The organism is Bartonella eidoli (genome assembly GCF_036576145.1).
Classification (GTDB): Bacteria; Pseudomonadota; Alphaproteobacteria; order Rhizobiales; family Rhizobiaceae; genus Bartonella.
Map to the genome: position 1 here is coordinate 1 of NZ_JBAFWX010000008.1, position 50217 is coordinate 50217.

Annotated in this window: 35 protein-coding genes, 4 tRNA genes and 1 pseudogene; 13 read left to right on the forward strand and 27 right to left on the reverse strand. The window is 35.1% G+C overall.

Annotation, left to right across the window (positions count from 1 at the left end):
• From V5N68_RS05750 to rpsL, 4 genes are all read right to left on the reverse strand, one after another.
• Positions 1 to 126 (reverse strand): GTP-binding protein (locus V5N68_RS05750; RefSeq protein ID WP_244455647.1); only part of this gene is annotated, 126 nt, incomplete at its 3' end.
• Positions 127 to 189: 63 nt separating this feature from the next.
• The gene (fusA, locus tag V5N68_RS05755) at positions 190 to 2274 is read right to left on the reverse strand and encodes an elongation factor G (protein WP_332066224.1); all 2085 of its coding nucleotides are present in this window, start codon (positions 2272 to 2274) and stop codon (positions 190 to 192) included.
• Between the two features lie 26 nt (positions 2275 to 2300).
• Positions 2301 to 2771 carry a 30S ribosomal protein S7 gene (gene rpsG / locus V5N68_RS05760; protein WP_332066225.1) on the reverse strand — a complete coding sequence of 157 codons (471 nt, stop codon included), beginning with the start codon at positions 2769 to 2771 and terminating at the stop codon, positions 2301 to 2303.
• Positions 2772 to 2789: 18 nt separating this feature from the next.
• Positions 2790 to 3161 (reverse strand): 30S ribosomal protein S12, encoded by a 372-nt coding sequence (gene rpsL, locus V5N68_RS05765; protein WP_332066226.1) that lies wholly within the window; start codon positions 3159 to 3161, stop codon positions 2790 to 2792.
• Between the two features lie 511 nt (positions 3162 to 3672).
• Here rpsL and xth point away from each other — a divergent pair.
• The 5 genes from xth to V5N68_RS05790 all read left to right on the forward strand — a co-directional run bounded on the left by xth (position 3673) and on the right by V5N68_RS05790 (position 7828).
• Positions 3673 to 4464 carry an exodeoxyribonuclease III gene (gene xth, locus V5N68_RS05770; RefSeq protein WP_332066227.1) on the forward strand — a complete coding sequence of 264 codons (792 nt, stop codon included), beginning with the start codon at positions 3673 to 3675 and terminating at the stop codon, positions 4462 to 4464.
• A gap of 109 nt (positions 4465 to 4573) precedes the next feature.
• Positions 4574 to 5479 (forward strand): transporter substrate-binding domain-containing protein, encoded by a 906-nt coding sequence (locus V5N68_RS05775; protein ID WP_332066228.1) that lies wholly within the window; start codon positions 4574 to 4576, stop codon positions 5477 to 5479.
• Between the two features lie 134 nt (positions 5480 to 5613).
• Positions 5614 to 6366, forward strand: a complete 753-nt coding sequence (locus V5N68_RS05780) for an amino acid ABC transporter permease (RefSeq protein ID WP_332066229.1) — start codon at positions 5614 to 5616, stop codon at positions 6364 to 6366.
• A gap of 2 nt (positions 6367 to 6368) precedes the next feature.
• Complete coding sequence (locus tag V5N68_RS05785) at positions 6369 to 7070, forward strand: amino acid ABC transporter permease (protein ID WP_332066230.1); 702 nt, start codon at positions 6369 to 6371, stop codon at positions 7068 to 7070.
• An 11-nt stretch (positions 7071 to 7081) separates the two neighbouring features.
• Positions 7082 to 7828, forward strand: a complete 747-nt coding sequence (locus V5N68_RS05790; RefSeq protein ID WP_332066231.1) for an amino acid ABC transporter ATP-binding protein — start codon at positions 7082 to 7084, stop codon at positions 7826 to 7828.
• A 692-nt stretch (positions 7829 to 8520) separates the two neighbouring features.
• Here the strand turns inward: V5N68_RS05790 and V5N68_RS05795 are convergent.
• The 5 genes from V5N68_RS05795 to V5N68_RS05815 form a co-directional block, all read right to left on the reverse strand.
• On the reverse strand, positions 8521 to 11244 hold the full coding sequence (locus tag V5N68_RS05795) for a valine--tRNA ligase (protein ID WP_332066232.1): 2724 nt from the start codon (positions 11242 to 11244) through the stop codon (positions 8521 to 8523).
• Between the two features lie 139 nt (positions 11245 to 11383).
• Positions 11384 to 11968 (reverse strand): DUF2497 domain-containing protein, encoded by a 585-nt coding sequence (locus tag V5N68_RS05800; RefSeq protein WP_332066233.1) that lies wholly within the window; start codon positions 11966 to 11968, stop codon positions 11384 to 11386.
• A gap of 227 nt (positions 11969 to 12195) precedes the next feature.
• Complete coding sequence (locus V5N68_RS05805; RefSeq protein WP_332066234.1) at positions 12196 to 13488, reverse strand: TolC family outer membrane protein; 1293 nt, start codon at positions 13486 to 13488, stop codon at positions 12196 to 12198.
• A gap of 46 nt (positions 13489 to 13534) precedes the next feature.
• On the reverse strand, positions 13535 to 14209 hold the full coding sequence (locus V5N68_RS05810) for a protein-L-isoaspartate O-methyltransferase family protein (protein ID WP_332066235.1): 675 nt from the start codon (positions 14207 to 14209) through the stop codon (positions 13535 to 13537).
• 217 nt (positions 14210 to 14426) lie between these two features.
• A tRNA-Cys gene (locus V5N68_RS05815) sits at positions 14427 to 14500 on the reverse strand.
• Between the two features lie 180 nt (positions 14501 to 14680).
• Between V5N68_RS05815 and V5N68_RS05820 the strand changes: the two genes are divergently transcribed.
• A tRNA-Asn gene (locus V5N68_RS05820) sits at positions 14681 to 14755 on the forward strand.
• A 558-nt stretch (positions 14756 to 15313) separates the two neighbouring features.
• Here the strand turns inward: V5N68_RS05820 and V5N68_RS05825 are convergent.
• The 3 genes from V5N68_RS05825 to ilvA all read right to left on the reverse strand — a co-directional run bounded on the left by V5N68_RS05825 (position 15314) and on the right by ilvA (position 18813).
• Entirely contained in the window at positions 15314 to 16705 is a 1392-nt protein-coding gene (locus V5N68_RS05825) for a DEAD/DEAH box helicase (RefSeq protein ID WP_442879695.1), read from the reverse strand.
• Between the two features lie 262 nt (positions 16706 to 16967).
• On the reverse strand, positions 16968 to 17498 hold the full coding sequence (locus V5N68_RS05830; RefSeq protein ID WP_332066237.1) for a hypothetical protein: 531 nt from the start codon (positions 17496 to 17498) through the stop codon (positions 16968 to 16970).
• A gap of 49 nt (positions 17499 to 17547) precedes the next feature.
• Entirely contained in the window at positions 17548 to 18813 is a 1266-nt protein-coding gene (ilvA, locus tag V5N68_RS05835) for a threonine ammonia-lyase IlvA (RefSeq protein ID WP_332066238.1), read from the reverse strand.
• A 156-nt stretch (positions 18814 to 18969) separates the two neighbouring features.
• Here ilvA and V5N68_RS05840 point away from each other — a divergent pair.
• A tRNA-Leu gene (locus tag V5N68_RS05840) sits at positions 18970 to 19055 on the forward strand.
• A gap of 252 nt (positions 19056 to 19307) precedes the next feature.
• On the opposite strand, the gene V5N68_RS05845 is transcribed toward V5N68_RS05840, so the two are convergent.
• From V5N68_RS05845 to V5N68_RS05855, 3 genes are all read right to left on the reverse strand, one after another.
• The gene (locus V5N68_RS05845) at positions 19308 to 20174 is read right to left on the reverse strand and encodes an outer membrane protein (RefSeq protein ID WP_332066239.1); all 867 of its coding nucleotides are present in this window, start codon (positions 20172 to 20174) and stop codon (positions 19308 to 19310) included.
• A 468-nt stretch (positions 20175 to 20642) separates the two neighbouring features.
• Positions 20643 to 20915 carry a hypothetical protein gene (locus V5N68_RS05850; RefSeq protein ID WP_332066240.1) on the reverse strand — a complete coding sequence of 91 codons (273 nt, stop codon included), beginning with the start codon at positions 20913 to 20915 and terminating at the stop codon, positions 20643 to 20645.
• Entirely contained in the window at positions 20909 to 23284 is a 2376-nt protein-coding gene (locus V5N68_RS05855; protein WP_332066241.1) for a mechanosensitive ion channel family protein, read from the reverse strand. The genes V5N68_RS05850 and V5N68_RS05855 overlap by 7 nt, the downstream gene beginning before the upstream one ends.
• 587 nt (positions 23285 to 23871) lie before the next feature.
• Between V5N68_RS05855 and secD the strand changes: the two genes are divergently transcribed.
• From secD to V5N68_RS05870, 3 genes are all read left to right on the forward strand, one after another.
• Entirely contained in the window at positions 23872 to 26382 is a 2511-nt protein-coding gene (secD, locus tag V5N68_RS05860) for a protein translocase subunit SecD (protein WP_332066242.1), read from the forward strand.
• A gap of 99 nt (positions 26383 to 26481) precedes the next feature.
• On the forward strand, positions 26482 to 28245 hold the full coding sequence (locus V5N68_RS05865) for a cation:proton antiporter domain-containing protein (protein WP_332066243.1): 1764 nt from the start codon (positions 26482 to 26484) through the stop codon (positions 28243 to 28245).
• Between the two features lie 14 nt (positions 28246 to 28259).
• Positions 28260 to 29210, forward strand: coding sequence for a lysylphosphatidylglycerol synthase transmembrane domain-containing protein (locus tag V5N68_RS05870; protein WP_332066244.1), 951 nt, complete (start codon positions 28260 to 28262; stop codon positions 29208 to 29210).
• Positions 29211 to 29721: 511 nt separating this feature from the next.
• Here the strand turns inward: V5N68_RS05870 and V5N68_RS05875 are convergent.
• Positions 29722 to 31302 (reverse strand): TerC family protein, encoded by a 1581-nt coding sequence (locus V5N68_RS05875; RefSeq protein WP_332066245.1) that lies wholly within the window; start codon positions 31300 to 31302, stop codon positions 29722 to 29724.
• A 490-nt stretch (positions 31303 to 31792) separates the two neighbouring features.
• Between V5N68_RS05875 and V5N68_RS05880 the strand changes: the two genes are divergently transcribed.
• Positions 31793 to 31868, forward strand: a tRNA-Lys gene (locus tag V5N68_RS05880).
• A 264-nt stretch (positions 31869 to 32132) separates the two neighbouring features.
• Here the strand turns inward: V5N68_RS05880 and sbmA are convergent.
• Positions 32133 to 33326, reverse strand: a complete 1194-nt coding sequence (sbmA, locus tag V5N68_RS05885; RefSeq protein ID WP_332066246.1) for a peptide antibiotic transporter SbmA — start codon at positions 33324 to 33326, stop codon at positions 32133 to 32135.
• Between the two features lie 2580 nt (positions 33327 to 35906).
• Here sbmA and cycA point away from each other — a divergent pair.
• Positions 35907 to 37304, forward strand: a complete 1398-nt coding sequence (cycA, locus tag V5N68_RS05890; protein WP_332066247.1) for a D-serine/D-alanine/glycine transporter — start codon at positions 35907 to 35909, stop codon at positions 37302 to 37304.
• Positions 37305 to 37393: 89 nt separating this feature from the next.
• Here the strand turns inward: cycA and ilvC are convergent, their stop codons facing one another.
• From ilvC to V5N68_RS05940, 10 genes are all read right to left on the reverse strand, one after another.
• A complete protein-coding gene (ilvC, locus tag V5N68_RS05895; protein WP_332066248.1) occupies positions 37394 to 38413 on the reverse strand; it encodes a ketol-acid reductoisomerase in 1020 nt (339 codons plus the stop codon).
• Positions 38414 to 39091: 678 nt separating this feature from the next.
• Positions 39092 to 39826 carry a pyridoxine 5'-phosphate synthase gene (locus V5N68_RS05900; RefSeq protein ID WP_332066249.1) on the reverse strand — a complete coding sequence of 245 codons (735 nt, stop codon included), beginning with the start codon at positions 39824 to 39826 and terminating at the stop codon, positions 39092 to 39094.
• An 82-nt stretch (positions 39827 to 39908) separates the two neighbouring features.
• On the reverse strand, positions 39909 to 41030 hold the full coding sequence (locus V5N68_RS05905) for an ATP-dependent DNA helicase (RefSeq protein ID WP_332066250.1): 1122 nt from the start codon (positions 41028 to 41030) through the stop codon (positions 39909 to 39911).
• 358 nt (positions 41031 to 41388) lie between these two features.
• Positions 41389 to 43188, reverse strand: a complete 1800-nt coding sequence (locus V5N68_RS05910) for an acetolactate synthase 3 large subunit (protein ID WP_332066251.1) — start codon at positions 43186 to 43188, stop codon at positions 41389 to 41391.
• Between the two features lie 216 nt (positions 43189 to 43404).
• Positions 43405 to 44307, reverse strand: coding sequence for a tRNA (adenosine(37)-N6)-dimethylallyltransferase MiaA (gene miaA / locus V5N68_RS05915; RefSeq protein WP_332066252.1), 903 nt, complete (start codon positions 44305 to 44307; stop codon positions 43405 to 43407).
• Positions 44308 to 44792: 485 nt separating this feature from the next.
• Complete coding sequence (locus V5N68_RS05920) at positions 44793 to 46283, reverse strand: Do family serine endopeptidase (RefSeq protein ID WP_332066253.1); 1491 nt, start codon at positions 46281 to 46283, stop codon at positions 44793 to 44795.
• 169 nt (positions 46284 to 46452) lie between these two features.
• On the reverse strand, positions 46453 to 47388 hold the full coding sequence (hflC, locus tag V5N68_RS05925) for a protease modulator HflC (RefSeq protein ID WP_332066254.1): 936 nt from the start codon (positions 47386 to 47388) through the stop codon (positions 46453 to 46455).
• 3 nt (positions 47389 to 47391) lie between these two features.
• Positions 47392 to 48537, reverse strand: a complete 1146-nt coding sequence (gene hflK / locus V5N68_RS05930) for an FtsH protease activity modulator HflK (RefSeq protein ID WP_332066257.1) — start codon at positions 48535 to 48537, stop codon at positions 47392 to 47394.
• A gap of 103 nt (positions 48538 to 48640) precedes the next feature.
• Entirely contained in the window at positions 48641 to 49162 is a 522-nt protein-coding gene (locus V5N68_RS05935; protein ID WP_332066255.1) for a dihydrofolate reductase, read from the reverse strand.
• Positions 49159 to 49953 (reverse strand): thymidylate synthase, encoded by a 795-nt coding sequence (locus V5N68_RS05940; protein ID WP_332066256.1) that lies wholly within the window; start codon positions 49951 to 49953, stop codon positions 49159 to 49161. Before V5N68_RS05940 ends, V5N68_RS05935 begins: the two co-directional genes overlap by 4 nt.
• Positions 49954 to 50082: 129 nt before the next feature.
• On the opposite strand from V5N68_RS05940, the pseudogene V5N68_RS05945 reads away from it, so the two are divergent.
• Positions 50083 to 50217: pseudogene (locus V5N68_RS05945) on the forward strand (alpha-ketoglutarate permease); the annotation flags it as partial.

The window sequence follows — 50217 nt, forward strand, 5'->3', positions numbered from 1 at the left end:
ATACGCTTTAAATTCACCAAAAAATTTCGTGATCGCCGCTGTCAACGAAGTCTTTCCATGATCAACGTGACCAATCGTACCAATATTAACATGCGGCTTCGTACGTTCAAACTTGCTCTTTGCCATCCTGAGCTCTCCATTTTTTATCCAATTCAAGGACTAAGTTAAAATTAATTACGCAACCCAAAATTACGCATATTTCTTTTGAATCTCCAAAGCAACAGCTGAAGGAACAGGTTCGTAATGATCAAACTGCATTGTATACTGAGCACGCCCCTGGCTCATCGAACGCAGAGTATTAACATAACCAAACATGTTCGCCAAAGGAACCATTGCATTCACCACTGTTGCTATACCACGCGCTTCAGTTCCCGAGATTTGACCTCGACGAGAATTTAAGTCACCAATGACATCCCCCACATAATCCTCCGGTGTAACAACTTCAACTTTCATGATTGGCTCAAGAAGCTGTGCCCCAGCTTTTTTAGCACCATCACGAAAGGCTGCACGAGCAGCAATCTCAAAAGCCAAAACAGAAGAATCAACATCGTGGTAGCCACCATCAATCAACGTAGCTTTTACACCAAGCATAGGAAACCCTGCTAGAGGACCTGAGCCCATAACACTTTCTATTCCCTTTTGAACACCCGGAATATATTCCTTAGGAACAGCCCCACCAACAATTTTTGACTCAAAAATAAAATCATCACCATCATGAGGCTCAAAAACAATTTTCACACGAGCAAATTGACCTGCACCACCAGACTGCTTTTTATGCGTATAATCAATCTCTGCAACTTTCGTAATCGATTCACGATAAGCAACTTGAGGCTGACCAATATTAGCCTCAACCTTAAATTCACGACGCATACGATCAACAATAATATCAAGATGAAGCTCACCCATTCCAGCTATAATTGTTTGACCTGACTCTTCATCTGACTTAACACGGAAAGACGGATCCTCTGCCGCTAAACGACTAAGCGCAACACCCATCTTCTCTTGATCTGCCTTTGTTTTAGGCTCAATCGCAATTTCAATAACAGGGTCAGGAAATTCCATCCTTTCCAAAATAACAGGCTTCAAAGGATCACAAAGGGTATCTCCCGTAGTCGTTTCCTTAAGACCCGCGAGAGCAACAATATCACCCGCAAAAGCCTCATCTATATCCTCACGAGAGTTTGAATGCATTTGAAGCATACGACCCAAGCGCTCTCTCTTACCCTTCACTGTATTCTCGAGAGAAACACCTTTCTGAACTCTACCGGAATAAACACGACAAAAAGTTAATGAACCAACAAAAGGATCATTCATAATTTTAAACGCAAGCATTGAAAGCGGCGCATCATCTGAAGACTCACGAACAGTCTCAAGCTCAGTCTTCACATCAATACCACTAATAGCTGGAACATCCACTGGAGAAGGAAGGTAAGAAATAACAGCATCTAAAAGCGGCTGAATCCCTTTATTCTTAAAAGCTGTACCACAAAAAACTGGATGAAACTGAACCTCTATCGTACCTCTCCGAATAAGAGATATAAGCTGTTCATTTGTTGGCATCACACCATTTAAGTAAGCCTCCGTTGAAGCTTCATCAACTTCAACCGCCATCTCAATCAATTTCTCACGATATTCTTCAGCCTTCTCTTTTAAATCAGAAGGAATTTCACCCACTACCGCAGAGGCCCCGATAGAACCATCCCACCTCAACGCCTTCATCTCGATAAGATCAACAACACCCTCAAAATCACTTTCAGCACCAATGGGTAATTGCAAAACAAGCGCTTTAGCACCCAATCGAGAACCAACCATTTCCACGCTACGATAGAAATCAGCACCTATTTTATCCATTTTATTAACAAAAACCATACGCGGCACATGATATTTTTCAGCCTGCCGCCAAACAGTCTCTGTTTGAGGCTCAACACCAGCATTCGCATCTAATAATGCTATTGCACCATCAAGAACACGCAAAGAACGCTCAACCTCAATAGTAAAATCAACGTGCCCCGGCGTATCAATAATATTAAAACGCCGCCTCCTACCATCACGACCTTCCCAAAATGTAGTTGTTGCGGCAGAGGTGATTGTTATACCACGTTCTTGCTCTTGCTCCATCCAATCCATCGTAGAGGCACCATCGTGGGTTTCACCAATCTTATGACTCTTTCCAGTATAGAACAAAATACGTTCAGTCATAGTGGTTTTACCAGCATCAATATGCGCCATAATACCAAAATTACGATAATCTTCAATTTTATATTCGCGAGCCATTACACTTGCCTCAACCTTCAATACACTTACCAGCGATAATGAGAGAATGCACGATTAGCCTCAGCCATACGATGAACATCCTCACGCTTCTTTACTGCAGAACCACGATTATTAGCCGCATCAACCAATTCAGCAGAGAGACGACCAATCATCGTCGTTTCATTACGCCCACGCGCAGCTGCAATCAACCAACGAATAGCAAGAGCTTGACGGCGATCAGGACGAACATCAATAGGAACCTGATAAGTAGCACCACCAACACGACGCGAACGAACCTCAATATGAGGAGCAACATTCTCCAACGCACGATGAAACAAAACCACAGGATCTGATTTTACCTTACTCTCCACAACATCAAGCGCACCGTAAACAATACGCTCAGCAACCGACTTCTTACCATCAAACATAATGGCATTCATAAATTTTGTAATAACCAAATCACCAAATTTAGGATCTGGATTAATTTCACGTTTTTCTGCTCTATGGCGACGGGACATATCTCTTGTCTTTCGATATTATTTTGGACGCTTCGCGCCATATTTTGAACGACGCTGTTTACGATTCTTAACACCCTGAGTATCAAGCAACCCACGAATAATGTGATAACGAACTCCTGGCAAATCCTTCACACGACCACCACGAATCATCACAACAGAGTGCTCTTGAAGATTATGCCCCTCTCCTGGAATATAACCAATCACCTCAAATCCATTTGTCAAACGAACCTTAGCAACTTTACGAAGAGCGGAGTTTGGCTTTTTGGGTGTCGTAGTATAAACACGGGTACAAACACCACGTTTCTGCGGGTTCGCCTGAAGAGCAGGAACCTTATTACGCTTAACAGGTACCGCACGTGGCTTGCGAATTAACTGGTTTACGGTAGGCATGCAACCTTCCTCTTCAATACATTCATTCAGCCCATTAACCAGGGCTCTTAATTTCTACCTATCCTGACATCAGCCAGAACAAAACTTAGACTCATACAGAAAATCGGGTAGTACTGAAAACAGCTTACCCGACTAAAAGCAGAGAAGGCAATAGCCTCTTGCGCTGGCATTTGCTTTTATTTTAAACAAACCCTATTAAAAATGACCTTTAGAAGGAATATCCAAGTCGTGATCACTTTTATATCGGCTGTGATAGTCTCTAATAGCGAGAACACGTACATTCGTCAAGAACTAAACATCAAAAAAATAAATTAACATTGCTATAGTTTTAATTTAATATCGAACGTCTAAATTAATATCTAATAGAAGCTCTTGATAAATTAGATTGCTATAAGTAATATCCCCCATGAAATATAAATTAAAACAACGCATAAAAAGTGCACTGTTATAACACTTCAACGCAGTAACTTATCAAATTACATGTGCATATTCAGTATCTAAAGTAAACATCATGAAAATAGCAACGTGGAATGTAGCTGGAATAAAAGCGCGACACGAAACATTATATAAATGGTTACAAAAAAATCAGCCGGATATAGTTTGTCTACAAGAAATTAAAAGCACCGATGAAAACTTTCCGCGCGACGCAATCGAAAGTTTAGGCTATCACGTGGAAATACATGGACAAAAAAGTTTCAATGGTGTTGCGATTCTTTCTAAAAAAGCACCTGATGAGGTTACCCGTCAGTTACCAGGAGATAATAGTGATAAACAAGCACGTTATATCGAAGCTGTTTATTCAATAAATAAAAAAGTCATTCGTATAGCATCTCTTTATCTTCCTAACGGCAATCCTGTTAATAGTGAAAAATATCTTTATAAAATGGAGTGGATGGAAAGATTATACAGACACGCAAAATTATTACTTTCATATGAAGAGCCTCTTATTTTGGCCGGAGATTATAATGTCATCCCTGCCCCATTAGATGCAAAAAAACCTCAAGAATGGAATAATGATGCTTTATTTCTTTTACAAACAAGACAAGCATTTCAACGCATAATTAATTTGGGTTTTTATGACGCCATTCGTAGCGCTACAAGCTCACCATCGTTCAGCTTTTGGGATTTTCAGGCTAGCGCATGGCTTAAAAATAATGGTATCCGCATCGATCATTTACTATTATCACCAGAAGCTGTTGACCAACTTATTTGCGCCTACAGTCAAACAGAAGTAAGAGGATACTTAAAACCATCAGATCATACTCCCGTTTGGATTCATCTTAATCTAAATTACAAAATATAACACCTTTTTTATAAGAGTCATAAAAAGTATCTTACCTTTAATAAATATGTTATACAGCAATGTAAAATAATCATAACAATAAAGAATCATAAATAAATGGAGGGGAAAAATGAGAAAATCACTGTTAGTATTTATTACAGCAACCGCTATAGGATTCACAAATATTGCGCAAGCGGAAAATAATACACTTGAAAAAATTAAAAAAACGGGTGAAGTAGTTTTAGGTGTTCGTGAAGCCTCAGGTTTAGCCTATGCTCTTGGTAACAGAAAATACGTTGGCTTTCACACGGAAATGGCAAAGCATATCGTTGATGACATTTCCCAAAAAATTGGCAAGCCAATTAAAATTCGTTATCAGCCCATCACATCACAAAATAGGATTCCTTTACTCAAAAATCATACTTATGATTTCGAATGTGGTTCAACAACAAATGATATTGCTCGCAACAAAGAAGCCGCATTTGCTTATACAACCTACGTCGAAGAGGTCCGGATTGCAGTAAAAAAAGATTCTAATATTAAATCCCTTGATGATTTAAATGGAAAAACAATAGCAACGACCACCGGTACAACATCTGTTAAACTTCTCCGTAAAAATAAGCGCGCGAAAAATATTAACTTTAATGTCGTGCAAGGAAAAGATCATGGAGATAGCTTCTTATTATTAGAATCTGGCCATGCAGACGCGTTCATCATGGATGCTTCAATCCTTGCTGGACATATTGCTAAATCAAAAAACCCATCAAATTATGTTATTCTTGACACTGTATTTTCAGTTGAACCTATTGCCTGTATGCTGCGATTAAAAGATAAAGATTTAGAACAAGCAATTAACAACAGCATTACACGTCAAATTCAAGATGGATCACTTGAAAAACTTTATGATAAATGGTTTATGAAACCAATTCCGCCTGCAAATGTTGTAATCAATCTCCCATTGTCGAAATTAACAAGATACGCTTGGGAACACCCAAATAATAAGCCTCGCGAAGATTACGCCGAAAATAATTTATAAAATTTCAATATAATCAAATTATTTGAATTTTTATTATGATTATTTTTAGACCGAGTTTTATTGTACGTAAGTAAATGTGCCTGGTTTATTACCTTGTTTATTTGCTGATAATTAAGTTTAGGAAACATTAATTGATGGATTTTTCTTTTCTCTGTACAGATGATCTTAATCAAGAATTAGTAGCTGGGTGTCTAGGAACTCCAGGTGTAAGCCATACATATTTAGATAGTCTTCTAGAGAGTCTAAAAAATACAGTTATATTATCTATTTCTTCAATAATTTTAGCTGTATTTTTAGGTATCATCATAGGGACAATGCGCACTTTGCAAAATACTTCTATGATCCATAGTTTATTTCGCATTATTGGGGGCGCTTGGGTGGAAGTTATGCGTAATATTCCTTTACTTGTGCAAGTCTTTTTATGGTATTTTGTTATCCCTCAAATTTACCCACCAGCAATGCATCTGCCACCCATTTTATTAATAATATGCGCTTTAGGATTTTTTACATCTGCACGTATTGCAGAACAAGTCCGTTCAGGAATTGAATCTATTCCTGCTGGACAACGTTATGCAGCTATGGCACTAGGGTTTACAACTTATCAAAGCTATCGCTATATTATATTACCACGCGCTATACGCACAATCATACCTCCACTCACTTCAGAAGCAATGGGCGTTGTAAAAAATTCATCTATAGCATTCGCAGTTTCAATAAATGAACTTATGCAATTTCAATATCAAACTATTGAAGAAGTAAGTCATGTTTATGAAAACTACCTTCTTATAACAATTCTTTATATTCTTATAGCTTTATTCGTATTCATTATTATGACTATTATTGAGAAAATGCTTAAAATCCCTAATTTTCAAACAGAAAGATGTTGAATATGTTAAATTTCACAAATTTCCCGTTTGAATCTTATTTTTCTTTCGATTTTTCGTTTTTTAATTTTCAGATATTTTGTTCTTACATTTTATCGGGACTGCTTTTTAGTATTTTTCTAACCATTTTCGCCACGGTATTTGGATTCATTTTTGGTACATTAGTGGCGATGATGCGGCTTTCCTCTGTAAAATTACTCTCGTTATTTGCAGTAATTTACATAACTGCCATGCGTTCAGTCCCACTTGTTATGGTTATTTTATGGTTTTTTGTTCTTTTGCCTCTTTTAATCGGAACATCAATCGGTGCAAATAAATCGGCATTAATCACTTTTACCGCATTTGAAACTGCTTATTTTGCAGAAATTATGCGTGCCGGTATAAATTCAATTTCACAAGGACAAAAGCAAGCAGGACAGGCTCTTGGAATGACATACTGGCAAAATATGTACCTTATAATTCTTCCTCAAGCTTTTAGAGATATGCTCCCTATCTTTTTAACACAAGTTATTATCCTCTTTCAGGATACAACCCTCGTTTATGCAATAAGTGGCGATAGCCTTTTAAATGGTTTTGATATTGTTGCTAACAATTTTGGTGTAAAGCAAGAAGCATACATCTTAGCAGCTATTTTCTATTTTGTGATTTGTTTTACACTTTCGCAGATAGTTTTGTATATACAGAAAAAAATATCTATCATTCGCTAATAGGAAAAAAAATGTCTACTCATATAATCGAAATAAAAAATGTTTCCAATTGGTATGGCGAAGTTAATGTGCTAAAAAACTGTACAACTAATATTAATAAAGGAGAAGTTGTTGTAGTTTGTGGACCGTCAGGATCAGGAAAATCAACTTTCATTAAAACTATTAATGCTTTAGTTCCTTTCCAAAAAGGTGAAATTTGGATTAATGAAGTGCCAATTCATTCAAAAAAAACAGATCTATCTAAACTGCGTAGTCATGTAGGAATGGTATTTCAACACTTTGAACTTTTCCCACATTTATCCGTTACTGAAAATTTAACAATCGCACAAATTAAAGTATTAAAGCGCAGCAAAAAAGAAGCTCTCGAACGCGGTTTATTATATCTTGAACGTGTTGGGCTCATTGAGCACAGAGATAAATATCCCTCTCAACTTTCCGGAGGGCAACAACAACGTGTTGCAATTGCACGCGCTTTAACTATGGACCCGCTTATTATGCTTTTTGATGAGCCTACATCTGCTCTAGACCCTGAAATGGTAGGTGAAGTATTGGATGTCATGATCAGTTTAGCAGAAGAAGGTATGACAATGATTTGTGTAACCCACGAAATGGGGTTTGCTCAAAAAGTATCGGAACGCGTTATTTTCATGGATCAAGGAAAAATTCTTGAAGATTGCTCATCTAAAGATTTTTTTTCCAATCCACAAGACAGAACACCGCGTGCACAAGAATTTTTATCTCAAATTCTTAATCATTAACCAATCCATTATGAAAAAAGTCAAAGATATGCTTTCAAAATATTCAAAAAACAATTCAAAATTGTTCTCTTGATGTTATTTGATTCGCGAAATGAACAAATTTGCAGAATATGTATAAGTAACAAAGTAGGTTCCTTGCAGAAAGCATATCCGATATTGTTTTTTTATACAAAAAAATCATATCTTGTAAACAATTCATGATTTTTTTATGTAATCTACAAACCTAACCTTATGGAGAAATATGGTCATTATCTTTTGATAAAAAATGACCCATTTTTGAATATACATTAAATTATTTCAAGTTTATTATCTGACTCTATAGATATAGAGAGGTTTTCCTACTTTGATGAGCATACTTACTCATACCGATCTACACCAATCAAGCTATTCTACTTACCTATTTTTAATATACATACCCATAAATTCTAGGCATTTCATAAACTATCAATAATCTTTTAGAAGTTTTCTATATCTATTGCCATAAAAAATGAATATTTTTTTATAGCATAAACCCATTTATCAGCTAAAATTTTATATTACTATTCGGTGTTAGACATTTTATATTTTTCCAACACAAAATTATAATGACTGTATATAAAAACGCTATAAATTGAACTAAAAAATGAATATAAAAATCGTCAAAAAGAACAGAATAAAATAACTCTTAACTTTATAATAAAAAAAGACTATAATTAACCAAACTGTTCTAAAGCATTAGATATCTTCTTCTTGGCAGCATGCAGTTCAGCAATTCTATTGCGTTCAGCCTCAATAATTTCAGGCCTTGCATTTGCTATAAATTTCGGATTATTTAATTTAATCGATATTTTTTCAATATCCTTTTCAATTTTACTAATATCTTTCATCAAGCGAGCACTCTCAATTTCCAAATTAATTAACTCTCCCAACGGTAAGCAAAAAACTGCCTCTCCTAAAATTATCTGAGCTGATGAATCTGGAACTTTATCAGAGAAATTTATTGTTGCTATACGTGCTAACTTTTTAATAACAGCATCATAATGCTGTACACGCTTTAATATTACGTCTCCTCCCCCAACAATAACAAGAGGCGCTAAAGCAGCTGCAGGAACATTCATTTCAGAGCGTACAGCACGAATTTCGGTGATGACAGAGATAAGCCAATTAATATCAAAAGCAGCTTTCTCATCTAAAAAAGTTACCTCCGGCCATTTTGTCAATACCAACATATCTGCACGTCTCATATCCGACGTTTCTGTAAGAAACCATAACTCCTCAGTGATATGGGGCATAAAGGGATGAAGAAGCTTATAAACCTCATCCAAAACCCAAGCAGTACAAGCTTGAGATTCACTTTTAGCATCTTCATTTGAACCCTGAAATACAGGTTTGAGAAGCTCTAAATACCAATCACACAATGTATGCCAAATGAAATGATACAGCGCATTCGCAGACTCATTAAATTTATAATTTTCAATCCCTGTAGTTACTATAGAAACAGTTCTAGATAACTCTGTTATAATCCAACGATTGAGCACAATCTTTGCGTTTTTAGGATCAAAATCAGGATTGTGCTTCACACCGTTCATCTTTGCAAATCGGGTAGCATTCCATAATTTCGTAGCAAAATTGCGATAACCAGCAATACGAGAAGGATCGAGTTTTACATCACGCCCCTGTGCTGCCATAATAGCCAAAGTGAAACGAAGTGAATCCGCGCTATACTGATCAATTAACTCCAATGGATCAATAATATTTCCCTTTGACTTTGACATCTTAGCTCCATTTTGATCACGTACAAGAGCATGAACATAAACGGTTGAAAAAGGCACTTCACCCATAAAGTGAAGTCCCATCATCATCATACGAGCAACCCAGAAAAAAATAATATCAAATCCAGTCACGGATAAAGATGTCGGATAAAAGGTTTCTAATGCAGCAGTCTTACTTGGCCAACCTAATGTTGAAAAAGGCCAAAGAGCTGACGAAAACCAAGTATCTAAGACATCTTGATCACGAATTAGCTCAACCGCTTCGCCATAATGAGATAAAGCCGAATCTAAAGCTTCTTTTTCGCTTTTTTCCACAAAAACCGTACCATCAGGTCCATACCAAGCAGGGATCTGATGGCCCCACCATAATTGACGAGAAATACACCAAGGTTGAATATTGTCCATCCAGTTAAAATAAGTTTTTTTCCAACCATCTGGAACAAATTGTGTTTTTCCTTGATGAATAGCCTCTATTGCTGGTTTAGCTAATTCTGCAGCATTAACATACCATTGATCTGTTAAGAAAGGCTCAACAGGTACCCCACTACGATCTCCATGAGGAACAGTATGTAGATGATCTTCAACGGTCACTAAATACCCATTTTCATCCATCAAAGAAACAATCCGATCGCGCGCAATAAAACGATCCAACTGATCTAATTTTTCCACCAACGCTTTTAACTCATTTGATAAAGTTAAACCATCAAAAAACGCCGCATTTTCACGCAAAAATATCTCTGCTTTTTGTGTAAAAATGTTGATCAAACGTAAATTGTTACGTTGCCCAACTTCAAAGTCATTAAAGTCATGTGCCGGTGTAATTTTTACTGCACCACTTCCTGCTTCCGGATCAGCATGAGTATCCCCAACAATTAACAATTTACGGCCAACAAGTGGTAAAATAGCGCTTTTACCTATAAGGTTTTTATACCGATCATCCGTTGGATTAACGGCAATTCCAGTATCACCAAGCATTGTTTCTGGCCGTGTTGTTGCTACCGTTATAAAAGTTGTAGCATCATTTGGATCAAAAGCTTTACCTTCAAGAGGATACCTAAAATGCCACAAATGACCTTTTATTTCCTTTTGCTCGACCTCAAGATCAGAAATAGCTGTTAATAATTTTGGATCCCAATTAACTAAACGTTTATCCTTATATATCAACCCCTGCTTATAAAGCGTAACAAAAACTTCATGAACAGCTTGGGATGAACCTTCATCCATTGTAAATCGCTCACGTGACCAATCACAAGAAATACCTAAGCGTCGTAACTGATTAGCAATAACCCCACCAGTTTTATGACGCCACTCCCAAATACGTTCAATAAACTTTTCTCTTCCCATCTCTTGACGGGTTGGCTCTCCGTTTTCCGCAAGCTGACGTTCAACGACCATCTGTGTTGCAATCCCTGCATGATCCATACCAGGTTGCCATAATACATTCTTTCCACACATTCGCTGAAATCTAACTACAATATCCTGAATTGTGCTATTAAGGGCATGCCCCATATGAAGAGAACCCGTAACATTGGGAGGTGGAAGCATAACACAAAAAGGCTCGGCACCTACTTTTGACCCCACACCCGCTTTAAAAGCACCGCGCGCTTCCCACTGTTTTATAACCCGTTTTTCTACAGAAGCAGCATCATAGTTTTTTTCTAACATTCTCACACACTCATACCCATAATACCGCTAAAGATAACGCATATCCACCATCTTTTATCAATACCATCCGCAACCCCTATACTGAAACTTCAAAGGCTGCAAACAATTTTTTATAACAATGAGAGGATATGAAAAAAAATTATGGCAACTTCTTAAGTGCCTTAACAATTTCTTCACGCAAAATATTTTCAAGTAAACCAGGTAATTTACATTGTAACCATTCTGCTATAGCCGGCCGCAAAACATCTTTTGCAATTTTTTCTGCAGAAGAAACACAATAAGCAGACAACTCCACACCACCAGCAGCCATATTGTCTGGCTGTGCTACAAATGGCTCACCACTATATTCATTTGCTTTATGAACAGAACGTTGCTCTCCAGAGGAAAATTTTATATTTTGCATATCCCTGCCTACCGTATCATTTTTTTCTTTTGCACTTTCTTGCACTTGTACATTTTCTTGCACTTGCATTGAAGAAAAATTCTGCCTCTCAGAAGAAAGACCAATACGATCAGCCAAAGCCTTCATTGCATCATCAACTGACAAAGTTGCAGCATCAACATTATCTGATTGCATTGCAGAGCTCTCTGTAGAAGCATTAGCAGCAATACTTTCATTTGAAAGGTAATCAGGATGAACGGTATTTTCTTCGATTATTTCACGTATAGATGTCAAAATCTCATCCATACTTGGCTCACGTAACACGCTTGAACTCTGTACCATACTTTTAAACCTTTCAAAGACGCAACGACAAACAGAATCATTGTTTCAGTGTAAGCAAAAGGATTTCAATATCAACACACCTCTTTGTCATGAAAATGATGCTACACACAATTTTCTCTACTTTTTAAATAGTACGTAATCTTATATTCTCCAACATTCAGCTATTGATTTGTAAATATTAAAAAAATTAAAGCTATTTTAAAATCACAGCAACTATCTTTACACCCTTACTGGACATTTTTAACGACTTTCAAGCCTAAATAATCTGCCGTTAATTTACCAATGGAAGATTGAACACTATAACTCGCAACAACAGCATTGCGTTCAGCCGTAGCAAGCGCAATCTGAGCATTAATCAACTGAGATCGAGAATTTAAAACATCTAATGTCGTCGCTTGCCCCACACGATTTTCTTGTATACGACCCTTAAGGGCAATTTCAGCAGCACGAACACTATCACGGTAAGCAACCACAGATGCCCGTGCACCCTCTAGTTGGAACCAAGCAGAGGTCAAAGCTTGCCTTACACTACTATAGGCCAAGTCAAGCTGAAGACGAGCCTGACCAAATTGCTCTTTCGATTTACGAATCTGTGCAGTTGTACGCCCACCTTCAAAAATAGGAACGCTAACAGACAAACCTATTGAATTAGAAGAGCCATCTTTTCCAGGACCACTATAAATTCGATTGTAAGATGTCGTCGCAAAAAAATCGACCTTGGGCAGTAAGGCCCCTTCTTTTGCCTTAACATCATAAGAACTAGCATTAACTAAATATTTTGCATAAAGAATTGCCGGATGCATAACAATACTTACTTGATGAGCAGCATCAAAACTTATCGGCAACCCCCCTGCTACCGGAGGAGACTGCAATTTTTCAGGATCAAAACCAATGACTTGTCGATAAACCGCCTCCGCTGATCTAACATCAGCATGTGCCAAGCTAAGCTCTGAAACAGCGACAGAACGTGCAGCTTCTGCTTGCGAAAGGTCCACACGCCCTCCTTCTCCGACTTCAAGCTTTGCTTTATTTGAACGAACATGCTCTTCAAGAGCAGCCAAATTTTTTCTACGAAGGTTAGCAATACGACGCGCCTGATAGACGTTAGCATATGCCTTTACAGCCTCTAAAAACACATTTTGCTCAGCATTACGAAGATATTCACGCTGTGCCTGCAGCTTGACCTGAGCTGAAGAAAACGTATTTTGAATAATAAAACCATCAAACAATCGTTGGCTTAACTTGATCCCTATAGATCCAGAAGTGCTATAAGAACCGAACACAGGCTTATTCCGCCCATAATTACCAATTCCTTCAATTTCTGGTAACAATCCTGAACGTGCAATGGCCACATCTTCACTTGATATGCGCACAGCAGCACGCTCACTATTCAAATTAGCATTATGTATATAAGCCTTAGCGAAAGCATCCATCAATGTCTCAGCATAAACAGACTTTGATATCAATATATTCAGCACCAGCGATAAACATACATGAATTTTTTTGTTTACTTTGAACACAACAGAAACCTCTAAACAATTATTTATTATTCACAAAAAACGACCATTAAAATAAAAAACCAGGCGTTTTTGAAAAATTATGAAGACATTTTACGGAAAGATTAAAGGCACGACGTACCGAAACAACCCCATCTTCCTTTATATAAACCTTTGTAACACCAGCGTTACCAGATCCTTCAACCACAATAAGACGCCCGCCATCTTTCATTTGATCAAAAATATCTTGAGGAATAAAATCAACAGAACCTTCTATAAAAATGACATCATAAGGCCCCTCAATAGCATACCCCTTCTCCAGTGGCCCATTCACCACAATAACATTATCACATTGACTACGTTCTAAAACTCTGGATGCGCGCTCTGAAAGATCACTATTATCTTCCAAGGCAATAACATACCTCGAAAGCTTGGAAAGTAATGCCGCACAATAACCACTATTTGCACCAATATTTAAAACACTATCAGATGGTTTGATAGCCGCAAGCTGCAGCAGTTTTGCCAAAGATGCAGGTCCCATCAAATAACGTGCGGGTAATCCGTTTTTGGCTGAACATAAAGCAATATCCATATCAAGATAACTCAAAGCTTTAATATCTTCTGGAACAAAGTTTTCACGAGGAACCATCAGAAACGCTTCAAGAACTGATAAATCCGTTACATCTACTGTACGAATTTGATTATCGACCATTTTGCGGCGAAGCTCTGCAAAGTCCGGAATCATAACCAACCTTTTCTTTCACATACAAAAAGAACATACAAAAGCAGCAATAATTAAGATATAACTTTGGTCACGAGTTTTGCAAAAAAGTACGCTATAATCAACAATTAGATTCCAACTGCGCTGCTTTTTACCTAAAAAATCTTTACCAGAAAAATTAGAAAAAACGATCAATTAAAACGTACACCCCTCCAAAAAGCCCCATTTAATTAAAACCGGCTGGAGGCCTCGCCCGGAATCGAACCGGGATACAAGGATTTGCAGTCCTCTGCGTAACCATTCTGCCACGAGGCCTCATTAAAAAACATAAAGCTTGTCCATAAGGGAAGGCAACACATCCGTCAAGATATAGAAATGTCTTCTAAACTTTTTATACAGTTTTTAACATTTTTTTTTAAAAAAAGTAATTTTATCCTTTGCAAATCGATATTGCTTTGCTATAGCCTTTGTAGTTAAGTGTTAACTGAGCACTGTTCCTCGGTAGCTCAGCGGTAGAGCAACCGGCTGTTAACCGGTTGGTCGCTGGTTCGAATCCGGCCCGGGGAGCCATTTATATTTTCTTATTCATTTTTTAAAGCATATTAATATCATAGCCTTAACTAATATTCTTGAAATTGTTGTGACTATTGAGCGGAGCTATAGTTTTTTTAACTTATAAATTTGTTTTGTTAAAAATTTTTAACTGCACTGATAATTCTAAAATCTCTTTAGTAATTTCATTAAACCGCTTATTTATACTGAAAATGAAAAGAAAATAGAAAATAACTTAGAATACTTAATCCAATCAAGTCACTGCTATAATATTGCTGTAATAAACTATAAACTGAATATTATAATATTTTCAATATCAGTTACCAGATATTGAGACAACACCTCACCTTTTCACTTCTTAAATAGGAAGATACATAAAGCTCACCCATCTAATATAAAAATTTATAATGTACTTACAATTATAATAAGAAATATTTCGCTAATCACTTCCTTTCCTCTACAAATTAACGCACATAGTAACTGAAACACCATTTAATTCCTATTTTTCTACCACTCAAAATAATAATTCCAAAAGGAATAAATTCTCTTTTCCGTATTCCATTTCAAATATTTTTCTCAAGCCGCTTTCTTTACTGACCTGCGAAAACGAAAAGATTTTGTACGCTTCTTCATTGTTTTTTCTATTTTATTTTGAGATGAAAAGCTCCTATCCTGCGATTGTTTAACATCATCCTTACGACTCACAAGCTTCTTCCGACGTTTAGATTTTTTACGATGAGACTTTTTCTCATTATCTTCTTTTTCATTATTTGAAATACATGGTTCTTCTTGAAACGATACAAATTGTTCCGGAACATTTTCTCGTACCAATTTCATACCAATCAATCGCTCTACAGCACGTAGCCGCGTCCCCTCCACTTTTTCATCAAAAAGTGTAATAGCATGACCAGATGCACCATTTCGCCCTGTACGACCAATGCGATGCACATAACTTTCAGCTTCATCTGGTAAATCATAATTAATGACGTGACTTATTCCTGGTATATCAATGCCACGCGCAGCAATATCTGTTGCAACAAGAACTCGCACTGCTCTTTCGCGAAAAGCTTTTAATGCATGTTGCCGAGCACTTTGTGATTTATTTCCATGAATCGTCGCAACAGAATATCCCATTTTTTCTAAACTGCGTGCCACAGAATCTGCCCCATATTTAGTTCTGGAAAAGACAAGCGTTGAAGAAAAATCTTTATTTTTCAAAATATTACATAAAGCATCCTTTTTCTTACGTGTAGAAACACAGTATATTTTTTGAATAATTTCTGTAGCTGTCGTCCCTGGGGGAACAACTTCTATTTTTACAGGATCGCTAAGTAAACTATTCGCAAGCTTTATAATTTCTTTTGGCATCGTCGCAGAAAAAAGTGCTGTCTGATGTTCCTTATGCAAAAACTTTACAACCTTCTGTACATCATTAATAAATCCCATATCCAACATGCGATCGGCTTCATCCAAAACTAAAAAACGAGACTGAGAAAGATCAATACACTTTTCACGAATGAGATCTATTAAACGACCTGGCGTTGCTATTAAAATATCTACACCTGCTTGCATACGTTTAATTTGCTTTAAACGAGATACTCCTCCAAAAACAAGACACGTTGAAAGATGCGTTCCTTTTGTAGAAACACGAATCGTTTCATCGATTTGAACAGCAAGTTCACGCGTAGGAGCTAAAATCAAAGCTCGCGCAGTCTTAGGAAGACGTTGATTACCCATAGTTAACACCTTGCTTAAAATAGGTAAACTAAATGCCAAAGTCTTTCCAGAACCTGTTTGTGCAATCCCTAAAATATCGTGCCCTTTCAGCATTATTGGAATAGCTTGTTCCTGAATAGGTTTAGGTCTATTAATGCCAGCAGCAAACAAATTTTTAACTAAAAGTGTAGGCAAACCTAATTTTGCGAAAATATTTTCTCTATTTACATTCAAAATAAAATCCTCCCTCATCTCACCAGCTATAAAAAAGTGGTCAGCTAGACTTCATTATCTCAGAATCTGAATAAAATAATTAAGTGTTACATATAAAACTCTGAAACAATTACTAAATAATATGCTTCTCCGTTAAAAATCAGAATAAAGATACACTATCCCGTTTTATAAACAGCTAACCACCTAGCATAAATCCCTTCACCCATATTATATTTATTAAAATAAAATGGAAAATACTTTGCTAAAAAATGTGACCTACACTGAGGAGATATTGCCTTAATCACTTATTGATTACCTTTTCCTTTGGAAAATGTACTTTATGAAAATCTGGGTAAATCTCAAGAAAAACTGGATTTTGTACAGTTTTCTGGCCTCCATAAATGAGATACCACTGCATTTTATCAAAAATAGCCAAAGTTTTATATTGAATAATACGATCTTTTGTTTCAAGAACAGTTGGAATCAAAGCATAAAGAGTACCCTTATCAGTTTGATGATAATCAATATTTTTTGCATCCAAATGGAAGGCTCCATCCGGTAAATTCTTAAATTGAGCATGTAAATGCTTAAGGAAACTATCACGTAAATTATGCTCTGTTGTATTTAATCGACGAGCCATTTCTTTATAAAGACGGCTAGGGATACGAGCAGAAATAGCCGTAAAATTTTTATTTTTTACAGCTTTATTAACATCAGAGATTAAATCTGAAAGTTCATCTCTTTGTTTTTTCATCAGTTCAGATGCTAAACTCTGTTCACTAACATAAAAAAATAAAAGCAAGCTGAACGCAAAATAAAAAATACGCTTCATTTTTGTATATCTTTTTAAATAAAAATTTAAATAAAAAATTGTGTCTTTCTTAAACAACAAAGTCAAATAATGTTTGATCATCGGTAATATCGCGATAATGCCAACCTAATACCTGAAACTTTTTCTCTAATAAAGAAAAATTATCATATTTTTTTGTCTCAATTGCAATTAATACAGAACCAAATCTTCTGGATGACTTTTTAAGATATTCAAAGCGTACAATATCATCTTCTGGAGATAATTGAGCAAGAAAACTACGCAATGCACCAGGACGCTGTGGAAAACTAAAAATAAAATACTTTCTCAATCCCTGAAAACGTAAAGAACGCTCTTTAATATCTGGCAAACGCTCAAAATCAAAATTACCACCAGAAATCACGAGAAGGACTTTTTTTCCTTTCAGTTCATGAGAAGGAATACTGTTAAGAGCATCAATAGACAAAGCACCAGCTGGCTCAAGAACCACACCTTCAACATTAAGCATTTCAACCATTGTCTGACAAATACGATTTTCAGGCACTATAATGACAGAATCTGATGAAAACTGTCTTAAAATTTTGTAATTCAACGCACCAATTTCAGCTACAGCAGCACCATCTACAAATGTATCGATGCTATCAAGTCTGACACGTTTTCCGCTTTTTAAACAAGCAAATAAACTTGCAGCTCCCTGTGGCTCAACAAAATTAAGTTTTGTCTTCCATCCACATTCAGATAAGAACTTACTAACACCGCTAGCTAAACCACCCCCACCAACAGGCACAATTATCAAATCTGGCTCACCTTCTCCATTAAGCTTTTTCCACTGCAAAGCAGCTTCATATAAAACTGTCGCCTGCCCCGTAATAACGTGAATATTATCAAATGGTGGTGCCATTACACCACCACTCTCAGCAACAAAAGATTGAGCGGCAGCGTAGCATTGATCAAACGTATCGCCAATTAAACGGATATCAACAAACTCTTTACCAAAAATGCGTGTTTTATCAATTTTCTGTTGCGGAGTTGTCGCAGGCATAAAAATTACACCTTTACGTTCAAAATAACGACAAACAAAAGAAACCCCTTGTGCGTGATTCCCAGCTGACGCACAAACAAATGCAACATTTTGAGATATTTTTCCGAGCATCTCTGAAATAAAATTAAAAGCACCACGAATTTTATATGACCGCACTGGTGTTAAATCTTCACGCTTTAAATAAATTTCTGCACCATATTTTTGACTAAGAAAGTCATTTTTTTGAAGTGGTGTTTCAGCAAACACATTATGCAAAACCTTTGTAACTCTAGTTACATCTTGGATAAATTTATTCATAATACTAGTAATTTCCCGCTCTATTATTACTATACAAATTTCTTGTTGCCATAAAAACAGCTATTATCAATCAAAAATTTATCAAAATGAAAATTCTTTCTCTTGTCATTAATCCTTGATTCAATAAAAAATATAGCTTATGAGAAAGTCTTCGTTGCGGACGTGATGAAATCGGTAAACATAGCAGACTTAAAATCTGCCGGTCAAAGACCTTGCGGGTTCAAGTCCCGCCGTCCGCACCATCTTCTAAAATCACGAAAACTGACCGTAACACTTCATGTACCATCTAAGTAAAAAAAAGTTTACAAGTTATAGTCTTTTTAAAAGTCAATATTTTAATTGTGTCTGTATTTACACTGTAATGTTAAAGATTTTAGGAATAATTTTTTTCTTCATCACAATGTTGAAACGAACACCGCCCCTTTGTTTTCCACAAAAAATATTTTAAATGAAATATAAAGGTTCTATAAAAAATAGAACCTCTATTTCAAAAATTAAAATTTATAAGCTACACCAACACGAAAATCATTGGTTTTATAATCTAACTCAATCTCTTTTCCAAATTTCTTTCTACCAAAATCTGAATAACGATATTCTGCACGCGCAATCACATTATCTGTTATTGCAAAATCAAGACCACCACCAAGGGTATAACCAATCATTGTCTGTTCATCATCGAGCTTCGTGTCAAAAGTTTCTACCCCAGTAAATGACAGAGACAAGATATCTTTAAAATGGCCATAAGCAACACCTCCAGAAATATAAGGCATCACACAACAAGTAGAAAAGCCAACACGCACCCGTGTAGCACCAGTCCACTTTTGTTTTAAAGTATGTTTAAAAGTTATAATATCTTTTTCTACGCCTCTGTTGCCTTCCCCCCCATTTTCCTCACTATCCATTAAAGATAAAGAAACAGTCTTTGTATTCTTCCGTTCAGATAAAAGTACATCTGTATCAACCCCCAAGATAATACTATTACCGAAATCAACATTAGCTCCTGCAAAAAAACCACCTATAAAACCAGAGAGCTCAGGCAAATACTTTTTTTCCACTGGAACCCATTTTTTACTTTCACCCTCTCCCTCTTCACCCACCACACCTCTCTCATTAGAAAAAGTAGGAACATAACCATAGCGAGAAGTGGCAGAAATTTTACTCGAAAAAGTGCCAATTTGCCCTCCGAAATAAAAGCCTGCCCAAGAAAAATCAGAAGAATTAGCAACTGATGAAAGAACAGGCTCTGATTTATAGTAGGCTTTTGTATCTGTTTTATAAGGGATTTTTACATCCGCCGCCTTTGCTACAGAAAATGAAATTATAGAAAAAACTGACGCTACCATTAAATATTTTGTACTCATAAAATTATACCTCATTATTGAAAGAGAGAAAAATATTATACAAAACGATGTAAATTTTATGGAAAAAAATTACATATGTATTTTATTTATATAGTTACAAATGAATTTCTACTGCCTTTGATCTTACAAAAACCAGAAACTATTCAAGCTATATAAAACTACATTATGTTTTTTTTGAAGCATTCAGATTAAAATATACAATTTTATAAAAATAACCCTGCCAATATAAAGAAAGTTGCCAGAAACATTATTATATTGTTATAATTAACAATATAGTATATTATATGCATATCTATTTATTAAGAAGTACAAAAACAACCATATTTATAATTTAAATACATATTTATATTTAATCATTAATTAAATATAAATCTATAATTAATATATTTACTACCACACTAAATATATTTATAAACTAATAACATCATTCTATAAGTTTTAAATAAATAGTAAAAACCTTAAATTATCTTATTTAAAAAATACTTTACCGTCATTTATCTCTATACTATCTGCTGCTTTTATTGCAAAATGGTCTTTATTTGGAAAAGTAATGAAGCAACCCTTTATACAAACTGTCATAACTTGATTTGTATTTAAAGAAATATTTGAACGTGTACTCCCCTCAGCTATAATAAGCGACTGCGTCTTTAAATCAGCATTTTTTATAGTTGCAGCATAAACCACCATAGTAAAAATATCTAACAATGTAATAGCAATAAATATGCACACATATTTTAACATTCCAAAATCCCTTCTTCAAAAAAACGTTTATATAATGCAAAACGAATAGTATTAACCACCGCAGAAGTAGACGTAATGTTAGGTACATAAACAGCCAAAGTAAATGAAAACTGTTTATTATCAAATGCGACAAAATTCACTTGCGGTGCAGGATTTTTTAAAACTTCCTCTGTCGTAGAGGAAATCTCCAATAAAATATCAACAATACGCTCTGGAGCAACATTAGATGAAACAGCAACAGGGATATCAATCCGCCCTATTTTATTACGTCGTGTCCAATTAATCACATTATTATTAATAAGACTCGAATTAGGAATAATAACTGTCTTGCGCTGAAATGTTTCAAGCTCAGTCGCACGTACACTAATACGCTTAACAATACCATTTACTGACCCAGATTCAACATAATCACCCAACTGAAACGGTCTTCCAATCAAAATGATAAGCCCAGATACAAAGTTTTGAACAATATTCTGTAAACCAAAACCTATACCCAGAGAAAGCCCCCCAGCAATGAGTGCAAAATTTCTAAGATCTAGACCTGCCGTTGATAGCCCAATCAAAGCAGATACAACCACACCACCGTAATTTATAACTGTTTTGATAGAATTACGCACACCTAGATCGAAATCTCCACGTACTAATACGACATCATCTAGCCAAATGATAAATCTGCGAAGAAGGAAAAAACAAACAGAGAAAACTAGGATTCCTGTTATAATAGCAATTAAAGAAATAGATATATTTCCCATTTGAAAGCCTGTAGCCAACTGCCACAGTATTGCCTTCAAATCAGAATACGAAAATCCAAATTGTATAAGAAGCAACATTGCACAAAAAAGGATTACAAAAAAATTGAGAAAAATGCTAATGGCAATTCCCAATTTATCCATTGTTTTATCTTCCAAATGCAACCGCTGCATCAAAGCATGACCAACGCTTGTTTTTATAAACTGGCCTTTATATCCAATGGCTTTAGCACTTTGCACACCTAAATATACAAAAACAAATAAGGCACCATCAATCACGATTTTCTGCATAAGAAAACGTGCTAATCCAACATAGCCTCCAAAATCTACAATAATAAGCAATACCCCTAAAACAATAAAGGATATACGTATATAAAATGGCCAAAATAACTGTTCTCTTTCTTTACCTTGATACTCCTTACGTCTAAACCTTAAAGGAACAAACGAAATTGCAAACAGCAACATCGCTACAAAGAAAACAGCAATAAAACTTTTAAAAATTATCAGAGAAAGAGAAGCTAAAACGGCTTGATAAATACTATCAAGAATAACATCAATTGCTAAAACCCCCCCTAACATAGTAAACAAAATTACCAATTGATTGGCAACAGATGGTGTAACATTAAAGAAACGCACATGAGCCACCTTCGATGCCAAAAGAACAGATGCCAAACGATTGATCAAAAATACTAAAATAATTTGATGTCCAATCGTATAAAATACCATCGTGAGTTTTCCTGCATCCAGGCCAAAACTATGAAACAAAAAAAACACGGAATAAACACAAATTACACATATAAGAGAAGGGAAAAGAATGGAAGTAAAAGCAACTGATAAACGTTGTAAATAAGATAATTCCTCACTATCTTTTGTAATACGCCAGTATATATGCGCAAAAGCCTTACGAGAAAAATAAGAAAGTCCTATAGCCAAAAAAAGTGGAAGCAAAAAAGAAAGAAATAATTGAAATGGTTTTAAATAGCATACAAACTTCCACCAAGACCTGAGCAGAAAAGTAAAATCATATGTAGCTTCTTGAGATTTCTCTAAGAACTTTTTGATTATTGGAATGGAAAATTCAAACCTATGCGTAAGAGTACGTTTTAAAAAATCCCGATACTGAGAAGCGGTCAGTTCAGCTATTTTATTTGTAGCCAAAAATATTTCTTCAAACTGGAGTACTATCTCATTAATCTCAGCTTTTTTCTTAATTAAATTATCATGATCTTCACTTTGACTTTGCGAACTATTTGAATCATCATTAGATTCTGTCAACGACCCCAAAAATACATTAATATCATTCAAAGGGGCACGCAAAACAAGTGCTGCATCTATAGCACGTTTACTAATATCCCGTGCGCGCAATCGCAACTCTGCTAAAGTACGAACATCTTCTAACTTTCTTTCAAAGTCTTGTTTTAAAGCTTCTGTATCTTGTTCAAGGGTTTTAATAACTAATTGTTGTTGTTCAATAACTTCATCAATTAACTTTGTAGACACTGACTGTCCGACTATAGCATTTTGTGCTCCTAAATGCCCCCATGTACAAAAAATAAATACAAAGGTGATCCCAAAAGTGAATAAAAAAAGGGGTAATTTTCTTTTAAAAAATAAATACATATCTGCCTTAAGTGAAGGTACGAGGAATTCTCCTTTTAAAGATATGTAATGAGTAAATATTTTCAACTTTTGGAAAATACTCTTATAAACACTTTCACTTATCCTATAATACTGATAAGAAAAGTAATAGAATAAAATAAAAGGGTATTTTCATGTTTTTTTTGCACATAGATCGCAAAAAAGAAGATTTTTTTTCTTGCAGGACCTATCTTATTTTGTCTATCTCTAGTCTATTATTAATGAGCGCCGTTAAAAAACATATTTATTTTATTAAAAAATCATGTGTAGTTATATCAAATATATTTAACCACAAAAGTAAATGTGATCATTCAAATAATACAACCGATATAAAAGTTTTTGAAATTCTTGATACAAGGCATATATTGTCTTCTAATACTTTTCAAAGTATCTTAAATATACTTTTAATAACTGTCATAACCCTTAACAAAGGGTTTCTTAATTATCCAATGCACTATTTTTCAAGCAAACGCGCGCCTCCTATTTCTTGACCTACGAAACCATCATCCTATATTACATCTGCCTTTAACTTTAATAAATATTAAGATTGCCTATTAGCGGAATATATCATGCGTACACCAGGTTGGCTGACTACTCTTTATTGCTTTATCCTTTTAAGCAGCATATATGTTGCCTTGCCTAATTTATTTTCGCAAGAGCAAATTAAAAACTCAAAAATTTTACCGGATACCCGTGTAACACTCGGACTTGACCTTCAAGGAGGCTCTTCTCTTTTACTTGAAATTGATACCAAGGCATTAAAGCGCGATCAATTACATATAGTTTTAGGTAATGTACGTAATATATTACGTGAAAAACAAATCCGTACCTCAAGTGTTCGCATCGTTGAAGATAGCGTAGTTGCCATTGTTTCTGATTCAGAGCAAAAAGAAAAAGCTATCTCTTCTTTAAAAACACTGATTACCCCTACATACAGTAGTTTTGGTACAGCAACCAATAACATCGCTATTAGTGCACATAATGAAATTATCCGTATAGGATTAACTGAATCTGGCATCAAGGATCGTATTAATAGTGCGATAGAACAAAGTTTAGAAATCATCCGGCGTCGAATAGATCAAGTCGGTATTACTGAACCTGTCATCCAAAAGGTAGGAACCGATCGTATCATGGTTCAACTACCTGGCTTGCAAGATCCAAAGCAATTGCGCGACCTTTTAGGAACCACTGCCAAGATGAGCTTTCATCTTGTACCAACTAATATCGACATGGATAACCCACCTGCAAATGTTTCCATCCTTCCTGGATACACCGACAAAACACGATATTACCCAATCTATGACCAAATTGCTTTAGATGGAAATGTTCTTAAAGATGCACGTGCAGGTTTTGATCCTCAAATACCAGGACGCTCCATCATATCATTTACTATGGATGCCATTGGCTCAAAGATATTTGCAGACATAACACGACAAAATATTAACCGCCCTTTTGCAATAGTTCTTGATAATAAAGTCTTAACCGCTCCTGTTATTAATGGTGTGATTCCAAATGGACAAGGTCAAATTACAGGGAATTTTGATCCCAAAGAAGCATCAACTCTAGCAGCACTCCTGCGCGCAGGAGCTCTACCCGCTCCCCTCACAGTAATTGAAGAAAGAACCGTAGGTCCAAATCTTGGCGCTGATGCTATTCAAATGGGACTTTACACGGGAATTATAGGCTTTATTCTCGTTGCTATCTTTCTCCTTCTTCTATACGGAGTTTGGGGAGTTATTGCAAATATAGCACTAATGTTACACACTATTTTAACATTTGCAGCCCTCAGCATTCTCGGTGCAACACTCACATTACCAGGTATCGCTGGTATTATTTTGGGTATTGGTATTTCAGTTGATGCTAATATTTTGATTAATGAGCGTATCCGAGAAGAAAGTAAAAAAAATATCAGTGCCTTTGCTGCCTTGGATCGTGGATTTAAACACGCCTTTTCAACCATTATTGACGCAAATGTTACTGCAATTATTGCAACTGTTTTACTCTTTTTATTCGGAACTGGCCCCGTTCGTGGTTTTGCTGTAACAATGTTACTTGGTATTATCATCTCTATGTTTACTAATATAAGCATTGTACGCATCATTATGATTTGGATCGTACGAAAGTGGAAAATTAAAACTCTACATTTTCACTCTATTTTCAATATCATTCCACAAAATACATCTTTCCGTTTTATGAAAGCTCGCTTTATCGGTATCGGTGTATCACTTATTTTATCACTTGCTTCAGTTTTTTTATTTTTTAAACCTGGCTTAAATTTTGGAATTGATTTTGTTGGCGGAAGCCAAATGAGTATTACCACAAAAGCACCAGCAAATTTAGTAGCTTTACGCTCAAAGCTTTCTACTCTTAATATCGGTGAAGTTACACTGCAAAATATTGATAATCCAAACACTATTCTAATTCATATTCAAAAACAAAATGGCAATGAGGTACAACAAACCATTGCCATTGATAAGGTGAAAGAAGCTGTAAAAGATATCTATCCAAATGTTACATTTGATCAAATAGAGGTTGTTGGGCCTAAAATTTCAGGTGAACTTGCTACCGCTGCTTTTACTGCTGTTGTTTTAGCAACAATAGCCATGTCACTTTACATATGGCTACGTTTTGAGTGGTTTTTTGCAGCTGGAGCAATCATTACACTCATTTTAGATACCACAAAAATGATTGGCTTTTTTGCTTTATTTCAACTTGATTTCAATTTAACTGCTATTGCTGCTCTTTTAACAATTGTCGGTTATTCCATAAATGATAAAGTTGTTGTCTATGATCGAATGCGTGAAAACATGCGCCTTTATAGGAAAATGCCGTTGCGTGAATTAATTGATCTTTCCATTAATCAGGTTCTTATACGCTGTATCTTTACATCAACTACTACTATTTTAGCCATGCTCCCTATGGCAATATGGGGCGGAAATGCTGTCCATAATTTTGCTCTTCCTATGGTTGTTGGAATTATTGTTGCAACATCATCTTCTATTTTTATTGCTGCTCCTATTTTATTACTGCTTGGAAATTGGCAAAATAAACAAAATAGTCATAGAGAAGTGATAAAATAAAATGGAAATATTATGCGAATTGATATGATATACCATTTTGCATAAGAGATATTAATAACCGTTTCAACTAATTCATTTTTTTAAAAAGAGTCGTAAACAATGCTTCATGATACACCTCTTATTACAACCATTGTTGCGGGTTTATGTTTAGCATTTCTTTTGGGGATGATTGCTAATCGTTTGCGCATCTCACCATTAGTTGGATACTTACTAGCCGGTGTTATTGTAGGTCCCAATACAGGTGGAATAGAAATAGATTCTGTTATTATCAACCAACTGGCTGAAATTGGTATAATTTTGCTAATGTTTGGCGTTGGGCTGCATTTTTCATTAAAAGACCTTTTATCTGTCAAAGCTATTGCTATTCCTGCTGCCATTGCACAAATGGCGTTTTCTACTTTTTTAGGTTGCCTCCTCGGCCTATTCATGGGGTGGGGAATCAACAGCAGTATAATCTTTGGTTTAGCTTTATCAACAGCAAGCACTGTCATCCTCCTACGCGCTTTACAAGAACGCCACCTTATTGAAACAGAAAAAGGACGTATTGCTGTTGGTTGGTTAATTATTGAAGATTTAGCTATGGTTCTTATACTTGTGCTCATACCATCACTGGCAAGTGTGCTCGGAAATACAAAAAAAGAAGCAGTTGATCCTCTTGTTCAATGGTTAAACTTAAATATCGAAGGCATTTTCATTTTCACTATCCTAAAAGTTATTATATTCATTGCCCTTATGCTTATCATTGGGCGACGTGTTATTCCGTGGCTATTAAAAGTAAGCGCTCAATCAGGATCACGTGAATTATTTCGTCTTAGTGTTTTTGCTATTGCATTAGGAGTCGCTTTTGGTGCAGCTCATTTATTTGGTGTTTCTCTTTCCCTTGGAGCATTTTTTGCAGGTATGATTATGAGTGAATCAGAATTAAGTCATCGTGCAGCAGAAGAATCTTTACCCCTGCAAGATGCATTTTCTGTTCTTTTTTTTGTTTCTGTAGGCATGTTATTTAACCCAGGAAAAATATTAACTAACTTTTTTCCTCTCTTGGCGACATTATTAATTATCATATTAGGAAAATCTGTTATTTCATTTTTTGTCATTAAAGCTTTTCGCTATTCAAATAGAACAGCCTTAACCATTTCTGCTAGTCTTGCTCAAATAGGGGAATTTTCCTTTATTCTTGCAGGATTAAGCTCAAATCTTGGTCTTTTGAAGAGCGATGCACATGAGCTCATTCTTGGAGGTGCTATTCTTTCTATTTTGCTCAATCCCCTTGTTTTTATTGCTTGTGATAAAATTAAAAAGTATCTAGAAAATTTTCCTGCAAATTTACAAGATCAGCAAACAATCATGGATATTAATTTAGAGGATTCTGATAATGCGTTCGTACAAATGACCTCAAAAAACAATCATATTGTGGTGATTGGTTATGGCCGTATTGGTAAACATGTTGTGTCATCTTTAATGGACAAAAATAAACCCGTAGTGGTAGTAGAAGAATCAAAGCGCCTTTGTGATAAAGCTGGCGCAAATGGAATCGAAACAATTTGCGGTAATATTGTTGAACCAGAAATAATGAATGCAGCAAATATTAATAATGCATGTAAAGTTGTTATTACAGTGCATAATAGCATTGAAGTAGGAAAATGCTTAACAAATATACGCAATATTAATAAGGATATCCCGATAATTACCCATGCACTATCTGATGTAGAAACATCTTATCTCATTGATTTGGGAGCAAATATCGTAGTAATTGACGATGAAGAAATAGCCAATGGTTTTATTGGGTATATAACTGAAAAACGACCTACAATTAACACAAATAGATACGAATCAGATAATTTAAAAACACAAATAGAATAAAAGCGGGTTTAAATATGAAAATAAAGCAATTTATATGGCCACTTATCGGTATCGTAGCAATGCTTATATCTGTCCGTATTCTTTATATAAAGTTATCTGCTATTTCCTTTGATGATGTATTGGAGCGCCTAAGTAATTTAAATGCGCAGCACTGGTTCTTAGCTTGTCTATGTTCTCTCGTAGCTTATGCTGCTCTTGCTGGATATGACCGAATTGCTTTACAACACCTTGGCCATAAAATTTCTTGGTTTTTTATTGCTGTATGTTCATTTACCACTTATGCGCTTTCGCATAATATTGGTGCTTCAGTTTTTTCTGGTGCAGTTGTACGTTATCGCGCTTACAGAATAAAAGGATTAAGTGGAGCAGAAATAGCAATATTAGTAGGATTTTGCTCTTTTACTTTTGTCATAGGTACAGTCTTACTTTCTGGTATTGTTTTAATTATACAGCCTGAAATTATTACCCTCATTTATCAAGATCTCCCTGTATGGCTTGGAACAATGGTTGGTGCAATTTTACTCACCTGTATAGCACTCTATACTTTTGGAAGCTGGCTTCAGTTAAAACCCTTCCGTATTGGAAAAAAAATTCAACTTTATTATCCGCAATTTAAAATAGTTCTTCAACAGCTCCTCATTAGCCCCTTAGAACTTTTAGGAGCAGCGGGAATTATATATGCTATACTCCCACATAACACAGATACTCACTTTATTTCTGTTCTCGGTGTTTTTCTTGCATCATTCACTGTAACAATCCTTTCTAATGCTCCAGCAGGAGGAGTTGGTGTTCTTGAAGCTTTATTCGTAACAGGTATGCCTAATGTAAATCCAGCCGATGTCGTTGCAGCACTTATTGTATTTAGAATGTTTTATTTGATCATACCATTCATCATCTCATTGTTTGTCGTAGCAATTTTTGAATTTATACAATATCGAAAAAAAACACAGAACAATATTATTTAGATAAATAGTGTTTTACCTTTTTCTATGATTATGTAGATAAGAAATAACCATTGTAAACTCTGCTTAATTGTATAATAAATATATTTATTATTATCTTTATTTAGTATCAATCATATTCAATTTCATTTGTTCTTAATAAGTTTTAGTATTTCTAAAATATAGATAAAATCTATTTTAAAAGCATTTATCAAAAAAATACTCTCTGAAATTATAACTTATGATTAACTCTGAATGCAGCAATCTTTTCCAATTATTTTATTAAAAATACACGATTATCTTATATAATAGCACTTCAATATAATTGAATGGTCATTTATAGGTAATTAGGCGTTACCTTTTTTCTAAGTAGCTACTACCAATCATTGGTTAATAGCTTTTAATTCATCTCATCACAATCCAACCCACGTCGCTACCATACTTAAAAGCCTATCACGGAACACCAACCTGAGCAATGCCAATTTTTATAAATCTTCTACATTTTATAATAGCAACAAAATTTTCATTTCTCTACTTAATCAAAATTATTGTTTTTTTCCTCTAAAATAAGTGGGGAAATCAGAATTTTAGATATATTACGACGATCCATTTCTATAACTTTAAAACGCAAACCATCTGCTTCAAAGCTTTCCCCTTCATTTGGCAAATAGCCAAAACGCCAAAGCATAAATCCAGCTAAAGTAGTATAACGATCTGCTTCATCAACAAGGTTTCGCTCAAGATAACCACTTAAACGACGAATATCAGCATACCCTTCAACAAGAAAACTTCCATCTGCAAACTGTTCTGCCACCACAGGCTCTGCATCATCATCGGGGAAATCACCTGCAATAGCTTCAAGAATATCCGTTGGTGTTGCAATTCCTTCAAAAGACCCATGCTCATCAACAATGATTGCAAGCTGAATTGAAGAACGCCGAAATTGCTCCATTAACCGTAACACACTTGTGTTTTCATGAACAACAAGAGGTTCACGCATAGCTTTTTTCCAATTAATCTGTTTACCTTCAGCTAAATTTAAAAGAAGATCTTTGGTCAAAGCCACACCAACAAATTCATCCACTTTTTCGCGAGCAAGAATTAAACGGCTATGTTTTACTTTCTGTAACTCCTCATGCATTTCATTTTCATCACCATTTAAATTCAACCACTCAATTTCATTACGTGGCGACATAATAGAACGAACAGGACGATCAGCCAAATCAAGAACACCACGAATCATTTCTTTTTCTTCTGGACGAAAAATCTCTGAAGCAGAAGTCTGCTCAACAATGACATCTACAGTCTCACCAAGACTACCATCTTTTTTTCCACCACCCAAAAGCCTTAAAACAGCATCAGCTGTTCGATTACGTAGATCATTCGTTGTAATCATCTTTTCACGATTACGGCGCCCAATCTGATTAAAAGCCTCAATAAGAATAGAAAAACCAATAGCTGCATATAAATACCCTTTTGGGATATGAAAGCCAAACCCTTCAACAACTAGAGTAAACCCAATCATCATCAAAAAACCAAGGCAAAGAATTACAATAGTAGGATGACGATTAATAAAACGCATAAGTGCACCAGATCCGTACATCATCACACCCATAGCAGCAATAACTGCTATATACATCACCGCTGCCTGCTCCTTAGCAATCATACCTGTTGCGGTTATAATACTATCAAGAGAAAATACTGCATCAAGAACAACAATTTGAATAATGACCTGCCAAAAAACAGCATATGTAACATCTGTTTCTCTTTTATGTGTTGCTCCTTCTAACCTTTCATGTAACTCTAACGTTCCCTTTGCCAATAAAAATGCTCCACCGCCAATCAAAATAAAACTATGCCAACTAAATACAAAAGATGAGATAGAAAGAATCGTTGTATCAAGATTCATTACCCATCCAATGACAGTCAAAAGAAAAAGGCGCATCACTAATGCTAAAGTTAAACCTATCAAACGCGCTCGATCACGCAAATGTAACGGCAATTTTTCCGCTAAAATTGCAATAAAAACAAGATTATCAATCCCTAAAACAATTTCAAGAAAAATGAGCGTTAGCAAGCCAAACCACGCATGGGGATCAATGATCCATTCCATCATTGTTCACCCTTAAAAAAAAGTTTAAAAAGCTTAAACACACACAGACCAAAAAAGAAACTCATAAATTTTCGCACAGTTGTTCAATAACATTAAATATAAACAGATTAAATTTAAGAAAAAAACCGCCAAATACTGCTTAGAACGTATACGGTTATTGATAAAATTTATATAAAAAAATAGCAAATTGATAAACCAGAACAATACCCCACACCGGCAGCCACTCCAAGAAGATGTCTTTGAAATTTTCTCGGGCATTACGCTCGACAATCCTCCAACTCAATTTCACGAAACAAACGGAACACTTACCTAATTAAAGATTCTTATAATGGTTATCTTCTTTTATAAGATCAAGATATAGAATAGCATATTAAAAAATAGATAACCAGTTTAACATAAATTTAAGTGTTTTAATAAAAATAACAAAAATTATCTGGACATCCTCCCTTAAGAAGGTTATAGAACCGCCCACTCTTATATTTTAAGAAATAGCGGGTGATTAGCTCAGTTGGTAGAGCAGCTGACTCTTAATCAGCGGGTCGTGGGTTCGATCCCCTCATCACCCACCAATGAAATCAATAAATGAAATATTTTTGACTTGTGCCAAGTTTTGCAGTGATTTACTTTAAAATATTGATGCATTCCAACCCTAGCAGAGCTAATATAGAAGTATAAACCTGCTCTCTTAGCTAATTATAAAATACATACCCTTCAAGTAGGAAACAATCCTCTGTCATTTTTTCTATAAGGCATCATCTATTCTGGCCGCATTCCATCATTATAAAAACATATTATCTATCGCATTTTTTGTTGCTTACATACATCAAATAACCTCATTGACACGGACGCGCCAATTCTTTTTCAAAGCTTTGCAAGCGCTTGTAAATCGATACCAATTCCACAAGAGTTGTCCATGAATTAATAAGATACTGAAAGGAACTTCTTACTTGCTCAAACACATTGATTATTTGCGTCATCAATCCCAACGTAATAGCACCAGTAACGATAGACGGTAATAATAGTAAAATCCCAATAATATTATCAATTTGCAAATAAAGAATTCGCGCAATATTAAAATAGGTATAATGCCAATATAACTGAAAATAATTCACGCGAACCGCATTGAACAATTCCTTAATTGTTGGCGGCAGTGCACGTTTATCGTCATCTTCTCCATAAACAAGTTCTTTACGATATGCTGCTTCAGCACGCTGATTTTTGAAATGCAAACCTGGTAGTTTTCTTCCCATTACTGCTAATAGCCCAGTTCCTGCTATTGACCAAATCAGAGCAGCTATCACTAACCCATAAGGCACATGACCAATAATAGGAAGCTCCGGAACATGTACAGACAGATGCATGAGTATCGGTAAAAAAGCAATAAGAGTTATGATAGCCTTAATGAGACCAACACCCAAATTTTCCATTGTGGAAACAAAATGCATAGTATCTTCTTGTACACGCTGAGCCGCACCTTCAATATGACGTAAATATAACCAATTATTTGTATAATAATCACTCATTGCTGTACGCCAACGAAAAACATAGTGGCTAACAAAGAAATTATTAAGCACACCCACTATAACAGAAACCAATGCAATTCCTAAGAAAATAACAATTTCATGATAAAATTGTGCAATGCTTACTGAATTTGGTTTACTCAATGCATTTTGAATCAAATCATAAAAAGGAGCGTACCAAGCATTGATAGTAACGCCAACATCCACTAAAAACCACGCTACAAAAATGATTATTGCCGACCCTAAAATAGACCAACGTTGCCACTTATGTGGATGAAAAACAAACCAGTATGAAGCAAAGACTCCTACACAAAATGCGTAATAAGCGTAAAAAATAAGGTAACTACCAGACCAAAATCGTGCTACACTAATGGGAGGTGTTTTGGATACATTAAACCACTCTGTAAGATAAAAACTACCACCTACCTGCCAGACAATAACTGCAACAAAACCCCATATAACTACAGAGAAAAAATATCCTGGCTTTGGAAAAAATGAACTGAACATAATGTATTCCTAATGAATTAACTATCTCATTAACTGGTTATGCTAAATTAAGGTGTATTTTAAAATTTTATAGTCTGATGTTTATCTCTATAGGAAGACTTTTTCACAAACAATGTTATTAATTTAAAAAATCAAATACCGATTAAACAAAAAATATAGAAATACAGAATATAGAATTTCCCATAAGATTATTAAAATTATAAAAGAAAAAAACACCACAAAATTCAAACAGAAATATGCAAAAAATTTGGTAAAATCTAAAATAACCTCTCTCATTATAATTTCCAATGCAAAGGAAACCAATCAATAAAAAAATTGAATAAACAAGCCCAAAAACAAGAAACCAAACTTATAAAATATAAAAGCCTACACCAATTATCACTTAATCACTCATAATTTAATCTTTTAACCACAAAGAATAAAAAATATAATCAATTAATTGAATGATTAAAACACTTGAACAACACTGTAATATCTTCATCACACAAAAAGCAACGCAGACAAACTTTTTGTAAATCTTTAATTTTAAGCACCCTGCATTACAAATGATAGCTACTAAAAAAACGTCATAAATAAATATGTTAACATAATAATGAATAAAATTATTTATTTTTATTAAAAATCAATATGATAAATCAATATAATAAAGTTAAATATGAAATAAATTCAAATCAACCTAATGCATAATTAAGAATGATAAAACGTAAAACAAATAAATTTATTTCTTATAAAACTGTAAAAAATAAAGCTGTATTTTCTAAGAACTTTTCAAAAAAATTTATCTTTTTGTTTAGCATAAATTTGAGCAATTTCATAAACCTAATACGTTTTATTAAATTAATTTGAATGCATATAAAATATAATCCCTAAAGGTATGATATTTTATATTAACTGCATACAGAACAAAATGAAAAAGTGCCATTCAAATGCATCTCTTTTTCTCTATTTTGCAGTTAATTTTAACTTCACGCATAATTTGATTTTCTCTGGTTTATAAATTTGTACTTATTACATCAATAAGAGTAAAAGACTTGTTTTTTGAACCCAATCAAAAGAAGTCTAACACTTTTTGAATATTATTGATGCTACCGATTTTTATTGTAAACACGCAATATCTATATTTCTCAAAAATAATCAATGAAATACAGAAAAATCTCTTCAAAAGAAGTTTTGTTGCACCCAGAGCATTCAAACAGCCAATAAGTGGATTTATAAAAAATTATCAATATACATCCAATTAAAGAGAGAAATACTACACAAAAAATATTTTTGGAATATAGCATCAATACAAGTTTTTTCATTCTTATAGATACTATAAACTGCAACAAAAAATGCTTCAATCAGTTCATTAGCCTATATCAATATTAATAAATCATGAAAATAATGTAGCTAACGAAAACTCATATCTATTTACGAATAAAAATAATAAACATAAGATATATAATTTCCCTAATATCATTAATTTATTTTCTTTTAATAACATCGATAAAAGAAAAAATACATATACTCGAAATTGATCGAATACACACACTGCGAAATAAAAAACTTACCAAACATACAATAAAAACATTGATCAATCGCCTCACACCATTATCATTTTACCAAGTGCTTTTATATATGTAAATGCGATGCTCTAAAAAGTTTAAAACCTCTAAATATTTCAGAATTTTCATAATTCAAATATTTACAGCATTATTTCATAAAATACATAAAGTACTGCAGATAATGAATTGTAAATTAAACATATTATATAAATGATCATCATCAATAATCTTTATAAAAACCTACAAAAATAAGTATCTAAAGCAATATACAAGAGCTTATCTACACCTATTAATACACTCTTATCACCTTCATTGTATTTTAGAAATTAACCTGATAAACAGCAATACACTTAACCGAACTATATTTAATTTACTAAATACTTCATTAAAAAGTGTATCTTCCTTTATCACATCAAAAAAAGCTTCTAATATTTTTATATTGATTAACTCTATTCTATACAATAACGGTCATCGATATTTTCTGATATGCCTCATTAATGAACAAAATTATTGAATAATTTCATCACTTATAAATGATTGTATCATAGTGATTTTTGCAAAACATCGCATTCCAATAATATACCACACAAAAAAACTGAATATGAATAAGATTCTCAAAGCAATATGGCTTCTTGATCTATTTTGTTTTTTTAATAATATTTATTCTGCATCAATTTTGTATTCTAAAGTCAGAGAATTTATGTCCCCTCTATACTCCAAAGACCTTTATTAAGATTAGAGGAATAACCTGGATGTTTTCTATAATAATAAATTTGTATATACTGAAAAAATAAAAAATTTTTCTTTTTAATATCAATGTTTACTATTAAAAAAATAATATCTCATCCCCTGCATGAATAGATAAAAACCTTTTCCTTTCTATTCTATAAATATTCAAAATATAATTCATTTTAAATTATGAAAATTATTAAAAACGCTTTTATCCTTTACGACTCACTTGTATCATGCTTCCATATAGAGGATTACATTTTTTAGCGTAATTGAAGTTTTAAATAATAAAGGGAACTTCCTAAAAATGGATTATAAACAAAATTTAAATAAAAATCATCGTAAGAAACTAGTTCGTGGGTTAGATACTCGACACGTACAACTTATTGCTGTTGGCGGTGCTATCGGAACAGGTCTTTTCATGGGATCAGGAAAAACAATTAGTATAGCTGGTCCTTCAATTATATTAGTGTACGCTATCATTGGCAGTGTTCTTTATTTTGTAATGCGTGCTATGGGAGAGTTATTGCTATCCAATATGCAATACCGATCTTTTATTGATTTTTCTTCTGATCTTTTAGGACCAGGAGTTGGCTTTTTTACTGGATGGACTTATTGGTTATGCTGGATTGTAACTGGAACTGCAGATATTATTGCTATCATTAGTTATACACATTTTTGGTGGCCTACAATCAATCCATGGATTATTGTTTTCTCTTGTATCATTTTCTTTTTAATTTTTAACCTTCTAGCTGTAAAACTTTTCGGTGAACTTGAATTTTGGTTTGGTCTTATAAAAATTGTGGCAATTTTAGCGTTAGTTGCTGTTGGATTTTATATGATAGCTACTGGATTTACCTCTCCAAATGGAACTGTTGCTTCTTTCAGCCATATTTGGAATGGCGGAAACATCTTTCCTCGAGGAATTTCAGGATTTTTTGCTGGATTCCAAATTGCAATTTTTGCATTTGTTGGTGTTGAACTTGCGGGAACAAGCGCAGCTGAAGTCAAAGAACCTAAAACGGTTCTACCAAAAGCAATTAATTCAATACCTATTCGTATTGTAGTGTTCTATATATTCTCTCTCATCATAATCATGTCGGTTACTCCTTGGAATCAAGTTATTCCAGATAAAAGCCCATTTGTTACAATGTTTTTTCTTGCTGGTATCCCAGTAGCTGCTGGTTTAATAAATTTTGTTGTTCTTACATCAGCTGCTTCTTCTGCAAACAGCGGTATTTTCTCTACTAGTCGTATGGTATATGGGCTTGCAACAAAACAAGGAGCTCCTCGCTTTTTTGCAAAACTTTCTAACAACCATGTCCCTGCTAATGCATTACTCTTTTCGTGTTTATGCATTTTATTGGGCTACACAGTTTCATCTCTGTCTCCAAGTGTTATAGATGCATTCACGACCGTGACCACCATTGCAGCAATTTTATTTATATTCGTATGGTCCATCGTTTTGATTAGTTATATTGTTTATAGGCGTAAACGTCCTATGCAGCACGCTGAATCTGTCTATAAAATGCCAGGAGGTATTACTATGTGCTGGGCTATTTTAGCTTTCTTTGCATTCATTATCTTTCTATTAACTTTAGAAGCTGATACCTTAATAGCTCTAAAATATACTCCATTATGGTTTATTTTTTTAGGAATTACGTATTGTATCTTTGGAAAAAAGAAAATTTCTGAGAATAAATAGTAATATCTACATGCAAAAAATACATTTAAAAGGGCAATATAAATTGCCCTTTTCTTTCTGAATGTACGAGTTAATATGCCTCAAAAGAATTAATTACGCTCTTTATCAACCAAAGCGTTGGACTTAATCCAAGGCATCATTGTACGGAGCTTTTTTCCAACTTTTTCAATGGGATGATTATCATTTAAACGCCGCATAGTTTTAAAGTTTGAAGCACCAGCTTTGTACTCTTGTATCCAATTCGATGTGAATTTTCCTGTTTGAATATCTTTTAAAATACGTTTCATTTCTGTTTTAGTCTCATCAGTAATCACACGCGGACCAGATACATATTCACCCCATTCAGCCGTATTAGAAATTGAATAATTCATATTACTAATACCACCTTCATACATGAGATCAACAACCAGCTTAACCTCATGTAAACATTCAAAATAAGCCATTTCTGGGGCATATCCTGCTTCTGTTAATGTCTCAAAACCTGCACGAATAAGCTCAACAAGCCCACCACAAAGAACTGCTTGTTCACCGAAAAGATCTGTTTCACATTCCTCTTTAAAAGTTGTTTCGATAATACCAGCACGTCCGCCACCAATACCACAAGCATAAGACAATGCTATATCATGAGCATGTCCAGAAATATCTTGTGCAACTGCAATTAAACAAGGAATACCACCACCTTGCAAGTATTCACTACGAACTTTGTGCCCCGGTCCTTTAGGTGCAATCATTACAACATCAACTGTTTTTTTAGCTTCAATTAAACCAAAATGAATACTTAAACCATGAGCAAAAGCAATCACTGCCCCATCACGCAAACGATCATGAATATGCTCTTTATAAATGTCAGCCTGTAATTCATCAGGCGTAGCCATCATAATAACATCCGCCCACTCAGCTGCTTCAAAAACACTTATAACCTCAAAATTGTCTGCTATAACCTTTTTAGCTGTTGGTGACTCTGATCGTAAGGCAATTCGCACATTTTTAACCCCAGAATCTCTTAAATTTAAAGCATGAGCACGCCCCTGCGAACCATAACCAACTACGGCCACTTTTTTTTCTTTAATTAAATTAATATTTGCATCACAGTCATAATAAACTCGCATAACAATACTTCCTTATATTTACATTTAGATTAAATAAACAGATAAAACCTTCCCCATTGCTCTTACATATTCAAATAACAAAATCACTCTTCATAACAGAAAGTAGATTGATAACCTTTTCAATTTTCGTGCATAAAAAAGTCGAATGCTTGCCCCCCACCTTCCCCAGATATCAAAATAAAAAATAAATTTCAAAAATTATTCTTAAAACAGAATATTAAAGAAAAAACACCATAAAGATTCACTTCATTCTGCATAATAAACCGTCATATTCTTTATAGTGAAACACACCACATAACCTTTAATTAAACATGAAAAAAATTAAAACAGATAGCAAGAAAATTATAAAACAGGCACAATAGCTTTTACCTTTTAGAAAAAAGCTAAACCAATCGGCCGTATACAATCATATGATTGAATCTGCACAATGTTAAAAAATAATACGTATTTCTTATCTCTACTTAAAGATCACATAAAACTATTTTTAGTCAGAATCTCCAATAACTAATAGTATTCATATATAAAATTTATGTACTACAAACTACATAAATGTAAGAGTTGCACACTGTGTCGCAAAAATAGCATACTTATTTATCTCATCACGGAAAAAATATTCTTTGTAATAGAACTTTAAAAACTTTAACTGTGTTTTCAAAATTTAAAATAAAAGAAAAAAGACTATGATAATAATCGAATAAAACGCTGAACTGTCTCACGCATTCCATATTCTAATGCATCCGCAACAAGCCCATGACCAATGGAAACTTCATCAAGCCAAGGAACATGATTAATAAGAGCAGGAAGATTAGTAATTGTTAAATCATGTCCTGCATTAATACCTAATTTTAGTTCTCTAGCTCTTTTCGCCGCTAAGGTTAGTTTATTTAATTCCTGATCCTGTTTTATCTTATCTTTAAAGGCACCACCATACGGCCCAGTATAAAACTCTACTCGATCCGCACCAATTTCCTTAGCAACCTCAAGGCCACCTACAGTAGGATTAGCAAATAACGACACACGAATTTTTTTTCCCTTTAAACGCTGAACAATAGGATTCAAAAATTCAGCATCATGAGAAAAATCCCAACCATGATCAGAAGTTGACTGAGCCGGATCATCAGGAACAAGAGTAATTTGATCAGCATACTTTTCTGCTGCATTTAAAAATATATCACTTGGATAACCTTCAATATTAAACTCTGTAGTAGGAAAAGAGTTTTTAATTAAATAATATATATCTGGTAAATCAGAAAAACGAATGTGTCTCTCATCTGGTCTCGGATGAACCGTCAAACCCGCGGCACCAGCTGAAAGGGCTATATGCCCTATCGTTTTGATATTGGGCCACGGAAGATTCCGCCGATTCCGCAAAACCGCAACAGCATTAAGATTAACCGAAAGTTTGACAGCCATGCACACTCCAAATTCCATCAATAATTTTAGAAACAAAAAAAAGCATATTCCTTAGTACCATATCAGATAATAGCAATACTTTTTATCGAACAATCGTCAAACGCTCTGCCGCACGTGTAATCCCAGTATAAAGCCAACGTGCAGACATATCACGAAATGCAAAACTTTCATCAAATAAAACCACATTATCCCATTGAGATCCTTGGGCTTTATGAACAGTTAAAGCATATCCATAATCAAAATCATCATATCTTTTTTTTAATTGCCATGAAATTTCATTGTCAAAACTCTCAAAGACTGCTTTTAAAAGCTTGATCTTAATCATACCCCGCTCACTCTCTTCTGGCCTAACCAGAAGATTAATACCTGGCTTAGCAGTTTCTTTTTGTGAAGTTACAACCTTCCATAAAGAACCATTTAACAAGCTCTTCGCTGGATCATTCCGTAAACACACGAGCTTATCTCCCGCTTGTGGATAGTCTGCTGTAAACCCCTTTAATTTACGCAATCGATTATTATAAAGATGACGCGTTCGATTAACCCCTACTAAAAGCTGATCAGCATCTAAAACTAATTTCTGATCTACTTCTTTACGTCTAATAACGCAACATTCCCCATAAGATCCATAAGCAATATCACGTCCTTCACGAACATCTAAAGCTAAACGAACAATGGAATTGTCGCGTGCTTGCCGATGAATTTCCGAGAGAAGAAAATCCGGCTTACCATTAGAAAAAAAACCTCCCCCTGATATAGGAGGTAATTGACCTGGATCACCAAGAACAAGAATAGGTGTCCCAAAACTCATTAAATCACGCGCTAACTGTTCATCCACCATCGAACATTCATCAATAATGATAAGCTTAGCTTGGGCAGCAGAACTTCTTCGATTCAACGCAAATGTTGGTGCAATGGATTTTTTTCCTGTAACTTCATCAGAAATTTCTTCTTCACCGCGCGGACAATAAATTAACGAATGAATAGTACAAGCATTGCTTGCACCTTTAGATCTCAAAACTTGTGCAGCCTTACCAGTAAACGCAGCAAACTGAACAGAACCATCAACTGTTTCCGCAAAATAGCGAGCAAGTGTCGTTTTTCCTGTTCCTGCATAACCAAAAAGGCGAAAAATAGGAGAACGCCCACTCTTCAACCATGCACCAACAGCTTTTAACGCATTATCCTGTTCCGGTGAAAATTGCATGAGCTACCCAAATAAGATTTGTATAAAAGTACACATTTAAAAAATGTAACCAATATTAGAAAAAATCTTTATCATTTTTAAATATACAACCCCTCGGTACCACTCTTATAGAGTGCTTATCAATCGTTATAATAGAAAGTTTTTATACAAAATACCTTTAGATATATACCCACATGAATTTTCCTCAACCATTTGAACGCCTTTCTTAAAAGAACAGCCCCTCTATCCCACATAAAATAATATGAATCACCTCATTAGCACACTATAAGCCCTGAATAAGCTCATATACAAACGTTCAGCTCCTCACACACTCAAAAGTGAAGAAAATTTAAAGTTTTGCATTATAATGACAAACTCTTTATATAAGAATTTTTCCTTCAGCAGAAACAGCATTTTCAACTACTTCATCGTTAACTTCATCAGGCAGCAACATATCATTATGAGCACATCCAGAAGGAATCATTGGGAAACAATTTTCTAAATTATTAACACGACAATCGAAAAGAACTGGCTTATCACAGCAAATCATTTGCTTAATTTTATCATCAAGCTCATCCAATTTAGAGCAATGAATACCTACCACCCCATAGGATTCCGCTAACTTTACAAAATCAGGCATCGCTTCCACATAAGAGTTAGAAAGACGATTACCATGCAATAACTGCTGCCATTGACGAACCATACCCATATACTGATTATTCAAAATAAAAATTTTTACAGATGCATTATGTTGAACTGCCGTTGCAAGCTCTTGAATATTCATCTGAATTGAAGCATCACCAGAAATACATATAACAAGTGCATCAGGATGCGCAATTTGTACACCAATGGCAGAAGGAAGACCATACCCCATAGTTCCAAGACCACCAGAAGTCATCCAATGATTTGGCTCATCAAAGTGGTAATATTGCGCCGCCCACATCTGATGTTGCCCAACATCGGTTGTGATATAAGCGCGCGCATCTTTGGTAAGAGCATAAAGCCGTTCAAGAGCATATTGTGGCATAATAACATCTTTTTTTTCAGCATATGCTAACGAATTACGTGCCCTCCAACAATTAATTTTGTTCCACCACATACTATGACTTTGGCTCTTAAAGGCTGACTGGTTCGTATGCAAATGTTGCATCATATTTTCTAAAACGTGAGCCACATCTCCAACAATAGGAACTTCTACTTTCACTATCTTATTAATAGAAGAAGGATCAATATTAATATGAATAATGCGAGCACCAGGTGCAAACGCATCAAGTCGCCCAGTAACACGATCATCAAACCGAGCACCAATCGCCAACATAACATCACACTCATGCATAGCCATATTAGCTTCATAAGTGCCATGCATCCCAAGCATTCCAAGCCAATTTTTGCTAGAAGCTGGATAAGCGCCAAGCCCCATCAATGTTGAAGTAATAGGGAAATTGCCTAATTGAACTAAATTACGTAAAAGTTGAACAGCTTTAGAACCTGATGAAATAACACCACCACCGTAATAAATAACAGGACGTTCTGCTTCTTTCAAAAGAGAAACGGCAGATTCAATAGCCGCATTATCCCCCTTAAGCTTTGGACAAGAACGCATAGATATTGGTGTTTGAGAAGCCTTATAAATACCTGAAGTAAATTGAATATCTTTAGGAATATCAACCAAAACTGGTCCCGGACATCCTGACCGAGCAATAGAAAAAGCTTCATGAATAGCCATAGATAAATCATTTATATCTTTAACTAAACAATTATATTTAGTACAGGACTTTGTAATACCCACTGTATCAGCTTCTTGAAAAGCATTTGTTCCAATCACAGTTGTTGGAACCTGCCCAGAAAGACAAACTATAGGAATGGAATCCATTAATGCATCTTGCAGAGGTGTCACAACATTAGTCGCGCCTGGCCCAGAAGTCACAAGCATAACCCCAACCTCCCCTGTGCTTCGTGCATATCCTTCAGCAGCATGACCTGCCGCTTGCTCATGACGTACCAAAATATGCTGAAGTGCATCTTGTTGATAAATAGTATCAAAAATAGGAAGAACAGCTCCACCAGGATAGCCAAAAATGTATTTAACCCCTTGATCAATAAGAGCTTGAACCACCATTTCAGCCCCCGACATCATTTTTCCGTCCGCACTCTCTTTTGTTTTTGGATGACCTGTCATTGTTCCCACTCATCTATAACACAATAAAAAAAAGCCCCGAAGGAGCTTATTACATACAAAACATATATCGTATAATAAATCCCTTCCCCGCTACAACTGCACCACACCATTTTAAAATATTTGTTACGATAAAAAATATTAATTTTATCAATGCCGTTCGTCAATAAAAAACCACTTTTCCCAAAACTTTCCATTCAAGCGCTTTTTATTTTTGAGTTATTTTAACACTTTCTGCCATTCTTCATCTGAAGAAACGGGTATCCATTCATTATCAAACTGGTTACGAAACCACGTCACTTGTCTTTTAGCATATCTCCTTGTCCGTATTTTTACTTCCTCAATAGCATCCTCATAGCTTTTATACCCATCTAAATAGGCCATTAACTCACTCATGCCAATAGCTTTCATCGCAGGCAATGAAGGAGAAAGCATAAGTTTTTTCATAGCAATAACCTCTTTTAAAACCCCTTTTTCAACCATATAGTCAAATCGCTCATTAATACGCCGATAAAGCGATTGGCGTGAAGGCATAAGAAGAATTTTGTCTGAAGAATTTGCGTCTATTAAAGGTCTTGTTTTTTTCTTTTGCCACCAACTCAGCCTTTTCCCTGTCACTTCATAAACCTCTAAAGCACGAATGATACGCTGACCATCTTTTGAAGAAATTTTTTCAGAGAGGAGAGTATCAACCTGCGATAATTGACGATAAAGACATTCAGCTCCTTCTTCATGAAGTCGAAGTCGCCACTTCTTCCTTACAATATCGGGAATACAAGGAATTTCTGCAATTCCCTCCAAAAGAGCACGAAAATAAAGACCTGTTCCACCAACAAAAATAAGTGATTTTGATGTACATATATTTAAAATCTTTTCAACATCACATAACCACTGTCCTACTGAATAATGAAGAGATGGATTCACATAACCATAAAGATAATGCGAAATAGCTGTAGTATCCTCTTTAGTCGGCCGCGCCGTTAAGATATTCAAAACATCATAAATTTGCATAGAATCTGTATTAATAATAACGGCATTTTTTTCTTGTGCCATTCTTAATGCCAAAGCTGACTTACCGCTTGCGGTAGGACCTGCTATTAATGTAATTGTTCTTTGTGTCATAAATGGAATGTCTTACACTCATGAATAAATAACTAATTGCAATATTTATGATTCATATAATGAATACAAAACCCAGCATTCTACCTATGAAACCATAAACATTAAACTTTTAAAGTGAAAATGATAGATCTGCTTTTAAGATAAAAATACCACAGATAGATTTTCCTAAAGTATCAAAATAATTCTTTTTGCAACTATCCATCCCAAAATAAACATTTGTCATAAAAAACTGTACTGTCAGCACGACAAATACACAGTTTAACAGTTATACATAAGGGGAAATAGTCCTAAAGCCCAAAAAGAGAACTTTTTAATTTGTATAAGCCAATCTACATTACATTTCTTCCATATATAAAGCATAAAATTTCTATAAAAAATTTATTATTCAATCTTCTTTATTCTAATAATAAAAAAATGCAGCAACACTTCTAATGACTAATCATATGTAACTGCATACAATAGAATATTTCTTAAATTAAATAATATTAATCCATTTGAATTGTTACAAATCGCAATTCACCAGTTGGGCGAGCAACAACAAATGAAGCATTTTTACGTCCAGCTTCGCGTAATTTATGAAGTCTTTTTTTAGCTTCCTCAATTGTTGTAACGACACTCTGATTAATATCAACGATGACTTCACCAATGCGAATACGCCTCCTATCCGCTACACTATTTTGTGCAACAGATGTTACAACTAAACCACTAAGATTATCAGTAATTGAATAATGTTGACGCAAGTCAGCTGTAAGCTCAGCCAATGTCATTCCCATAAACTGCATGGTAGCATCTTTAGGATCAGAATCACCTTTTTTATCATTAGATTCTTCTGTTGTGTTCTCGCTTACATCCGTCTCAATCAAACGACCAAGCTTAACTTCTACTGTTTTTTCTTTCCCATCACGAAAAACTGTAATATTTACAACCTTTCCCGCCGGACTCTCTGCTACTAAACGGGGTAAATCACGAGCATTCTTAATTTTAGTATTTCCAAAGCGAAGGATGACATCCCCAACATAAAGCTGACTATTATCCACCTCAGCATGCTCCATTTTACCAGCAATCAATGCACCCACAGCATTATTTAGTTTTAAATTTTTTGCAATATCTTCTGTCACTGGCTGAATGCGAATAGCCAACCAACCACGTCTTATTTCCCCAAAATCACGCAACTGATTGATAACAGAAAGAGCCATATCAGACGGTATAGCAAAACCAATACCAATAGACCCTCCAGAAGGGGAAATAATTGCCGTATTCACCCCAATTACCTGACCATTTCTATTAAATAATGGACCCCCAGAGTTACCACGATTAATCGCCGCATCCGTTTGAATAAAGTTATCATAAGGGCCAGCATTGAGATCACGATTACGTGCAGAAACGATACCAACAGTCACACTCCCACCAAAACCATAAGGGTTACCTATAGCCATAACCCAGTCTCCAATACGCACTTTTTCAGAATCACCAAAGCGTACAGCTGTTAATTTTTTTTTGCTTGCATCAACCTGTAAGAGCGCTAAATCAGTCTTACTATCTTTTCCAAGCAATTTTGCTTTTAATTTTGTGCCATCAGTAAAATTAACTTCAATATCATCCGCCTCAACTATAACATGATAATTGGTAACGATTAGCCCTCTTTGTACATCAATTACAAAACCAGACCCTAAAGAACGCACTTTTTGAAGCTGCCCCCCCTTTTGACCATCCTTAGGCGTAAAAAAATCACTAAAATACTCTTGTAACAATGAATCTTTTGGAATAACGGGCACAGCAGTATTTTCATCCTGCTCAGTTCCTTCAACTGTTTGCACCGTAGAAATGTTCACAACTGTCTTCAAAAGCTCAGCTGCCAGATCAGGAATAGAAGGCGGTGTATTTGAGGGCAAATCAACATTAGCCCAACTCAGTGATACTGATGAATACAAAACTGCACAAATAAAAATTTTTGTAGCAAAACGCTTTAAAAACATATTTTTATCCACGACATACCTTTAACCTATACAGTAAAAGACATCACTCCATTCACCTACAGTAAAATCAGCATAGCTTCGGTAACATTACACCATTTGCATGACAAAAGAAAGCAAACACAGAAAAATCCCCCTATGGAAAATTCAGTCGCCACAATCCATTATCCCATTACTCTCCTACAGATTCAGTAGTAGCATTATTGAGATCAACCTTTGCTTTTGGTGAAACCGCTCTATTTGCCCGCAACGAATTACGGAAATAGAAAAAGAAAGATTCATCTGGTGAAATTACCATCGGTGTACGCTCTAAATTCCTGTATTGCTCCATTGCCAACCAAAAATCGTAAAAAGATGGATTCACTTCTCGCGCATTCAATAAAAGTCGAATACTTTCAGCTTGCCCTTCACCACGAGTAATTTCAGCATCACGCTTTGCAGCTGCTACTATTTCTTCATATTCACGATTCGCTTCTGCCACAATACGATCCCGCTCTTGTTGACCACGAGCACGAATATTCTCTGCTGCAGCCTCACGTTCAGCAGCCATTTGTCGATATACATCTTCTGAAACAGCATCCGTTAAATCAGTTTTACGAATACGCACATCAACAATAGTAATACCCAATGACCCCGCATCTACAGAAAATTGCCGCTGCACTTCAGCCATCATAGCACCTCGTTCATCCGACAAAGCTGCTTTAAATTCTCTTCTACCATAAACCGCACGTAAAGCATCAATAAAACGCGGCGCAAGATTTTCACGTGCAGCAATTTGCGGACGCCCTGATGCAATACGTTGTAAAAATAACTTAGAATCTGCAATACGATAAATAAAAAATGCATCTACTTCATAATAAGCACCACCACGAACCTGAACAGATTGTGTAGGCACATCGTAACGTAACAACCGGTTATCAATCACAACCATCTTATCTAAAAAAGGAACTTTAAAATAAATACCTGGATTAGGCTCTACTTTAATAATTTGTCCAAAACGCTTAATCACAACTTGTTGACGAGGATAGACAATAAAAATAGACATCCACAAAGCTGATAAAATAAGCAATATAGCAATTAACATATATAAAAAACGAGATTGCTGCATAATTCAATGTCCTTTAGAAATGCTAAAATCTGATAGCGATTTAGGGCGCGCTGATAGTGTCTTTATATCTTCTGATAAATTATTGCGCAGCAATCCATTCAAAGGTAAATAAGGCACCATTGGAGAATGTACTTGATCAAAAACTAGTTTATTGGATGAAGAAAGAATACGTCCCATCATCTCCATATAAAGGCGATAACGAACAGCCTCTGGTGCAATTGCAGCCTCACGAGAAATTGCATGAAAACGTTCAGCACGTCCTCTTGCTTCTTCAATCATTCGTGCTTTTTCACCTTTAGCAACTTCCCGTGTACGTGAAGCTTCACCGTTAGCTAAACCAATCTTAGTGAAACGCACACGATTTCCCTCTTCAATCATTCGCCCACGTTCTTGCTCTGCTTGCTGAACAGAGTTAAATGCAGCAGCAACCTTAGTAGGAGGAGCAGCTTCACTGATTGACACACGATTTATTTCAACACCAAGCTGATACTTATCAACAGTCAATTGAATAATCTTTTTAACATCATCAGCCACTTCTTCTTTTTTGTCTCGCAAAACATCATCAACTGGTCGAGAACCAATTACTTCGCGCATCGCACTTTCGGCAACTTGACGAACTGTCCCCTCTTGATCATTCACATTAAATAAAAACTGACTCGGACGTGAAATTCTGTAGTAAACAGAAAAATTAACATTAACAATATTTTGATCACTCGAAAGCATCAAACCTTCACTTTGCTGTGTTTGGCCAAATTGACCACCAATCGTAATTGTTTTTTCTGTTAAAGGTACTTTCATATAAGTCTCAATTGGCCAAAAGTGAAAATGCAAACCATCACCGATAACGCCCTCTTTAGGAATACCAAAACGCAATTCCACGGCTTGTTCATTTTGCTGAACAGTGTAAATAGATTGATACAAAACAAAAAACACAGCAAGCAAGAACAATAAGATAAAAAGCCCCCCCTCGCCAAATTGCTTCAACTGATCTTGTCCTTTACGCAAAATATGATCAAGGTTGGGATTATTATCACCACCGTTATTGCCACCAGAACCAAAGAGGTTCTTAGCTGGTGTTTTCTTATCACCACCAAGTTTATCTTTATCACCACTCCATGGCCCACCGCCATTTTGATTTGTCCAGGGCATCATTACCTCTTCAACTTAGTACCATTCATTAAATCACACACCAATTATTCAATTGATCTTATAAGGTGCCTTTTATCTGATTACAATATAAAACCATAGACCGTTAATTTTCATGACCCTTGCGCTCATAAATTATAAAACGTGTAGGATGACTATCTTTATCTCCATCTGGAATATATTGTGTTTGTGTTATAACCCACTTTTCTTTGTCAAAAACAGGGAAAAAACTATCACCTTCAATAAAATCCAGCACTTCTGTAAACAATATTTTATCTGCAATACTCAATCCTTGTTGAAAAATTTCACCTCCACCAATAATACAAATTGCATCTGCACCATTTTTAAAAGCAAACTTTTTTGCGACAGAACACGCCTGAGATAAAGAATGACAAATAACTGCACCTTCAGCTGTAAATTTACGATTTCGAGTGATAACAATATTCAGACGATCAGGCAAAGGACGCCCAATAGAATCCCAAGTTTTTCGTCCCATAATAATGGGCTTTCCAACAGTTAAGCTCTTAAACCTTTTCAAATCTGTCGATAAGTGCCAAGGCATCGAACCTTTGCAACCTATAACACCATTTTTTGCAACAGCTGCAATTAAATAAACTGAAAAAGTCATATCGCTACCGGCGCCTTAATGTGGGGATAAGCTTCATAATCAAGCAATTGAAAATCTTCAAAATTAAAAGAAAAGAGACATTTTATCTCTGGATTTATAAGCATTTTTGGTAAAGCATTGGGTGTACGAGATAACTGACATTTAGCCTGTTCAAAATGATTTAAGTAAAGGTGAGCATCACCCAAAGTGTGAATAAAATCACCTACTTTAAGCCCACTAACTTGAGCAATCATCATTATTAATAACGCATAAGAAGCAATATTGAACGGAATACCTAAAAAAATATCTGCTGAACGCTGATAAAGCTGACAAGATAATTTACCATCAGCGATATAAAATTGAAAAAGGCAATGACAAGGCGGCAATGCCATTTCCTCTATCAATGCAGGATTCCACGCTGATACAATTAAACGACGAGAAAATGGTGTTTCCTTAATCATCGTTAATAGATTCGCAATTTGATCGATAGAATGCCCATTATCTTTTGGCCAAGAACGCCACTGAGAACCGTAAATAGGACCAAGACTCCCTTTTTCATCAGCCCACTCATCCCATATAGATACACCATGTCTCTGCAGCCATGAAACATTTGTATCACCTTTAAGAAACCATAAAAGCTCATAAATGATCGATCGCAAATGCAGTCTTTTTGTTGTTAACAAAGGAAATCCATCCTGTAGATTAAAACGCATTTGATAACCGAAAATAGACCGCGTTCCCACACCGGTCCGATCCATGCGATCAACACCATCATTTAAAACATGAGATAAAAGATTAAGGTAAGACTGCATAGTGCGTATTATGGCCGATTCTTGTAATTACAAAAGCTGATCGTAACAGTATTTTAGTTTTGACGCAAAAAATAAAATACTCTAGAAGCTATTCTAAGGAATCTTTATAATAAATGAGGGGATAAATTTATGAAGAGTGAAGAAACTTTAGCGCCACATGATACGAGAAAACGTATCTTATCTATCATATCCAGTGCATCCGGAAATTTAGTAGAATGGTATGATTTTTACGTTTATTCTTTTACATCTATCTATTTTGCATCA

Coding starts and splice junctions, on each gene's coding strand:
- fusA (WP_332066224.1), bottom strand. CDS start 2,274: ATGGCTCGCGAATATAAAATTGAAGATTATCGTAATTTTGGTATTATG.
- rpsG (WP_332066225.1), bottom strand. CDS start 2,771: ATGTCCCGTCGCCATAGAGCAGAAAAACGTGAAATTAATCCAGATCCT.
- rpsL (WP_332066226.1), bottom strand. CDS start 3,161: ATGCCTACCGTAAACCAGTTAATTCGCAAGCCACGTGCGGTACCTGTT.
- xth (WP_332066227.1), top strand. CDS start 3,673: ATGAAAATAGCAACGTGGAATGTAGCTGGAATAAAAGCGCGACACGAA.
- V5N68_RS05775 (WP_332066228.1), top strand. CDS start 4,574: ATGAGAAAATCACTGTTAGTATTTATTACAGCAACCGCTATAGGATTC.
- V5N68_RS05780 (WP_332066229.1), top strand. CDS start 5,614: ATGGATTTTTCTTTTCTCTGTACAGATGATCTTAATCAAGAATTAGTA.
- V5N68_RS05785 (WP_332066230.1), top strand. CDS start 6,369: ATGTTAAATTTCACAAATTTCCCGTTTGAATCTTATTTTTCTTTCGAT.
- V5N68_RS05790 (WP_332066231.1), top strand. CDS start 7,082: ATGTCTACTCATATAATCGAAATAAAAAATGTTTCCAATTGGTATGGC.
- V5N68_RS05795 (WP_332066232.1), bottom strand. CDS start 11,244: ATGTTAGAAAAAAACTATGATGCTGCTTCTGTAGAAAAACGGGTTATA.
- V5N68_RS05800 (WP_332066233.1), bottom strand. CDS start 11,968: ATGGTACAGAGTTCAAGCGTGTTACGTGAGCCAAGTATGGATGAGATT.
- V5N68_RS05810 (WP_332066235.1), bottom strand. CDS start 14,209: ATGATTCCGGACTTTGCAGAGCTTCGCCGCAAAATGGTCGATAATCAA.
- V5N68_RS05825 (WP_442879695.1), bottom strand. CDS start 16,705: ATGAGGGAGGATTTTATTTTGAATGTAAATAGAGAAAATATTTTCGCA.
- V5N68_RS05830 (WP_332066237.1), bottom strand. CDS start 17,498: ATGAAGCGTATTTTTTATTTTGCGTTCAGCTTGCTTTTATTTTTTTAT.
- ilvA (WP_332066238.1), bottom strand. CDS start 18,813: ATGAATAAATTTATCCAAGATGTAACTAGAGTTACAAAGGTTTTGCAT.
- V5N68_RS05845 (WP_332066239.1), bottom strand. CDS start 20,174: ATGAGTACAAAATATTTAATGGTAGCGTCAGTTTTTTCTATAATTTCA.
- V5N68_RS05850 (WP_332066240.1), bottom strand. CDS start 20,915: ATGTTAAAATATGTGTGCATATTTATTGCTATTACATTGTTAGATATT.
- V5N68_RS05855 (WP_332066241.1), bottom strand. CDS start 23,284: ATGTATTTATTTTTTAAAAGAAAATTACCCCTTTTTTTATTCACTTTT.
- secD (WP_332066242.1), top strand. CDS start 23,872: ATGCGTACACCAGGTTGGCTGACTACTCTTTATTGCTTTATCCTTTTA.
- V5N68_RS05865 (WP_332066243.1), top strand. CDS start 26,482: ATGCTTCATGATACACCTCTTATTACAACCATTGTTGCGGGTTTATGT.
- V5N68_RS05870 (WP_332066244.1), top strand. CDS start 28,260: ATGAAAATAAAGCAATTTATATGGCCACTTATCGGTATCGTAGCAATG.
- V5N68_RS05875 (WP_332066245.1), bottom strand. CDS start 31,302: ATGATGGAATGGATCATTGATCCCCATGCGTGGTTTGGCTTGCTAACG.
- sbmA (WP_332066246.1), bottom strand. CDS start 33,326: ATGTTCAGTTCATTTTTTCCAAAGCCAGGATATTTTTTCTCTGTAGTT.
- cycA (WP_332066247.1), top strand. CDS start 35,907: ATGGATTATAAACAAAATTTAAATAAAAATCATCGTAAGAAACTAGTT.
- ilvC (WP_332066248.1), bottom strand. CDS start 38,413: ATGCGAGTTTATTATGACTGTGATGCAAATATTAATTTAATTAAAGAA.
- V5N68_RS05900 (WP_332066249.1), bottom strand. CDS start 39,826: ATGGCTGTCAAACTTTCGGTTAATCTTAATGCTGTTGCGGTTTTGCGG.
- V5N68_RS05905 (WP_332066250.1), bottom strand. CDS start 41,030: ATGCAATTTTCACCGGAACAGGATAATGCGTTAAAAGCTGTTGGTGCA.
- V5N68_RS05910 (WP_332066251.1), bottom strand. CDS start 43,188: ATGACAGGTCATCCAAAAACAAAAGAGAGTGCGGACGGAAAAATGATG.
- miaA (WP_332066252.1), bottom strand. CDS start 44,307: ATGACACAAAGAACAATTACATTAATAGCAGGTCCTACCGCAAGCGGT.
- V5N68_RS05920 (WP_332066253.1), bottom strand. CDS start 46,283: ATGTTTTTAAAGCGTTTTGCTACAAAAATTTTTATTTGTGCAGTTTTG.
- hflC (WP_332066254.1), bottom strand. CDS start 47,388: ATGCAGCAATCTCGTTTTTTATATATGTTAATTGCTATATTGCTTATT.
- hflK (WP_332066257.1), bottom strand. CDS start 48,537: ATGCCCTGGACAAATCAAAATGGCGGTGGGCCATGGAGTGGTGATAAA.
- V5N68_RS05935 (WP_332066255.1), bottom strand. CDS start 49,162: ATGACTTTTTCAGTTTATTTAATTGCAGCTGTTGCAAAAAATGGTGTT.
- V5N68_RS05940 (WP_332066256.1), bottom strand. CDS start 49,953: ATGCAGTCTTACCTTAATCTTTTATCTCATGTTTTAAATGATGGTGTT.